General features: G+C 69.0%; 49 protein-coding genes and 1 tRNA gene (2 of these 50 only partly in view). 31 read left to right on the top strand and 19 right to left on the bottom strand.

Features of this window, described 5'->3' with window-relative positions; translation table 11 throughout:
* Positions 1-2,254, top strand: the 3' portion of a protein-coding gene (locus tag IEY84_RS01015; protein WP_183541386.1) for an AfsR/SARP family transcriptional regulator. 485 nt of this gene lie to the left of the window's left edge; 2,254 of the gene's 2,739 nt are visible here — the last part of the coding sequence; its start codon lies beyond the left edge, outside the window; the stop codon is at positions 2,252-2,254.
* Between the two features lie 12 nt (positions 2,255-2,266).
* Here the strand turns inward: IEY84_RS01015 and IEY84_RS01010 are convergent, their stop codons facing one another.
* Positions 2,267-3,901 (bottom strand): long-chain fatty acid--CoA ligase, encoded by a 1,635-nt coding sequence (locus IEY84_RS01010; protein WP_229788203.1) that lies wholly within the window; start codon positions 3,899-3,901, stop codon positions 2,267-2,269.
* 537 nt (positions 3,902-4,438) lie between these two features.
* On the opposite strand from IEY84_RS01010, the gene IEY84_RS01005 reads away from it, so the two are divergent.
* Positions 4,439-5,737: an HNH endonuclease gene (locus tag IEY84_RS01005; protein WP_183541384.1), complete on the top strand. Its 1,299-nt coding sequence runs from the start codon at positions 4,439-4,441 to the stop codon at positions 5,735-5,737.
* Between the two features lie 66 nt (positions 5,738-5,803).
* On the top strand, positions 5,804-6,865 hold the full coding sequence (locus IEY84_RS01000) for a DUF1152 domain-containing protein (protein WP_183541382.1): 1,062 nt from the start codon (positions 5,804-5,806) through the stop codon (positions 6,863-6,865).
* 6 nt (positions 6,866-6,871) lie between these two features.
* Here IEY84_RS01000 and yczR read toward each other — a convergent pair whose 3' ends face one another.
* A complete protein-coding gene (gene yczR, locus IEY84_RS00995) occupies positions 6,872-8,302 on the bottom strand; it encodes a MocR-like transcription factor YczR (RefSeq protein ID WP_183541380.1) in 1,431 nt (476 codons plus the stop codon).
* 78 nt (positions 8,303-8,380) lie between these two features.
* Here yczR and yczE point away from each other — a divergent pair, with 78 nt between their 5' ends.
* A complete protein-coding gene (gene yczE / locus IEY84_RS00990) occupies positions 8,381-9,004 on the top strand; it encodes a membrane protein YczE (RefSeq protein ID WP_183541378.1) in 624 nt (207 codons plus the stop codon).
* Positions 9,005-9,026: 22 nt separating this feature from the next.
* On the opposite strand, the gene IEY84_RS00985 is transcribed toward yczE, so the two are convergent.
* A tRNA-Arg gene (locus IEY84_RS00985) sits at positions 9,027-9,103 on the bottom strand.
* Positions 9,104-9,571: 468 nt separating this feature from the next.
* On the opposite strand from IEY84_RS00985, the gene IEY84_RS00980 reads away from it, so the two are divergent.
* Complete coding sequence (locus IEY84_RS00980) at positions 9,572-11,239, top strand: hypothetical protein (protein ID WP_183541376.1); 1,668 nt, start codon at positions 9,572-9,574, stop codon at positions 11,237-11,239.
* A 23-nt stretch (positions 11,240-11,262) separates the two neighbouring features.
* Here the strand turns inward: IEY84_RS00980 and IEY84_RS00975 are convergent, their stop codons facing one another.
* Together IEY84_RS00975 and IEY84_RS00970 are read right to left on the bottom strand one after the other, a co-directional pair.
* Positions 11,263-12,051 carry an N-acetylmuramoyl-L-alanine amidase gene (locus IEY84_RS00975; protein ID WP_189129284.1) on the bottom strand — a complete coding sequence of 263 codons (789 nt, stop codon included), beginning with the start codon at positions 12,049-12,051 and terminating at the stop codon, positions 11,263-11,265.
* Positions 12,052-12,175: 124 nt separating this feature from the next.
* Positions 12,176-13,600 carry an aminopeptidase P family protein gene (locus tag IEY84_RS00970; protein WP_183541374.1) on the bottom strand — a complete coding sequence of 475 codons (1,425 nt, stop codon included), beginning with the start codon at positions 13,598-13,600 and terminating at the stop codon, positions 12,176-12,178.
* A 118-nt stretch (positions 13,601-13,718) separates the two neighbouring features.
* Here IEY84_RS00970 and IEY84_RS00965 point away from each other — a divergent pair, with 118 nt between their 5' ends.
* From IEY84_RS00965 to ettA, 6 genes are all read left to right on the top strand, one after another.
* The gene (locus tag IEY84_RS00965) at positions 13,719-15,221 is read left to right on the top strand and encodes a serine hydrolase domain-containing protein (protein ID WP_183541373.1); all 1,503 of its coding nucleotides are present in this window, start codon (positions 13,719-13,721) and stop codon (positions 15,219-15,221) included.
* 10 nt (positions 15,222-15,231) lie between these two features.
* Positions 15,232-16,398: a PrsW family intramembrane metalloprotease gene (locus IEY84_RS00960; RefSeq protein ID WP_183541371.1), complete on the top strand. Its 1,167-nt coding sequence runs from the start codon at positions 15,232-15,234 to the stop codon at positions 16,396-16,398.
* Positions 16,395-18,269, top strand: a complete 1,875-nt coding sequence (locus IEY84_RS00955; RefSeq protein WP_183541370.1) for a GTPase domain-containing protein — start codon at positions 16,395-16,397, stop codon at positions 18,267-18,269. The genes IEY84_RS00960 and IEY84_RS00955 overlap by 4 nt, the downstream gene beginning before the upstream one ends.
* 57 nt (positions 18,270-18,326) lie before the next feature.
* Positions 18,327-19,949 (top strand): YfjP family GTPase, encoded by a 1,623-nt coding sequence (locus IEY84_RS00950; RefSeq protein WP_444544188.1) that lies wholly within the window; start codon positions 18,327-18,329, stop codon positions 19,947-19,949.
* Positions 19,950-20,107: 158 nt separating this feature from the next.
* Positions 20,108-20,635 (top strand): single-stranded DNA-binding protein, encoded by a 528-nt coding sequence (ssb, locus tag IEY84_RS00945; protein WP_183541366.1) that lies wholly within the window; start codon positions 20,108-20,110, stop codon positions 20,633-20,635.
* Positions 20,636-20,716: 81 nt separating this feature from the next.
* Positions 20,717-22,399: an energy-dependent translational throttle protein EttA gene (gene ettA, locus IEY84_RS00940; protein ID WP_183541365.1), complete on the top strand. Its 1,683-nt coding sequence runs from the start codon at positions 20,717-20,719 to the stop codon at positions 22,397-22,399.
* Between the two features lie 109 nt (positions 22,400-22,508).
* Here ettA and IEY84_RS00935 read toward each other — a convergent pair whose 3' ends face one another.
* On the bottom strand, positions 22,509-23,810 hold the full coding sequence (locus IEY84_RS00935) for an MFS transporter (protein WP_183541364.1): 1,302 nt from the start codon (positions 23,808-23,810) through the stop codon (positions 22,509-22,511).
* 193 nt (positions 23,811-24,003) lie between these two features.
* Between IEY84_RS00935 and IEY84_RS00930 the strand changes: the two genes are divergently transcribed.
* The gene (locus tag IEY84_RS00930) at positions 24,004-24,462 is read left to right on the top strand and encodes a MarR family winged helix-turn-helix transcriptional regulator (RefSeq protein ID WP_373292275.1); all 459 of its coding nucleotides are present in this window, start codon (positions 24,004-24,006) and stop codon (positions 24,460-24,462) included.
* Positions 24,463-24,541: 79 nt separating this feature from the next.
* Here the strand turns inward: IEY84_RS00930 and IEY84_RS00925 are convergent, their stop codons facing one another.
* On the bottom strand, positions 24,542-25,756 hold the full coding sequence (locus tag IEY84_RS00925) for an acetyl-CoA C-acetyltransferase (RefSeq protein ID WP_183541362.1): 1,215 nt from the start codon (positions 25,754-25,756) through the stop codon (positions 24,542-24,544).
* 136 nt (positions 25,757-25,892) lie between these two features.
* On the opposite strand from IEY84_RS00925, the gene IEY84_RS00920 reads away from it, so the two are divergent.
* Positions 25,893-26,723 carry an acyl-CoA thioesterase gene (locus IEY84_RS00920; protein ID WP_221208416.1) on the top strand — a complete coding sequence of 277 codons (831 nt, stop codon included), beginning with the start codon at positions 25,893-25,895 and terminating at the stop codon, positions 26,721-26,723.
* A gap of 7 nt (positions 26,724-26,730) precedes the next feature.
* Here the strand turns inward: IEY84_RS00920 and IEY84_RS00915 are convergent, their stop codons facing one another.
* Positions 26,731-27,270 carry a hypothetical protein gene (locus IEY84_RS00915; RefSeq protein WP_183541358.1) on the bottom strand — a complete coding sequence of 180 codons (540 nt, stop codon included), beginning with the start codon at positions 27,268-27,270 and terminating at the stop codon, positions 26,731-26,733.
* 243 nt (positions 27,271-27,513) lie between these two features.
* On the opposite strand from IEY84_RS00915, the gene IEY84_RS00910 reads away from it, so the two are divergent.
* The 6 genes from IEY84_RS00910 to IEY84_RS00885 are packed head-to-tail and all read left to right on the top strand — an operon-like array spanning position 27,514 to position 35,287.
* Positions 27,514-27,696: a hypothetical protein gene (locus IEY84_RS00910; RefSeq protein ID WP_183541356.1), complete on the top strand. Its 183-nt coding sequence runs from the start codon at positions 27,514-27,516 to the stop codon at positions 27,694-27,696.
* On the top strand, positions 27,693-29,357 hold the full coding sequence (gene kdpA, locus IEY84_RS00905; RefSeq protein WP_183541354.1) for a potassium-transporting ATPase subunit KdpA: 1,665 nt from the start codon (positions 27,693-27,695) through the stop codon (positions 29,355-29,357). The genes IEY84_RS00910 and kdpA overlap by 4 nt, the downstream gene beginning before the upstream one ends.
* Positions 29,354-31,426 (top strand): potassium-transporting ATPase subunit KdpB, encoded by a 2,073-nt coding sequence (gene kdpB, locus IEY84_RS00900; RefSeq protein WP_183541352.1) that lies wholly within the window; start codon positions 29,354-29,356, stop codon positions 31,424-31,426. Before kdpA ends, kdpB begins: the two co-directional genes overlap by 4 nt.
* A 14-nt stretch (positions 31,427-31,440) precedes the next feature.
* Positions 31,441-32,052 carry a potassium-transporting ATPase subunit KdpC gene (gene kdpC / locus IEY84_RS00895; protein ID WP_183541350.1) on the top strand — a complete coding sequence of 204 codons (612 nt, stop codon included), beginning with the start codon at positions 31,441-31,443 and terminating at the stop codon, positions 32,050-32,052.
* 8 nt (positions 32,053-32,060) lie between these two features.
* Entirely contained in the window at positions 32,061-34,598 is a 2,538-nt protein-coding gene (locus tag IEY84_RS00890) for a DUF4118 domain-containing protein (RefSeq protein WP_229788202.1), read from the top strand.
* Positions 34,595-35,287: a response regulator gene (locus IEY84_RS00885; RefSeq protein WP_183541348.1), complete on the top strand. Its 693-nt coding sequence runs from the start codon at positions 34,595-34,597 to the stop codon at positions 35,285-35,287. The genes IEY84_RS00890 and IEY84_RS00885 overlap by 4 nt, the downstream gene beginning before the upstream one ends.
* Here the strand turns inward: IEY84_RS00885 and IEY84_RS00880 are convergent.
* The 3 genes from IEY84_RS00880 to IEY84_RS00870 are packed head-to-tail and all read right to left on the bottom strand — an operon-like array spanning position 35,284 to position 37,683.
* Entirely contained in the window at positions 35,284-35,964 is a 681-nt protein-coding gene (locus tag IEY84_RS00880) for a potassium channel family protein (RefSeq protein WP_229788201.1), read from the bottom strand. The two genes, IEY84_RS00885 and IEY84_RS00880, sit on opposite strands and share 4 nt — an antisense overlap.
* A complete protein-coding gene (locus IEY84_RS00875) occupies positions 35,957-37,315 on the bottom strand; it encodes a TrkH family potassium uptake protein (protein WP_229788199.1) in 1,359 nt (452 codons plus the stop codon). Before IEY84_RS00875 ends, IEY84_RS00880 begins: the two co-directional genes overlap by 8 nt.
* Positions 37,312-37,683: a globin gene (locus IEY84_RS00870; protein ID WP_183541345.1), complete on the bottom strand. Its 372-nt coding sequence runs from the start codon at positions 37,681-37,683 to the stop codon at positions 37,312-37,314. The genes IEY84_RS00875 and IEY84_RS00870 overlap by 4 nt, the downstream gene beginning before the upstream one ends.
* 88 nt (positions 37,684-37,771) lie before the next feature.
* Between IEY84_RS00870 and IEY84_RS00865 the strand changes: the two genes are divergently transcribed.
* Positions 37,772-38,197, top strand: coding sequence for an OsmC family peroxiredoxin (locus IEY84_RS00865; protein WP_183541343.1), 426 nt, complete (start codon positions 37,772-37,774; stop codon positions 38,195-38,197).
* A gap of 56 nt (positions 38,198-38,253) precedes the next feature.
* Here IEY84_RS00865 and IEY84_RS00860 read toward each other — a convergent pair whose 3' ends face one another.
* The gene (locus IEY84_RS00860) at positions 38,254-39,207 is read right to left on the bottom strand and encodes a mechanosensitive ion channel family protein (RefSeq protein ID WP_183541341.1); all 954 of its coding nucleotides are present in this window, start codon (positions 39,205-39,207) and stop codon (positions 38,254-38,256) included.
* Between the two features lie 115 nt (positions 39,208-39,322).
* On the opposite strand from IEY84_RS00860, the gene IEY84_RS00855 reads away from it, so the two are divergent.
* Complete coding sequence (locus IEY84_RS00855; RefSeq protein WP_183541339.1) at positions 39,323-39,613, top strand: hypothetical protein; 291 nt, start codon at positions 39,323-39,325, stop codon at positions 39,611-39,613.
* Positions 39,614-39,626: 13 nt separating this feature from the next.
* Here IEY84_RS00855 and IEY84_RS00850 read toward each other — a convergent pair whose 3' ends face one another.
* The 3 genes from IEY84_RS00850 to pepN all read right to left on the bottom strand — a co-directional run bounded on the left by IEY84_RS00850 (position 39,627) and on the right by pepN (position 45,375).
* Positions 39,627-41,885 (bottom strand): HelD family protein, encoded by a 2,259-nt coding sequence (locus IEY84_RS00850; RefSeq protein ID WP_183541337.1) that lies wholly within the window; start codon positions 41,883-41,885, stop codon positions 39,627-39,629.
* A 147-nt stretch (positions 41,886-42,032) separates the two neighbouring features.
* Positions 42,033-42,623: a hypothetical protein gene (locus tag IEY84_RS00845; RefSeq protein ID WP_183541335.1), complete on the bottom strand. Its 591-nt coding sequence runs from the start codon at positions 42,621-42,623 to the stop codon at positions 42,033-42,035.
* A gap of 193 nt (positions 42,624-42,816) precedes the next feature.
* Positions 42,817-45,375 carry an aminopeptidase N gene (gene pepN / locus IEY84_RS00840; RefSeq protein WP_183541333.1) on the bottom strand — a complete coding sequence of 853 codons (2,559 nt, stop codon included), beginning with the start codon at positions 45,373-45,375 and terminating at the stop codon, positions 42,817-42,819.
* 201 nt (positions 45,376-45,576) lie between these two features.
* Here pepN and IEY84_RS00835 point away from each other — a divergent pair, with 201 nt between their 5' ends.
* The 7 genes from IEY84_RS00835 (at position 45,577) to metG (ending at position 53,038) form a co-directional block, all read left to right on the top strand.
* Complete coding sequence (locus IEY84_RS00835) at positions 45,577-47,238, top strand: CHAP domain-containing protein (protein WP_183541331.1); 1,662 nt, start codon at positions 45,577-45,579, stop codon at positions 47,236-47,238.
* A 38-nt stretch (positions 47,239-47,276) separates the two neighbouring features.
* Complete coding sequence (locus tag IEY84_RS00830) at positions 47,277-47,909, top strand: mycothiol-dependent nitroreductase Rv2466c family protein (RefSeq protein WP_183541329.1); 633 nt, start codon at positions 47,277-47,279, stop codon at positions 47,907-47,909.
* Positions 47,910-47,956: 47 nt separating this feature from the next.
* Positions 47,957-48,691 carry a LolA-like protein gene (locus IEY84_RS00825; protein WP_183541327.1) on the top strand — a complete coding sequence of 245 codons (735 nt, stop codon included), beginning with the start codon at positions 47,957-47,959 and terminating at the stop codon, positions 48,689-48,691.
* A 49-nt stretch (positions 48,692-48,740) separates the two neighbouring features.
* Positions 48,741-49,292 carry a TIGR03086 family metal-binding protein gene (locus tag IEY84_RS00820; protein WP_229788198.1) on the top strand — a complete coding sequence of 184 codons (552 nt, stop codon included), beginning with the start codon at positions 48,741-48,743 and terminating at the stop codon, positions 49,290-49,292.
* A 12-nt stretch (positions 49,293-49,304) separates the two neighbouring features.
* Entirely contained in the window at positions 49,305-49,862 is a 558-nt protein-coding gene (locus IEY84_RS00815) for a TIGR03086 family metal-binding protein (protein ID WP_229788197.1), read from the top strand.
* A 77-nt stretch (positions 49,863-49,939) separates the two neighbouring features.
* A complete protein-coding gene (locus IEY84_RS00810; RefSeq protein ID WP_183541323.1) occupies positions 49,940-51,181 on the top strand; it encodes a peptidoglycan recognition protein family protein in 1,242 nt (413 codons plus the stop codon).
* Positions 51,182-51,229: 48 nt separating this feature from the next.
* Positions 51,230-53,038: a methionine--tRNA ligase gene (gene metG / locus IEY84_RS00805; protein WP_183541320.1), complete on the top strand. Its 1,809-nt coding sequence runs from the start codon at positions 51,230-51,232 to the stop codon at positions 53,036-53,038.
* Between the two features lie 44 nt (positions 53,039-53,082).
* Here metG and IEY84_RS00800 read toward each other — a convergent pair whose 3' ends face one another.
* Both IEY84_RS00800 and IEY84_RS00795 read right to left on the bottom strand, forming a co-directional pair.
* Entirely contained in the window at positions 53,083-53,460 is a 378-nt protein-coding gene (locus tag IEY84_RS00800; protein WP_189129283.1) for a type II toxin-antitoxin system VapC family toxin, read from the bottom strand.
* Complete coding sequence (locus IEY84_RS00795; protein ID WP_183541313.1) at positions 53,460-53,720, bottom strand: type II toxin-antitoxin system Phd/YefM family antitoxin; 261 nt, start codon at positions 53,718-53,720, stop codon at positions 53,460-53,462. The genes IEY84_RS00800 and IEY84_RS00795 overlap by 1 nt, the downstream gene beginning before the upstream one ends.
* Before the next feature lie 84 nt (positions 53,721-53,804).
* Here IEY84_RS00795 and IEY84_RS00790 point away from each other — a divergent pair, with 84 nt between their 5' ends.
* Positions 53,805-54,461 (top strand): glutamine amidotransferase-related protein, encoded by a 657-nt coding sequence (locus IEY84_RS00790; protein ID WP_183541309.1) that lies wholly within the window; start codon positions 53,805-53,807, stop codon positions 54,459-54,461.
* A 10-nt stretch (positions 54,462-54,471) separates the two neighbouring features.
* A complete protein-coding gene (locus IEY84_RS00785) occupies positions 54,472-55,224 on the top strand; it encodes a DUF3626 domain-containing protein (RefSeq protein ID WP_183541306.1) in 753 nt (250 codons plus the stop codon).
* On the opposite strand, the gene IEY84_RS00780 is transcribed toward IEY84_RS00785, so the two are convergent.
* Positions 55,185-56,150: a helix-turn-helix transcriptional regulator gene (locus tag IEY84_RS00780; protein WP_183541302.1), complete on the bottom strand. Its 966-nt coding sequence runs from the start codon at positions 56,148-56,150 to the stop codon at positions 55,185-55,187. The two genes, IEY84_RS00785 and IEY84_RS00780, sit on opposite strands and share 40 nt — an antisense overlap.
* A 113-nt stretch (positions 56,151-56,263) precedes the next feature.
* Between IEY84_RS00780 and IEY84_RS00775 the strand changes: the two genes are divergently transcribed.
* On the top strand, positions 56,264-57,385 hold the full coding sequence (locus IEY84_RS00775) for an epoxide hydrolase family protein (RefSeq protein WP_183541299.1): 1,122 nt from the start codon (positions 56,264-56,266) through the stop codon (positions 57,383-57,385).
* A 56-nt stretch (positions 57,386-57,441) separates the two neighbouring features.
* Here IEY84_RS00775 and IEY84_RS00770 read toward each other — a convergent pair whose 3' ends face one another.
* Positions 57,442-57,671, bottom strand: partial view of a GOLPH3/VPS74 family protein gene (locus IEY84_RS00770; protein WP_183541297.1) — the end only. It continues 436 nt past the right edge of the window; 230 of the gene's 666 nt are visible here — the last part of the coding sequence; its start codon lies beyond the right edge, outside the window; the stop codon is at positions 57,442-57,444.

Genomic DNA, 57,671 nt, shown 5'->3' with positions numbered 1-57,671 from the left:
CGCGGCTGATCTGGCGCTCGGCCGGCAGGCCGCGGTGGTGGGTGACCTCGGTCCGGTCGTCCAGGCCAATCCCCTCCGGGAGCGCTTGTGGCTGCTGCTGATGACGGCGCTGTGGCACTCCGGTCGTACGGCCGAGGCCCTGGACGCCTACCAGCGGCTCTTCCTGATCCTTCGGGACGAGCTCGGGGTCGAGCCCTCGAAGGACGTACGCGACCTGCAGCTGCGGATCCTCGACGGAGACGATCCCGGGTCCGGGGCGTCGCCGACCCGCGTGGAGATCGTGCCGCGCCAGCTGCCGCCGGTCGTCGCCGCCTTCGCCGGCCGCGAGGACCAGCTGACCAAGCTGGACCAGCTGGTCGAGGAGCAGCTGGTCGACGACGGCGGACGGGCCGTGGTGATCTCGGCGATCGCCGGCACGGCAGGGATCGGCAAGACGACGCTGGCGCTGTACTGGGCGCACCGGGCCGCTCCGCGTTTCCCGGACGGACAGGTGTTCGTGAACCTGCGCGGCTTCGACCCGCGCGATGCGCTGGACCCGTTGGATGCGCTCGGGGTCGTGCTCGAGGCGTTCGGGGTGGAGCGGTCCCGACAGCCGCAGGAGATCGACGGCCGCGCCGGCCTGCTGCGCAGCAAGCTCGCCGGCAAGCGGGTGCTGCTGGTGCTCGACAACGCCCGCGACAGCGAGCAGGTCCGATCCCTCCTCCCCGGCAGCCCTGGGTGTATGACCCTGGTGACCAGCCGAAACAGGCTCTCCGGGCTGGTCGCGGAGGCCGGAGCGAGACCGATGGAGCTGGGCCTGCTCGATGACGACGAGGCGTACGAGCTGCTGGCCGGGAGGCTCGGCAACGAGCGGCTCCTGGCCGAGCCGGAGGCCGTTGACCGGATCATCGCGCTGTGCGCCTCGCTGCCGCTGACGCTGTCGATCGTGGCCGCGCGGGCGGCGACTCGCCCGGCGTACGCTCTCGCCGACCTGGCCGACGAGCTCGGCGAGTCCCGCCTGGACGGGTTCGGCGGCGGCCGTGGGGATCTCCGGGCGACGTTCTCCTGGTCGGTCCGACACCTGTCCGAGCCGGCGGCGCGGCTGTTCCGGCTGATCGGCCTGCATCCCGGGCCGACGTTCACCGTCCCGGCCGCGGCGAGCCTGGCCGGGATCTCCCGGGTGCCTGCCCGCCGCCTGCTCGACGAGCTCAGCGAGGCCAACCTGGTGACCGAGGTCGCTCCCGGTCGGTTCGTGCTGCACGACCTGCTTCGGGAGTACGCCGCCGACCTCGCCGCGGGCGAGCGGGACTCGTTGCGTGAGCAGGCCGAGCTGCGGATGATCGACCACTACGTGTTCAGCGCCCGCGCCGCGCACAGCGCCTACGACCCTCATCAGAACCATCTCGACGCCACCGAGCCGATGCGCGACGGTGTCACGATCGAGGTCGTCGGCGACAGCGGTGAGGCGCTGGCGTGGATCGCGGCGCAGCTGCCCGTGATGGCGCGGGTGATCGACGCCGCCGTCGCCCGAGGCATCGCGTCCGACCGGATCGTCCTGCTCATCGGTGCGCTCGAGCGCCTGCTCGACCTCCAAGGGCGCTGGATCGAGCTCGCCTCGCTGGCCGAGGCCGCGCTCCCCGGGGTGCGCCGCGAGGTCTCGCAGGGCGGCGACCCGGGCGGACTCGGCGTCGTGCACCGCGCTGCGGGCGCCGCCTGCGGGCGCCTGGGGCGCGTCGATGACGCCCTCGACCACCTCGGTCGTGCTCTCGACCTGGCGATGGAGTCCGCCGATCTGGCTTCGGAGGGAAAGACCCTGCACCGGCTGGCCACCGTGGCCACGGCGTCCGGCGATCATGCTGGGGCTGCGGCGTACGCGGCTCGGGCGGCGGACGTCTTCGCTCGCGCCGGCGACCCGATCCGCGCGGCCTGGACGACCGGCCGGCTGGGTCTCTATGAGGCCCTCGACGGGGCGTACGAGGCCGGGCTCCGGCACTGCGAGGCGGCTCTCATGGAGCTGCGCCGGGTCGCCCCGGGCTACCGCAGCGAGGGCAACGTCGTCGCCACCATCGGCTGGATCCACCAGCAGCTCGGCGCGGCCGACGAGGCGGCCGGGCACTTCGAGGAGGCGGTGACCAAGCTGCGCGCCGCCGGCGACCTGCCCGGACTCGCCGACGCGCTCGGCCATCTCGCCGAGACCCGTGCCGCGCTGGGCAAGCACGAGGACGCCCGCTGCGCGAGGGACGAGTGCGACTCGATCCTCGCGCAGTTGGGCTGAGCCTGCCTCGAGCTAGGCGGTGGGCAGCTTGTAGTCGGCGTACTCCTCGCGCAGCGTCTTCTTGGAGAACTTGCCGACCGAGGTCTTGGGCACCTCGTCGATGAAGACCACGTCGTCCGGCACCTGCCACTTGCCGAGGTTCTCGGCGAGGTAGCCGAGCAGCTCCTCCTTGGTCACCGACTCACCGTCCTTGACCACCGCGAACGCCAGCGGCCGCTCGCCCCACTTGGGGTGCGGCACCGCGACGACCGCGGCCTCGGCGATGCTCGGGTGGCCCATGATGAGGTTCTCGATCGCGACCGTGGAGATCCACTCGCCACCGGACTTCACCAGGTCCTTGGTGCGGTCGACGATGCGTACGTAGCCCAGCGGGTCGATCGCGGCGATGTCACCGGTGCGCAGCCAGCCGTCGGGGGAGAAAGAGCTCGGCGCGTCGACCTTGTAGTAGCCCGACGCGATCCACGGACCGCGGCACTCCAGCTCGCCCGTGGTCTCGCCGTCCCAGGAGAGCTCGTCGGTCGTGCCCGGCTCCACGATGCGGAGCTCGACGCCGACGGCCGGGATGCCCGGCGACGTACGATAGTCGGCCTTCTCCTCCTCGGAGAGGTCGGCGATCTCGGCCCGCTCGTTGAACACGCTGCCGAGCGGCGACATCTCGGTCATGCCCCACGCCTGGGTGATCGGCAGGCCGATCGCCTCGCGCCACGCCTCCGAGAGCGACTTCGGCACCGCGGACCCGCCACAGATGACCACGCGCAGCGCGGACAGGTCGGCGTCCTTCAGAAGCGGGACCATGCCCATCCAGATCGTGGGCACGCCGGCGGCGATCGTCACCTTCTCGGCCTCGAGGAGCTTGATGATCCCGCCGGGCGAGAGGTCGGGTCCGGGCAGGATCAGGTTGGCCCCGGCGAGCAGCGAGGAGTGGGCGAAGCCCCAGCCGTTGGCGTGGAAGAACGGCACCACGGGAAGCACACGGTCACGGTCGTTGGTGCCGAAGAGGCTGCCGGCCAGGGAAGCCAGCGCGTGCAGGTACTGAGAGCGGTGGCTGTAGAGCACGCCCTTCGGGTTGCCGGTGGTGCCGGAGGTGTAACAGATCCCGGCGGCGGTGCGCTCGTCAGTCACTCGGCCTTCGATCGCCCCCTCCTCGGCGTCGGCCATCAGCTCCTCGTAGGAGACGACCCGCGGATCGTCCGGGAGCGGCGTCGGCGCACCGTCGTCCATCACGATCACATGCTTGAGCGTGGTCAGCTGGGGGAGGAGCGGGGCCAGCAGACCGAGCAGTGAGCGGTCCACGAAGACGGCCTCGTCCTCGGCGTGGTTGAAGGTGTAGACCAGCTGCTCGGGGAAGTAGCGGATGTTGCCCGTGTGCAGCACCCGGCCGGTGCACGGGACGGAGTAGTAGAGCGCCAGGTGGCGCAGGGTGTTCCAAGCGAAGCTCGCCACCCGGCCGCCCTCGGAGATGCCGAGCCTGTCGAGCACCCCTGCCTGCTTGCGTACCTCTACGGCGAGGTCCTTGAACGTGTTGCGCTCCAGACCGGTAGCGGTCTTGGTGACGATCTCCCGCGTCGGGAAGACGCGCTCGGCGCGCCGGATGATCGTTTCGATGGTCAGCGGTGCGTCTTGGATCAGTCCTTGCATGCTGGACATCGTGACTCAATGTGGTGCGGGTCACAACGAGTTCTGGTGAACTTCTTGTTCGGTGGGCCTCGGTGCCGAGGCTCGCCGCCGCTGGTCGAGCCGCCTCTCCCCGTTTGTCGAGCCGCCTCGCCCCGCTGGTCGAGCCGCCTCGCCGTTTGTCGAGCCGCCTCGCCCCGCTGGTCGAGCCGCCTCTCCCCGCTGGTCGAGCCGCCGGAGCCGCTAGGCGGAGGCGTGTCGAGACCAACACGGTCGGTTCGGGACACCTCGCTACGCGACTGTTTCTTCGTTTCTGGGTTCGCCGCCGACCCTTGATTGATTGTTTCTCGATCATGCGCCGCGTCAAGGACGGGCCTTCGGCCCGCCGGCTTCGCCGGCCGCTCCGCGGTCCTTGACCCGGCACCTGATCGAGAAAAGATTTCGCCAGTATCGGGGCGGCGGCGAGGGTGTGGCGCGGAGATCACGTCACATGTTCACTGACCGCATAATTCGGGGCTGACCAGCACAAACAGGTAGCGGCGACGTGCTGTTTCGCATATAATTGGGGGTATGAATGAGACCGTCGACCAGCTCCTTGCCGGGCCGCCCCTGGGTGCGTCCGAAAGTGAGCTGGTCGACTGGATCACTCGGCTCGAAGAGGTCAAGTGCGTCGCCGAAGCGGTGCAGGCAGAAGCGGCGGTACGTCTCGAGGACGCTGTCCGCGTCCGCCAAGCGGAGGCGGGGGTTCCTGCCCGCAAGCTCGGTGAAGGGGTCGCGTCCCAGGTGGCGTTGGCGCGGCGGGTCTCACCCGTCAAGGGCGCCAGTTTCCTTGGTCTGGCGAAGGTCTTGGTGGCAGAGATGCCGCACACGTATGCGTTGATGAAGGCCGGGTTGTTTTCGCAGTGGCAGGCCAGCATCCTCGCCCGCGAGACCGCCTGCCTCTCGGTCGAGGACCGTCGAGTCATCGACTACCAGCTCTGCGCTCGTGGTGAAGACGGGCAGGTTCCGAGGGTCGTGGCCATGGGGCCACGGCAGCTCGAGAACGCCGCCAAGAAGCTCGCCATCACCCTCGACCAAGAATCCGTCGTAGCCCGGGCCTCGAACGCGGATAGGGACCGCCGGGTCAGTGTCCGGCCGGCGCCGGACACCATGACCTGGCTCGGCGCCTTGTTGCCGGTCAAGGACGGCGTCGCTGTCTACGCCGCCCTCGACCAGGCCGCCAAAGCAGCCCAAGCGGCCGGCGATGAACGAACCCGTGGCCAGGTCATGGCCGACACCCTCGTCGACAGGGTCACCGGACGCGCAGGCACCGAAGGTGTGAAGCCTCGGATCGAGGTCAAGATCGTGATGACTGCCGACGCTCTCACCAACGACGCTGACCAGCCCGCCATGGTCGAGGGCTATGGCCCCGTCCCCGCGACCTGGGCCCGTGAAGCACTCGCCGACGCCGAGGTCTTCGTCCGGAGACTGTTCACCGACCCGACCGGCCAGCTCGTCGCGATGGAGTCCCGCTCCCGCAAAGCCCCCGACGGACTCGCAGAGTTCATCACCACCCGAGACGGCGGGATCTGCCGCACCAACGGCTGCGACGCCCCGATCCGCAACGTCGACCACGTAGAACGCCACGCGGACGGCGGCGCAACAAGCGCCGAGAACCTTCAAGGGTTGTGTGAGCGATGTAATCAGGCCAAGGAAGCGCTCGGCTGGCAGGCAAGACCCGGACCCGACGGCAGCATCATCACCATCACACCCACCGGGCACACCTACACCAGCCCACCACCGGAGGCCTGGGCGTCGGACAAACCGCCCCTGTCCACAGCCGAGTTCATGCTGCGCGCCGTACTCCTTGACCACGACCTCGCGGCGTAGTCACAAGGACCGCTGAGTGACATACGACGGTGGCGCCAACGATTCTCAGAGGCCACAATCGACAGCGTGAGCACTCTCTACGTCGCGTCCGGTGGTGGGGGTGATGCCCTCGGGGCGCTGTTGGTGCGCGGGGTTCTCGAACCCGACGCGGACGGCAGGGCTCTGGTGTCGACGTGTGCTTGGGAGCGGCTTCGCATCGATCCGGTGCCTGGGCCGCGCTCGCGGGGTGACTTCATCGGACTTCGACTGATCGATGGCGTACGGGCCGAGATATCGACATCGGCGGACACGCTGCCGTCCGGGCGGTCCGTGTTGCCGCGGTTGGCCGGTGACGTGGACGCGCGTCTGCTGTTGCACGACTTCTCCGGTGGGGCGATCGGGCTGGGGCAACAGCTCACGCACTTCTCCCGGGCGCTGGGTGTCGATGCGCTGACCGTGGTGGATGTCGGTGGTGACATCGTCGCTCGGGGCGACGAGGCCGGGCTGCTGAGTCCGTTGGCCGACTCACTGACGCTGGCCGCGGCCCTCGACGTCGATCTTCCGGTTCAGCTTGCCGTTCTCGGTCCTGGGGTGGACGGGGAGCTCTCCGCTGAGGCGGTGACCGGGATCCTCCGCGACCTCGGCGCGAAGCGTGCCGGAGAGCTCGTGGCGACGGATGTGGACAGGTTTCGCGATCCGCTCAGCTGGCATCCCACCGAGGCGACGACCCTGGCGGCAGCCGCGGCGTACGGCCTCCGGGGTGCCGTCGAGATGAGGCGGGGGTGTGCACCGGTTCCGGTGACCGAGGAGAGCGCCGCGGTGTGGCTCCTCGAGGACCTGGATGCTCACGACTTTCCGCTCGCCCGTGCGCTGAAGGACACCCGCAGCCTCGGGAGTGCCGAGTCGATCATCCGAACCATCGCCGTCGACGAGCTCGACTACGAGCGGCGACGGGCGCGGCAGCGCCACGAGGATCCGCCGCCGGCGACCGCAGCAGCCGAGCTGGCTCGAGCCGGTCTTGCCCGCGGCGCCTCGCACATCACGACCCGCCGGCTCCTGGACGCCACCAGCGGGGACGTGCCGAGCTATGAGTCGGCACGCTTCGAGGGCCTCGGGCTGTGGGCGCTCGAAGCCCTTGAGCGTGGCTGATGCCGGTCAGACCACTGCCTCGGAGGTGGTGAGGGCCAGCGCAGGGGTGGAGGCGGCACGCGGCCAGACCTCGGCCAGGATCTCGACTCCGCGACGGACGAGCTCGGGTCGGGGCGTGATCGCCAGCCGCAGATGACGTTCGTACGCCCCGTCGACCCCGAACCGGGGCCCGGCGGTGACGAGCAGTCCGTGGGGCCTGGCGGCGAGGGTGAGCTGGGAGCTCACCGGCGCCGGGAGACCGACCCAGGCGGAGAGCCCGCCGTCGATACGTGGCGGCAGCTCCCAGTCGGGGAGATGCTCCCGCATCGCGTGATAGAGCGCAGCACGCCCCGCGGCGAGCTGCGCGGCACGCTCCTCGAGGATCTCGGGAAGATGCTGGAACAGGATGGTGGTGACCAGCTGCTCCCAGATCGGGGTGCCGAGATCGGTGGCGGAGCGTCCGCTGGCGATCTGGGTCAGCAGCACCGGATCGGCCCGGATCCAGCCGACCCGCAGCCCTCCCCACAGCATCTTGCTCGCGGAGCCGATGTGGACGACCCGGGCCTGATGCTGATCTGCCATCGCGGCCAGCGGCGGGAAGGTGTGGCTGCGGTCGATGTCCAGCTCGGCGGTGGTGTCGTCGACCACCACGAGCGTGTCGACCTTGGCAGCCGCGTGCAGCAGGCGGAGCCGGTCCTCGGTCGACATCGAGCGAGACGTCGGGTTGTGGAAGTCGGGCATGACGTACGCCATCACAGGTGTCGTCCGGGCGATGGCCGCCTCCATCGCGGGCATGTCCCAGCCGGCGTCGGTGGTCACCGGGCTCGTGATGATCCGGGCACCGGCGAGGCTCAGGGCGTCGTACGCGTTGGGATAGGACGGGCTCTCGGCGTAGGCCCGGTCACCGCGGCTGATCACGGTGCGGGCGAGCAGCGCGATCGCGCTCTGACCGCCGGTCGTCACCATGATCTGGTCGGGGTCGGTCGGCAGGCCGCGAACGGTGTAGCGCGCCGCGATCTCGGCGCGGAGCTCCTCGATGCCCCACAGCGTGTAGCCGGGGCCGGTCATGTGGTCGGCGAGCCGTTTGGTCGCCTCGACGGCTGCTTCTGGGAGCCGTCGGGTGGCCGGCAAGGTGGCCCTGACCAGGTCGATCTCGCCGCCCTCGGTGAAGGAGTCAGGCGCGGTCGGCGGAAGCTTCGTCGTCGTGCCCGAACCCTGCACGCTCAATGCGTAGCCGCGCTCTCGCAGCCGACGGTAGGCGGCGGTGATCGTGGTGCGGCTCAGCATCAGCCGCTCGGAGAGCTCGCGCTCCGACGGAAGCCGTACGTCGGCGGAGAGCCGTCCGTCGATCAGCAGCAGCTGGATCCGTTCGGCGAGGTTCTCATAGGCCGGGCCGTCCCCGTGCCACTGACCGAGCAGGCCAGCGAGGGCAGTGGCACCGATTCGTCCGCGAGGCATGAGTCCACCTTACGCTGATTGGCTCCTTTACCTTTGATTGGACCCGTGATTGGCTTTGCAATCGTGAAGGATCTCTCTGTGAAGTCGCTCTCCTGGTTGATAACTGGACTCTTCCTCTATGGCATCGCAGTCGCCATGCTCGTACAGGGCTCGCTCGGCCTGGCTCCGTGGAATGCGCTGACTTCAGGACTCGTCGAGATCACCGGCGTCTCCTTCGGGATGATGACCAACCTGATCGGGCTGGTCGTCCTGCTGCTCTGGATCCCGCTGCGCCAGCGGCCGGGTGTCGGCACGGTGCTGAACGTTCTGCTCGTCGGCACCTCCGCCGAGGTCGGGTTCCGGGTGCTCCCGCAGCCCACCGATCTGTGGGCTCAGATCGCGCTGTTCAGCGGCGGCCTGCTCCTGCTCGCCGCAGCGACGGGTATCTACATCGCCCCGGGCCTCGGTCCTGGTCCGCGTGACGGTCTGATGACCGGTCTGCACGAGCGGACCGGCGCCCCGGTCTGGCTCTGCCGAGGGGGCGTCGAGATCACCGTGCTCGCGGTCGGCTGGATGCTCGGCGGTCTCGTGGGCGTCGGCACGGTCGCGGAGGCGCTGCTCATCGGTCCGCTGGTGCACCGAACCCTGCCGTTCTTCAGGACCGTGTATGCCGGGCGGTCGGCTGCTGCCGCGGCTGAGGTGGAAACACGCGCGGGCGCATGATTTAACCCACACGGGTTTCCGGTGGCGCCCCCGACAGGATTCGAACCTGTGACCGTCGGATTAGAAGGCCGATGCTCTATCCAGCTGAGCTACGGAGGCGTGGCCCGCGTGGGCACCTCGTCCGAGGTGGGTTTGCGCAGGCCGCGCCCGATCTTACCGGTCCCCGTATCCCATGTGTGCATCGCAATCCGGAACACTGACCGGAGTGTTACCAAGGTGTGGGGGGTATTTGGGCGCACTGTCCCCACACTGTCGACCTGAGTGTCCAGGTGTCGGACCACGAGGGTTCGAGACTGGACCGGATCATCGGTAAGGTCCCCGGACATGACTATGGAGTCCATGTGCACCTCGTGCGGTGCAGCCGTCACCGGTATGCGCTTCTGCACAGGTTGTGGGACCCCCGTCAGAAGCGCTCATCAGCCGCCGTCGCAGGGTGCACCGGAACCGGTCGCCCCTCCGCGACTGCCGCAGCGGGGTGCCGAACCTGAGCAGGGTGGTCTGTCGTTGCCGCGGCGTGGGCAGGAAGCTGCTACGCCCGCGCCTGAGGCCGACGCTGAGCCGGCCCCGTTGCCGCTCGGACAGGTCAGGCGTACGCCGGGGGCCTCGATGGCGCCCCAGCTGAACATGACCGGGTCCAGCGGTGAGCAGCCGGCCTTCGGCGGCGGCATGGCCCCGCCGCCCGCAGGTTCGGACGGTGGTGGCCTGTTCGGGCTGGCGGCGCGTACGCCGAAGTTCGAGCCGGAGCTCGCCAGCCAGTCGCAGTCGCTCTTCCTGCCCAAGCGCAAGCGCGACGAGGAAGAGCCGGAGCCGACCTCGCAGGAGCCTGAGCCGCGGGCAGCCGCACCGACGCCGATCGAGGAGCGGGTGGTTGAGCAGTCCGCACCCGAGCCGTCGATGCCGGGGCCCCAGGCGCAGAGCCCCGAGCCGACGATGGCGCCGCTTCCTTCGCGTCCGGCCGCGGCGCACAACCAGAGTGCCGAGCACCCGACCTTCGTCGATCCTGCGCCGCAGAGGGGCGGCCTGGCCGATGAGGCGACCCACGAGGCGATGCCGCCGGTCGAGCGTCGTCAGCCGGAGCCGCCCCGTCCGGACGAGACCCAAGTTGCAATGAGTCCTCGGTTCGACGCCGGCGACGACGCTCCTGGCGGCACCCGCCCGCGCGATGAGTTCGAGCAGTTCGCGCCGCCGCAGCAGTTCGACGCTCCGGCACCCGCCGCACGCTACGAGGACGATCAGCCAGGCCAGGCACAGCAGCCCCCTGCGTACGGTGATCCCGCCTATGCGCCCCTCGCGCCGCAGCTGGAGCCGGACCACAACCAGTGGTCCCAGGGCTTCGACCAGCCGTATGAGCAGGCCTACGACCAGAACTACGACCAAGGCTTCGACCAGAACTACGACCAGTCGTTCGGGCAGCCGCAGGATCGGTCCGAGGAGCCGTTCGGTCAGCCGTACGAGGACCCCTACGCGCAGAACGTCTACGCCGACGCCACCCTGGTGGGGCAGCCGCCGGTCGGCGGCGGGCCCAACACCCCGGCGCCGCCTCCGATGGCGCCGCAGGGCTACGACCCGTACGGGAATGCCTACGACGCTCGCTACGAGCCGCAGCGCGGCCAGGGTGGTCAGGGCAAGGGGCCGGGTGGCCTCGATCTGAAGCGCTGGGGCCTGATCATCCTGGTGGTGGCGGTCGTGGTCGGGATCATCGCTTTCGTCATCGGCGTGGTCAACAACAGCGGCGACGCCAACGCGAAGACCGGCACCACCCAGGGCGCCACCACGACCGAGGGCGGCGCCGCGGGCGAGGCCAAGAAGATCGACGAGCTCATCCAGACCTCGGCCAAGGACAAGTCGGCCATCGGCGCGGCTCAGGCGGACCTCGAGGCGTGCGAGAACATCGATGAGGCGATCCAGACCTTCGAGGACGCCGCGGCGTCTCGCAAGACGCTGGCGACGAAGGTCGCCAAGATCGACACCGCCACCCTCCCGGGATCGCGGAAGCTCGTCAAGAACCTCGAGTCCGCATGGCTGACCTCCCAGAACGCCGACCTCGCCTTCGCGGCGTGGGGCGAGAAGCGCAAGGTCAATGCTGACGGCGAGTGCGTCGGGGGCAAGGGCAAGCTGGCGAAGGCGACCCAGCTCAGCCTGGCCAGCCACGACTCGAAGAAGGCGGCCGCCAAGGCGTGGGGACCGATCGCCGAGGAGTACGACCTCGAGCCCGTCGAGTGGCGGAAGCTCTGATCCCGGCCCGAGATGGGCTGAGCTCAGCGTGAGCGGAGGTACGCCGCCATCGCCCGTTTGATGGCGGCGGCCGTCCGCTTCTGGAACCGGTCGGACTTCAGCAGGCGCGCATCGCGGGCGTTGCGCATGTTGCCCGTCTCGAGCAGCACCTGCGGCACCGTGGTGAGGTTGAGGCCGGCGAGGTCGTCGCGCTCCACGAACCCGCCTTCGCCGAGGTAGGAGGCCAGCGGCATCCCGGTCTTTCGCATCTCGGTGCGGAGCATCCGGGCGTAGCGTCGGGAGGGCTCGACGACCTCGTCGTTCGTGCCTGAGGGCACCGGGATCAGCAGCGAGTAGCCGCGCTCGGAGGCGGCCGCGCCGTCGGCGTGGATGTCGATCGCGACGTCGGCCTTCGCGTCGTTGATGATCTCCGCCCGCTCATCGATGCACGGCCCGACTCCGGTGTTGCTGTCTCGGGTCATGACCACCTTCGCGCCGGAGGCGCGCAGGTCGGCGGCGAGCTTCGTGGCCACGGCCCAGGTGAAGTCGGTCTCCGGATAGCCGTCGTCGGTCGCGGTGCCAGTGGTGTTGCACGGGCTCTGCGAGCGCCCGTTCCACACCGGCTCGTTGATCACCTCGGGGGCGCCGGCGTTGCCGCCGTTGTGGCCCGGGTCGATCCCGACCACGGCTCCCTCGAAGATGTCGTCAGAACTGCTCGACGGGGGCGCGGACGGGGACGCCGTCGCGGATGGTGAAGCGGCGGGCTGCTGTCGTGGCGTACGTCCTGGGCTGCACGCCATCAGCGCCGAGGCCAGGGCTAGGCAACCGGCCACGGCGATCGCCGACCGAGGCGATGTCCTGAGCTTGTCGAAGGGTAACTCGGTCAGCAGCCGCTTCCCTCGTGGAACTCCACGCAGGAACCGCGACTCGACTGAGTTACCTCGGTCAGCATTCACCTCACAGATACTGACCCATCCACGCCTCGACGTCGTCGGCAGTGCGCGGCAGGCCCTTGGACAGGTTCACCGAGCCGTCCTTGGTGACGACGATGTCGTCCTCGATGCGGATGCCGATGCCGCGCAGCTCCTCGGGGACGAGCTTGTCCTCCTTCTGGAAGTAGAGGCCAGGCTCGACGGTGAGGACCATGCCTTCCTGCAGCGGCCCCTCGATGTAGGTTTCCTTCGACGCAGAGGCGCAGTCGTGGACGTCGAGACCGAGCATGTGCGAGACGCCGTGGAGGGTCCAGCGGGAGTAGGTCTTGTTGTCCTCGGAGAGCGCCTCGTCGACGGAGACCGGCAGCAGCCCGAGGTCGTCGAGGCCGTGGGCGAGGATCTCCATCGCGGCGAAGTGGCCGGCCCGGAAGGTGACCCCCGGGCGGATCGCCTCGATGCCGGCCTGCTGGGCCTTGTAGACGAGCTCGTAGAGGTTGCGCTGCAGCGGCGTGAACTTCCCGGAGATCGGGAGCGTGCGGGTGATGTCGGCGGTGTAGAGGTTGTGGCCCTCGACGCCCATGTCGAGCAGGACCAGCTCGCCGGGGACGATCGGCCCGTCGTTGTCGATCCAGTGGAGCGTGGTGGCGTGGGCGCCACCGCCGACGATCGAGTCGTAGCCGAGGTCGTTGCCCTCCGCGCGGGCGCGGCGGAAGAAGGTGCCCTCGATCCAGCGCTCGCCGTGCTTCAGGACCTGGTCCCACTCGCTGACCGCGTCGGTGAAGCCGCGCACGGTGATGTCGCAGGCCTCCTTCAGTTCGCCGAGCTCCCACTCGTCCTTGATCAGACGCAGCTCGGAGAGCGCCTTGGCGAACTCCGCGTCCCGAGAGCTCTCAGCGGGAGCGACCAGCTTGTCGACATCGGCCGAGACACCGCGGAGCACGCGGGTCGGGGTGTTGCCGGCGAGACCGGACTCGAGCTGGTCGACGTGGCGTACCTCGATGCCGAGCGAGTCGGAGAGCTCACGGGCCGAGGGGCGCGCCCCGGCCCAGAGCGCACCGTACTGACGGTCCCGGAAGAACTCGTCGGTGTCGCGACCGCTGCGCGGGCGGGCGTACAGCACCGAGGTGCCGTCGGGCTCGATGACGACCACGGCGTCGGAGGTCTGGTTGCCGGTCAGGTGGACGTGCGCGGTGTCGGCGCGGAAGCGGTAGTCGGTGTCGTTGGCGCGGACCTTGTAGGTGCCGGCCGGGACGACCAGGCGCTCACCCGGGAAGATGCCCGAGAGGCGCTCGCGGCGGGCGGCCGCCCAAGGGGTGATCGGATGCTCGGGGACCTCGGCCTCGCGGTCGTCCCAGCCCTCCCTCATGAACGCGGACCACGCCTCCGGAACCGTCTGGTCGTGGCTCTCGGTGTGGTCGTCTGCAGGGGTGGGGGCGCCGTTTTCCGTCATACCGGAATCGTACGCCGTGCCCGAACGCACGCGCGCAGTGCCGATACCGACTTTCGTCAGTGTGCATACCTACCGTTAGGCGGGTACGCACACACCTCCGCCGGACCATGATGGGCCCATGCCTCGCGTGCACATTCTTCTCTCCCTCACGGCCCTGGTGCTCGTCCTGGCGTCGTTGACGAGCGCCGGCCCGGCCACGGCCCGGCCCGCAGCCCAGGCCACCGCCTTGGACACCGAGAGGATCGACGACTTCGTCGAGTCCTACCTCGACCGGCATGGGTTGCCGGGGGCTGAGATCGCCGTGGTGCATGACGGCGAACTCGTCCACGAGCGCGGATTCGGCGAGACCTCGGACGGTCAACAGGTGACGCCGAGCACGAAGATGCGGATCGCTTCGGTCTCGAAGTCGATCACGGCGTTTGCGGTGCTGCAGCTCGTCGACCAGGGAGAGGTGGAGCTCGATCAACCGGTGAAGCGCTATCTGCCCGAGTTCGAGATGGCGGATGTCCGGGCCACCGAGATCACGGTCCGGCAGCTGCTCAGTCACACCTCGGGCCACGTCACCCCGACGATCATCCCGCCGGCGGACACCCTGAAGGAGGGGGTTACGCGTCAGCGGGAGTGGGCACTGGCGGCCGACCCCGGGTCGGGCTACCGCTACAGCAACGGCAACTTCTGGACCGCCGCCCGGTTGGTCGAGGTGGTCAGCGGGACCGGGTTCGACGACTACCTGCGTACGAACGTCTTCGAGCCGCTGCGGATGGACGACACGCTCAGCACCACGACCAGCAACGAGCATGTCGCGGGGCTCGCCGATGGTCACGTGCTGGCGTACGGGCGGGGGTGGAAGTGGCCTGAGATGGAGGCGATGGTCGCTGGAGCGGGCGGAGTGGTGACGACGGCTCACGACATGGCGCAGTGGCTGGCGATGCAGCAGCGCGGCGGCGTCGGTCCGGACGGCCGACGCCTGCTCTCGGCGGACCTGGTCCGGGAGTCGCACACAGTGCAGCCTGGTGGTGGATCGGCACGGGCCGGCCTCGGCTGGGTCGGTTCGGCCGCCGGGGTCGAACCCGCACGGCTCGGGCACGGCGGCACCGACGTGACCGTCAGCGCGCAGCAGCACCTGGTGCCGAGCAGCGGCTACGGCGTGATGGTGATCCTGAACAGCTCGACGATCGTGACCGGTCATCCGTGGAACATCAGCGGTGGCATCATCGAGATCACCGAGGGCCACGAGCCGGGCACCAGAGCTCCCGTCGCGATTCTGGTCGACCTCGGTCTCGGGCTACTGACCATTCTCGCGGTGGGCTTGGGCGTCCTCGGGCTGCGACGGGCTCCCGGCTGGGCGAAGCGTCGAGCGGCATGGCCGTGGTGGCGTTACGTCCTTCGGCTGGTGCCACAGCTGATCGCGCCGGCTGTCGTCGTGCTGCTGTTCGGGGTCGCCACCACCTTGCAGGACAACAGTGCTGTCCCGGCTGACGTGTTCGGACTCCACCCGGCCGCGATGATCCTGCTGCTCACCGGGGCCGCGGTCGGCATCGCCCTGGTCGTCGCTCGACTGATGGGACGAAGAACGTCTCGACCGGCGTCCCCTCCCAACCAGGAGGCACACGCCCGATAGTCTGACGCGCATGGGGGCGATCCCGAAGGATCCGACGAGAAGCAACCGCACGTTCACCATCGTGGTGGGCGTGCTGGTCGTGCTGACCTCGTTGCCGGTGCTCGGGATCGTTCTGCTGAGCACCAGTGTCGTCGACGACCATCTCGCCCCGACCGGCGCGATCCTGGGCGTCCTCTTCGCGGCCATCCCGGTCGTTCCGCTGGTCTACGCCTTCCTGTGGCTCGATCGCTACGAGCCCGAGCCGAAGTCGCTGCTGGCCCTCGGCCTGGGGTGGGGCGCCTTCGTCGCTGTCGCGGCGGCGCTGATCGTGCAGAGCGTCGGCGCGCTGATCGCCGGATGGAGCGAGCCGACGCAGCTCGCGATCGTGGCGCCGGTGACCGAGGAGGCGGCCAAGGGGCTGTTCCTCCTGGTGCTGCTGGTCTGGCGCCGCCACCTGCTCGACGGCGTGCTCGACGGGATCGTCTACGCCGGCATGGTCGGCATCGGCTTCGCCTTCACCGAGAACATCCTCTACCTCGGCGGCACCTACAACGGCACGCCTGGCATGGGCGACAGCACCACAGGACACCTCGGTGAGTTCACCGCCGTCTTCGTGATGCGCTGCCTGTTCAGCCCGTTCGCCCACCCGCTCTTCACCGCCTTCATCGGCATCGGCATCGGTGTCGCGGTGGTGACGCGCAAGCGCTGGCTCAAGGTCGTGGCGCCGCTGCTGGGCTTCGCCGCGGGCGTGCTCGCCCACGGGACCTGGAACGGCTCGACACTGCTCTATGACGGGGCCGGGTTCCTGCTGGCGTACGTCGTGGTGATGGTGCCCGCGTTCGTCTCGATGGTGATATTCGCGGTCTGGCGGCGAAAGTCGGAGCGCATCGTACTGACCCGGTCGCTCTCCGACGCCGCCCAACGCGGGCTGATCCCCTACACCGACATCGACTGGGTGGTCGATCTGCGGCGCAGGGAGCAGGCACGGAAGTTCGCGGCGGCGCACGGAGGCGCTCGAGGGGTTGCGGTCATGCGCGAATACCAGCAGGCTGCGATCGAGCTCGGATACTTGCACTGGCGATTCCTGCGTGGCAACCCGCCGCCAGACTTCGCCGCCCGGGGGAGGGCATACGTTGACCGAATCAGTGAAGTACGTCCACACATCGCATTTCCGAGCGGAAAGGTGATGAGCGGATGACAGAGGAACACGCACCAGACGATGTCGCTCCGGAGGACGCGCCGGGAGCCGGACCGGAGACCGGACCGGCGACCTACGAGGCGCAGACCGCCGGGATGCTCGCCGAGCAGCCGACGACCGAGTTCGAGGCCACCAAGGCCGAGATCCTGTCCGGCAGCGAGAGCAACCGGATGGTGACCGCGCTCGTGCAGCTCCACCAGGCGCTGTCCGAGGTCACCCTGCCGCTGGACCTGCCCGGCGCGGAGGAGCAGCGCGCCGCGCGGCAGAACATGGTCGAGCAGCTCGAGAACTACGTGATCCCGCGGATGATGACCATCGACGCGCCGCTGCTCGCGGTCGTCGGCGGCTCCACGGGGGCCGGCAAGTCGACACTGGTGAACTCGCTGGTCGGGACCAAGGTGACCACGCCGGGTCTGCTGCGGCCGACGACTCGCTCGCCGGTTCTGGTGCACCATCCCGACGACGCCCGCTGGTTCGGGCAGGACCGGCTGCTGCCTGAACTCGAGCGGGTCCAGCATCCGACCAACGACCCCGGTGCGCTGCAGCTGGTCGCCAGCGACAGCCTCCACCCCGGCCTGGCCGTGCTGGACGCTCCCGACGTCGACTCGGTCGAGGAGGCCAACCGGGTGCTCGCGGCCGAGCTGCTCGCCGCGGCCGACCTGTGGGTCTTCGTCACCTCGGCCGCGCGCTACGCCGACCAGGTGCCCTGGGAGTTCCTCCAGCTCGCCGCCAACCGCTCCACCGCGGTGGCAGTGGTGCTCGACCGGACCCCTCCCGACGCCGTCCAGACCGTCGCGGGCCATCTGGCCCGGATGCTCGCCTCGCGCGGGCTCAAGGACTCCCCGCTCTTCATCGTCCACGAGGGTGAGGTCTCCGAGCAGGGACTGCTGCCGGCCGAGCACGTCGCCGAGGTGCGGGCCTGGCTCGACATGCTCGCCGACGACGCCTCCGCGCGTCACCAGGTCGTCACCCAGACCCTCGACGGAGCGGTGCGGGCGCTGACGCTGGATGTCCACCCGATCGCCGACACCGCAGACGGTCAGGGAGAGGCCGCTCAGCGGCTGCGTACCGATGCGGACATGGCCTATGACAACGCGCTCAAGGCGATCATGGAGGCGACCGCCGACGGGACGCTGCTGCGTGGCGAGGTGCTCGCGCGTTGGCAGGAGTTCGTCGGCACCGGCGAGATCCTCAAGGCGCTGGAGACCAGGGTCGGGATGATCCGCGACAAGATCCTCGGCTCGATCAAGGGCAAGCCGCAGCAGGCCGAACGCGTGACCGCGGCCGTGCAAGGTGGCTTGGAGATGCTGATCCTAGAGCAGTGCGAGGCTGCCGCCGAGAGCGCGGAGGCGGCCTGGCAGATGAGCCCGGCCGGGCGCGGGCTGCTCGGCGCCGGCCCCGCCGACCTCGGCCGGGCCTCGCGCGCGCTGCGGCCCAAGGCCGAACGTGCGGTGCGCGACTGGCAGCAGGACGTGCTCGAGATGGTGCGCAGCGAGGGCCAGGACAAGCGTACGACCGCGAAGTTCCTCTCCTACGGGGTCAACGGCCTCGGCGTCGCGCTGATGGTGGTCGTCTTCGCCTCGACCGGAGGCGCGCTCGTCGGTGCCGAGGTGGGCATCGCCGGCGGCACCCTCCTGATCGGCCAGAAGCTCCTGGAGGCGGTCTTCGGAGACCAGGCCGTGCGCGGGCTGGCGTCCCGGGCGCGCAACGCGCTGGAGGAGCGCATCGTGGGGCTCGTCGACGAGGAGCGCGCCCGCTATACCGGTCAGGTCGACGCACTGCAGATCGACCACGGCGCGCCGGAGCGGCTGCGGCACGCCGCGCGGAAGGTGGGCGATGCTCGGTTCGCCAGCCAGCGCAGCGATGACTGAGACGTGTCAGCGATTGAAGGGGGATCATTGAGCGGCCTGCTCGAAGGTGCGAAGAACCTGGTCAGCCGGGGTGGAGATCTCGGCGAGCGACTGGACGGACTGAACGCTGCGACCACCGCCGCGACGGGGCGCCTCGACGACGGGATCGTCGAGGATGCGCGCACCGTGGTCAACAAGGCCCAGGGACGTCTCAAGCTGTCCGCCGACCACACGGTCGTCGGGGTCGCGGGGGCGACCGGCTCGGGCAAGTCCTCCACGTTCAACGCCCTGACCGGGCTGGAGCTCTCTGCCGTCGGGGTCCGTCGGCCCACCACCTCGTGGGCGACTGCCTGCGTGTGGGGCTCGGAGGGCGCTCAGGAGCTGCTCGAGTGGCTCGGCATCCCCGAGCGGCACCAGACGACCCGCGACTCGATGCTCGACACCCGCCGTGAGGGGCACGAGCTCGACGGCGTCGTGCTGCTGGACCTGCCCGACCACGACTCCACCGAGGTCTCTCACCATCTCGAGGTCGACCGGCTGGTCGAGCTCGCCGACATGCTGGTGTGGGTGCTCGACCCGCAGAAGTACGCCGACGCGGCCATCCACGACCGCTACCTGCAGCCGCTCCGGACCCACTCCGAGATCATGGTCGTGGTGCTCAACCACATCGACCGCGTGCCCGAGGACCGTCGCGAGGCGATGCTCGGTGACGTACGCCGCCTGCTCGACCAGGACGGGCTGCGCAACGTCCCGGTGATCCCGGTCTCGGCCAAGCTCGGCTGGGGGATCCCGCAGCTCAAGACGGAGATCGCTCAGCGGGCCGCGGCGAAGCGTGCCAACAAGTCGCGGCTCTCGGCCGACATCAAGACGGCTGCGGTCAAGCTCGCCAAGGCATCCGGTGACGCCAAGCCGCGCTCGCTCGCCAAGCCGCGGGTGGAGGCGCTCGAGGACGCCATCGCAGAGGCTGCCGGGGTGCCCACCGTGGTGGATGCGGTCGAACGGTCCGTACGCACCCGGGCCCGGGCGGCCACCGGCTGGCCGCTGGTCTCCTGGGTGTCCCGGCTGAAGCCGGATCCGTTGAAGCGGCTCCATCTTGCGCTGGGCGAGGAGGCAACCCAGCTGGCCGGGCGCGCTAGGACCTCGCTGCCGCAGACCACCGCCGTCGAGCGGGCGCGGGTCGACACCGAGGTGCGTCAGCTGGCTGATGAGGCCGGCGCCGGGCTCGCCTCGCCGTGGCGTGACGCGATCCGCCGGGCATCGGTCTCCCGGATGGACGACCTCGCCGACAGCCTCGACGCCTCGGTCGGGAGCGTCGACCTGAACGCCGAGCGGCTGCCGATGTGGACCGGGCTGGTCAAGGTGCTCCAGTGGCTTCTGATCATCGTGGCCGGCGTCGGGCTGGTGTGGTCCGTGGCGCTGCTGCTGTCCGGGGCGGCCGCGGTCGGTGAGGTGACGCCCTCGGTGGCCGGTGTCGAGCTGCCGTATGTCCTGTTCCTCGGGGGTGCCGGGCTCGGTCTGGTGCTGTGGGCGGTGTGCCATCTGCTGGTGATCAGCACCGCTCGGCGGCGGGCGCGTGCGGCCGATGCGCGGCTGCGTACGGCGGTCGCCGACGTCTCGCGGGAGCTCGTCGTGGATCCGATCGAGACCGAGCTGGCGGCCTACAGCGCGCTCCGGCACGGGGTGGCCAAGGCGCTGCGCTGATCGATCGGCCCGATTTCGGGCCGATCACTGTCCACAAGGACGGTTCGATCCGGGGTTGTCCACAGGCGGGCGTACGCCGCCCGAAACTGTCGGCGGTCGAGCGCAGGGTTGTCTCCGAGGCCCGCACCAGGCGGGCGCGAACACCTGAGGAGACAACGATGAACGAAGCGACCATCACCCTGCGTGGCAATGTCGGCGCCGATCCTGTCGTGCGGAGCGTCGGCGACGTCTCGGTGGCGAACTTTCGGATGGCGTGCACCCCGCGCAAGCTCAACCGCGCGACCGGGGAGTGGAGCGACGGCGTGACGCAGTGGTTCTCGGTGAGTGCCTGGCGACAGCTGGGAGAGAACGTCGGGCGTTCGCTGCGCAAGGGCGACGCCGTGGTCGTCCACGGCCGGCTGACGGCTCGGAGCTACGTCAACAAGGACGGGCTCGAGGTCAACACCTTCGAGGTCGAGGCGAACGTGGTCGGCCACGACCTCAACCGCGGGCTGAGCAGCCTGTCGCGCAACCCGAGGTCACTGGCCGCGGCCGTCGCCCCGGCTCTGGAACCGCGCGAGGACGACCCCGAGCGGGACCCGCTCGCCGACTGGCGAGCTCCGGGCGCGGACCCGTGGGACCAGAAGCCGGCCACCCCGGACGAGGGCGAGGCGACTGACGAGACGGAGACCTCCGTGGCGGCGTGAGGTGAGTCGGGCGCGCACCGGCCCCGGTGGCGGGGTGCGCCGGTTGTACCGGCGTGCCTCTCCCTCATTAGGGTGGGCACCATGGCCGACTACATCCTCTCCCTGCGCAATGTGCGCAAGGCCCACGGCGACAAGGTCGTCCTCGACAACGTCACCCTCTCGTTCCTGCACGGTGCCAAGATCGGCGTCGTCGGCCCGAACGGTATGGGTAAGTCCTCGCTGCTCAAGCTGATGGCCGGGCTCGACCACCCCAACAACGGCGACATCGTCCGTGACCAGGACGCGACGGTCGGGATGCTCCAGCAGGAGCCGCCGCTGACCGAGGGCAAGACGGTCCTGGAGAACGTCGAGGAGGCCGTCGGCGAGATCAAGTCGAAGATGAAGCGCCTCGAGGACGCCTACATGGAGATGGGCGACCCCGACGCCGACCAGGACGCCCTGATGGCCGAGACCGGTGAGCTCCAGACCTTCCTGGACAACATCAACGCCTGGGACATCGACTCCAAGCTGGAGCAGGCGATGGACGCGCTGCGCTGCCCGCCGGGCGACGCGATCGTCGACAACCTCTCCGGTGGTGAGCGCCGCCGGGTCGCGCTGTGCAAGCTGCTCCTGCAGGAGCCCGACCTGCTGCTGCTCGACGAGCCCACCAACCACCTCGACGCCGAGTCGGTGCAGTGGTTGGAGGGTCACCTCAAGTCCTACAAGGGTGCGGTCCTGGCCGTCACCCACGACCGTTACTTCCTCGACAACGTCGCCGAGTGGATCGCCGAGGTCGACCGCGGCTCGATCCACGGCTACGAGGGCAACTACTCCACCTACCTGGAGACGAAGAAGGACCGTCTCAAGGTCGAGGGCCTCAAGGACGCCAAGCGCGCCCGGATGCTCGAGAAGGAGCTGGAGTGGGTCCGCTCCAACGCCAAGGCCCGTCAGACCAAGTCGAAGTCGCGTCTGGCTCGCTACGAGGAGCTCGCCGCCGAGGCGGACAAGGCCCGCAAGATCGACACCGCCGACATCAACATCCCGCCGGGCCCGCGTCTGGGTGACGTGGTGATGGAGGCCAAGGGCCTGACCAAGGGTTTCGAAGGCCGCACCCTGTGGGACGACATCTCCTTCTCGCTCCCGCGCGCCGGCATCGTCGGCATCGTCGGCCCGAACGGCGTCGGCAAGACCACCCTGTTCCGGATGATCACCGGCTCCGAGCAGCCCGACGCGGGTGAGCTCAACGTCGGTCAGACGGTGAAGATCTCCTACGTCGACCAGAGCCGCGGTGGCATCGACCCGAACAAGAACGTCTGGGAGGTCGTCTCCGACGGCCTGGACTTCATCAAGGTCGCCAACTTCGAGATGAACTCGCGGGCCTACGTCGCCTCCTTCGGCTTCAAGGGTCCCGACCAGCAGAAGAAGGCCGGCGTGCTCTCCGGTGGTGAGCGCAACCGCCTCAACCTGGCGCTGACGCTGAAGCAGGGCGGCAACATGCTGCTCCTCGACGAGCCGACCAACGACCTCGACGTCGAGACCCTGTCCTCGCTCGAGGACGCGCTCCTCGACTTCCCGGGCTGCGCCGTGGTCACCTCCCACGACCGCTGGTTCCTCGACCGCATCGCCACCCACATCCTCGCCTGGGAGGGCACCGAGGAGAAGGAAGGCGAGTGGTTCTGGTTCGAGGGCAACTTCGAGTCGTACGAGGCCAACAAGATCGAGCGCCTCGGCCAGGAGGCCGCCCGCCCCCACCGGGTCACCCACCGTCGCCTCACCCGCGACTGACCCGACCCGCGCCGAGTCGGCGCATTCTGACCGATGATCCCGCCGAGTCGGCTCGTCATGACGAGCCGACTCGGCGGGAGTCGTGTCAGTTCGAGCCGACTCGACGGGGTCAGGCGTTGGTCTGCGCCGACTCGGGGATCAGTGGAGGACGCAACCCGTTCACAGCGGGGGTGATCCGGCGCTCGAGCCGCATCGAGGCGATGACGATCCCGAAACAGCCGACCACCATCAGTGCGATGAACATGGTCGACTGGCCGTGCTCGAGCAGGAACCCGGCCAGGACCGGGCCGATGATCGCTCCGGTCTGGAACGAGGCCGAGTTGATCGCGTTGTAGCGCCCGCGCAGATGGTCGGGAGCCATGTCGTTGGTCAGAGCGGGGAAGGCCGACTGCATCAGCGTCTCGCCGAGGGCGAAGAACAGGCCCTGGAAGGCGATCACACCGATGATGGCCGCGACGGAGCCTGGCACCAGGCCGGTCGCTCCGAACACGACCCACGCCACGCCCCAGATGGCCGCGGTGGCGACGAGGACCCGGGTGCGCCGGCGGCCGCTGACCCGGTTCATGACCCAGAACTGGGCGAGCACGATCACGGCGCAGTTGACCACGAACGCGAACCCGACGACCCGGGTCGAGACCTCGGCGATCTGACGCGAGTAGGCCGGGAACCCGCTCTCGATCTGGCCGTAGCCGAGGGTGGAGAGCAGGACCCCGATCGCCACCAGCCAGACGACCTCGGGCCGACGCAGGATCGTGGCGTACGACGCGGTTGCATCGGGGGCGTCGGCGGCAGGGCGCGCGGCGCGGCCGTGCAGATGGCGCAGCGGGCCGAGCAGGACGAGGGCCGGGATCGTGAAGGTGGCGGCGTTGCCGAGGAAGGCGTAGGTGAACGTCTCGGGTCGGGTCACGTCGATGAAGAGACCACCGATGACGCCGCCGACGCCGATGCCGAGGTTGATCAGGGCGAAGTTCACCCCGTAGTAGCGCTGTCGGAGCTCACCCTCGACCACGGTGGCGACCAAGGCGTTGGCGGCCGGCCAGGAGACTCCGGCCTGGACGCCCAGCAGGCACAGGGCCGCGCCGGCGAGCACGGGGGTGTCGGCGAAGGCGAGCAGGACGTCGCCGGCGATCGCGCAGACCAGGCCGCCGAGGATGACCGGGCGGGCGCCGTACTTGTCGATCAGGGTGCCTGCAGGGCCGGTGACCACGAAGCCGACGATGGCGATCAGGCCCATCAGGGTGCCCGCGAGGCCGAGGTCGAAGCCGCGTACCTCGTGCAGGTAGATGATCGTGAAAGGCAACGTCATGCCGCGACCGAGGAGCTGGATCGCGACAGTCGCCAAGAGCCAGCGGCCCTCGCGTGGCAGTGCGGCTAGGAAGTCACGGAGACCGAGAGCAGGGGGATTGGACACTGCCTCATCTTCGCCTTTACCCGAGGCGGTGGCGAATTGTTTCTGACGTCGCCGAGGCCACCGGGACGGGCTTAGGTCCCGACATCTTTCCGCCCTTGGTCCCGGGTCGATCCGCGGGAGTTGACGGGCCAGTGCATGGAACAACCGGGAGAGAGGACTAACGTAATGCCCCGTGGGTGATGAGACTCGGTGGTTGAACGAAGAGCAGCAACGCTCGTGGCGTGCGCTGATGATGGGGATGACCCTGCTCGATGATCGTCTGGACGCCGATCTGCGCGACCGCTTCGACATCTCTCTTCCCGAGTACGAGATCCTCGTACGCCTCTCCGAGAACGACGGCGCCATGCGGATGGCTCAGCTCGCCGACTCGCTGGCTCACTCGCGCTCCCGGATCACCCACACGATCACCCGGATGCAGCGGGCCGGTCTCGTCGAGCGCCGCAACTCGGCCGACGACGGCCGCGGAGTCGTCGCCGCTCTCAGCGACCGCGGCTTCGAGCTGCTGCGGGAGGCGGCGCCGGTCCATGTCAGCGGCGTACGCGAGTATCTCGTCGATCTGGTCAGCGACGAGGACTTCGAGGCCCTGGGCCGGGTGATGAACGCCGTCTCGGACTACCTGATCTGCGACCGTCCCGGCATCGAGATGCGCTGACGCCCGCCGAGTCGGCTCGTCATGACGAGCCGACTCGGCGGGGGATGTGGTCAGGTTGTGCCGACTCGGCGCGAGTTGGTCAGATGCGCTCGAGGATCATCGCCATGCCTTGGCCGCCGCCGACGCACATGGTGATCAGGCCGGTGGTCTTGTCGTGCCAGTCGAGGCTGTTGAGCATGGTGTTCTGCAGGCGCGCGCCGGTCATGCCGAAGGGGTGACCGACGGCGATGGCGCCGCCGTTGATGTTGAGGCGGTCGATGTCGATGCCGAGGTCCTGGTAGGACGGGATCACCTGGGCCGCGAAGGCCTCGTTGATCTCGACCAGGTCGATGTCGCCGATCGACATGCCGGCGTACTTCAGCGCGTTCCGGGTCGCCTCGACCGGGCCGAGGCCCATGATCTCGGGGGAGAGGCCGGAGACGCCGGTGGAGACGATCCGGGCCAGCGGCTTGGCGCCGAGCTCGGCGGCCTTGGTGTCGGACATGACCACGACGGCGGCGGCGCCGTCGTTGAGGGCGCAGCAGTTGGCGGCGGTGACGGTGCCGTCCTCGCGGAAGACCGGCTTCATGCCGGAGACGGCCTCCAGGGTGACGCCGGCGCGGGGGCCGTCGTCGGCCGAGACGACGGTGCCGTCAGGGGTGGTGACCGGGGTGATCTCGCGGGCCCAGAAGCCGTCGGCGATGGCCTTCTCAGCGAGGTTCTGCGAACGTACGCCGAACTCGTCCATCTCCTGGCGGGAGATGCCGCGCGAGGTGGCGAGGTTCTCCGCGGTCTGGCCCATCGCGATGTAGACGTCCGGCAGCAGGCCGTCCTCGCGCGGGTCGTGCCACTTCTCGTTGGACGTTGCGGTCGCGGTGGTCCGCGACTGGGCGTCGTCGAAGAGGTGGTTGACGGTGTCGGGGAGGTGGTCGGAGGTGCCCTTGACGAAGCGGGAGACGGTCTCGACGCCGGCCGAGACGATGATGTCGGCCTCGCCGGCCTTGATCGCGTGCAGCGCCATCCGCGAGGTCTGCACCGAGGAGGAGCAGTAGCGGGTGATGGTCGCGCCGGGCACCTTGTCCCAGCCGTTCAGCACGGAGACCACGCGGCCCATGTTGTTGCCGGACTCACCGCCCGGCAGACCACACCCGAGCAGCAGGTCGTCGATGTCATTGGGGTCGAGGCCCTCGACCTTGCCGACGGCTTCCTTGGTGATGAGCGCCGCGAGGTCGTCGGGACGGAAGTCCTTCAGAGATCCCTTGTTGGCTCGCCCGATCGGAGTGCGGGCGGCGGCGACGATGACTGCCTCAGGCATGAAGACTCCCGGTTACTGATGAGTAGGTTGAACTGTGGTCGACACCATACTCGCCCGGACAGCGTCTGGTCGCCAGGCCCAGTGCCCAAGATGATCTGGAAGGATCGACCCCGTGCGCCATCTCTATGAATGCCCCATGCGTTGGGCCGACCTCGACATGCTCGGCCACGTCAACAACGTCGTCTACGTCGACTACCTCCAAGAGGCGCGCGTGGACATGCTGCGCACGCACGCGCGGAGCCCGCAGACCCAGGGCTTGGCCGAGGGCGTCGTGGTGGTCAGCCACCAGGTCACCTACGTGGCCCCGTTGCTCTTCGACTTCACGCCGGTCTACGTCGAGTCGTGGGTGACCGACATCCGAGCGGCGAGCTTCACGATGGCCTACGAGATCTTCCGGGACCAGCCCGACGGGACCCGCAAGGTGTTCCTGCGGGCGACCACGGTCCTGGCGCCGTACGTCTTCACCACCGAGTCGCCGCGCCGGCTCAGGCCGGAGGAGAAGGCCAACCTCGAGCCCTACCTCGAGAAGACGCCGTCGAAGCCGCTCGCGCTGGGCGAGCCGAAGCGGCTGGAGGAGGGACACTTCCCGCTCTTCGTCCGCTTCTCCGACGTCGACGCGTACGGGCACGTGAACAACGTCAAGTACTTCGAGTACTTCCAGGAGTCGCGGCTGGCGCTGATGAAGCGGCTCAGGTCGCACAACGACCTGAAGAACTGGCCCTCCGTCGTGGTCGCCCAGACCGACGTCACCTACCACGCTCCGGTCCTCGCCCGCGCGGAGCCGTACGACGTGTGGAGCTACGTCTCCCGGTTGGGCACCAAGTCGATGACGATCGAGTCCGAGATCGCCGATGGCGACCTCAGGCTCGCCCGCGGGCAGGTCACGCTGGTCTTCTACGACCTGGAGTCCGGGAAGTCGGTCGAGCCCAGCCCGGAGGTGCGGGCAGCCGTCGAGAGCGTGCTGTAGCGCGACCTCAGTCGCGCCAGCCGTCCCAATCGTCTCCGTCCCAATCGTCTCCGTCGCAGTCGTGATGGCGGTCGCGTCGGCAGTCGTCGCGACCGGTGTCGCCGGAACGAGCGCCGTCCCAGGCGCTCCACTCCCAGCCGTCACGGGTGAACGTGAAGTCCTCGGGAAACGCCGGGACCCGGTCGGAGGCATCGGGCTTCGGAGCCGGGCGCGCAGCCAGCGTTCTTCCGCCGGCGGGTTTCCGGGCGGGACGTGAGTCGGGCGCGGCCTCGGGCGGCGCGACCAGGTCACGGGAGACGAGCTGGGTGGCGAGCGAGGCGTCGGGCGGAGGCGGCAGAGTGCCGACCGAGGTGTCCTCGGCGGCATCGACAGGCTCCGCCGGTCCGGTCGGCCCATCGCCGAGCCGCGTCGGCGACCCGGCGGCCTGCTTCGACTGCTGCGCCGGGTCCGATCCCATCGAACCCTGGTCCCCGATGAGCAGTGTCATCGCCATGACGGCGACGAGGGCAACCCCGACTCCGGCGATGACCCCGTGAATTGCCCGCATGCGTCCTCCGAGAGCGCTCTGGTCCACAGAATGTTCTGCTTGAGGCCAGTAGCCTCCCAGTGCTTTCGTCGGTTGTCGAGGAACGGGACCTTTGTCAGCGTTTCCTGGCCCGACCCGAGCTGGCCCGAGCCGCCGACCGCCGCGATGGCGAACACGTCAGGGACACGTCAAGGCTGTCTCTGCGGGCGTCAAGGATCCGTCAACGCCGACTGGAACGGTCAGATGCGGGTCTGGAATGGGGGCGTGTCAGATCTCATCTACATCCTCCTCACGCTCATGTGCTTCACCGGGCTCGCCCTGCTGGTCGGTCTGATCGACCGCCGGCTGGGCTCAGCCGAGGCGGCCGCGGACGACGTTCCCGCCGCCGACGAGACCGCGGGCGTGAATGTCCCCCACGACAACTTCATCCCGGGAGCCGCCCGATGAACGCCATCCTCGCCGCGGTGCTCCAGATCCTGGGCCTGGTCGGGGCACTGGCGTTCAGCGTGCCGCTCCTGGGTCGCTACCTCGCCCACATCTACACCAGCCCGAAGCACCTGCGCGCGGAGGCCGTGGCCTACCGGGCGCTCAAGGTCGACGCCGAGGCGGACCAGCACTGGCGCTCCTACGCGATGTCGGCGCTGGGCTTCTCGCTGGCCGGGATCCTGTTCCTGTTCGCCTTCGGCCGGCTACAGAACCTGCTTCCGCTCGACGGTGGCTTCGATCCGCTGCCCAGCGACGGGGCCTGGAACACCGCGGTCTCGTTCGTGACCAACACCAACTGGCAGTGGTACTCAGGTGAGGCGGCCACCGGCCACCTGATCCAGATGGCCGGGCTGGCGGTGCAGAACTTCGTCTCCGCCGCGGTCGGTCTCTCCGTCGCCGCGGCCTTCGCGCGCGGGCTCGCCCGCACCCGCAACCAGGGGAGGATCGGCAACTTCTGGGTCGATCTGGTGCGTACGACGGTTCGGGTTCTCCTGCCGGTGGCGTTCGTCGTGGCGATCGTCCTGGTCGCTGCCGGGGCGGTGCAGAACCTGCACTCCGTGCACGAGATGACCACGCTGACCGGCGGTGGCCAGGCGCTGACCGGTGGCCCGGTCGCCAGCCAGGAGGCGATCAAGGAGCTCGGCACCAACGGCGGCGGCTTCTACAACGCCAACTCCGCCCACCCGTTCGAGAACCCCAGCCCGTTCACCAACCTGCTCGAGATCTGGGCGATCCTCGTGCTGCCGTTCTCGATGGCCTGGGCCTTCGGCCTGATCGTCAAGGACAAGCGTCAAGGGGGCGCGGTGGTGGCCACGATGGGCACCCTCCTCATCGTCGGCATCACGCTGCTGACCTGGGCGGAGATGGCCGGCCCCGGCACCGCTCCGCAGGTCGCCGGAGCCGCGATGGAGGGCAAGGAGACCCGCTTCGGCGAGGCCGCCACGGCGCTCTTCGCGGCCGCCACCACCGGCACCTCGACCGGTGCCGTCAACGGCATGCACGAGAGCCTGACCGCTCCCGGTGGGGGCGTCGCGATGTTCGGGATGATGCTTGGCGAGATCGCGCCCGGCGGCGTCGGCTCCGGTCTCTACGGCATGCTCATGCTCGCCGTGGTCACGGTCTTCCTGTGCGGCCTGATGGTGGGACGTACGCCTGAATACCTCGGCAAGAAGATCAGCCGCGACGAGATGGTGCTGGTCGCGGTCTACATCCTGACCACCCCGATCCTGGTGCTGGTCGGCGCGGCGATCGCGCTGACCGCTCCGGCAGGGTTGGCGGGCCTCTCTACCGACGGCCCGCACGGCCTCTCCGAGGCGCTGTACGCCGTCACCAGCGCCGCCAACAACAACGGCTCCGCCTTCGCCGGGATCACCTCGGGCACCCCGTTCTGGAACACGCTGCTCGGGATGCTGATGCTGCTCGGCAGGTTCGTCCCGATGATCTTCGTGCTCGCCCTGGCGGGCCGGTTCGCGACCGCCAACCGGCTGCCGGCCAACTCCGGCACCCTGCCCACCCACCGCCCGCTCTTCATCGGCCTGCTGACCGGCGTCGCGCTGGTCGTGGTCGGCCTGACCTTCGTCCCGGCTCTCATGCTGGGCCCGATCGTGGAGTCCCTGTCATGACCCAGACCCCCGTACGTACCCCTGAAGAACACGCCGAGCACACCAGCCATGTCGAGGCGGCGCCGTCGGTGCTCACGGCCAGGCAGATCGCCGAGGCGGTGCCTGGTGCGCTGCGCAAGCTCGATCCCCGCAAGCTGGTGGCGACCCCCGTCATGCTCGTGGTCGAGCTCGGTGCGGCCGCCACGACCGTCATGTCGGTCCTCGACCCGTCGGTGATGGGCTGGCTGGTCACGGTCTGGCTGTGGCTCACCGTCGTCTTCGGTTCCCTGGCCGAGTCGGTCGCCGAGGGCCGCGGCAAGGCTCAGGCGGCCTCGCTTCGCGCGCTCCAGACCGAGACCAGCGCGCGTCGCCTGCACGGTGGCCCCGGTGGTGCCGAGGAGGTCGTCGCCTCCACCAGCCTGCGCGCCGGCGACGTCGTCGTGGTCGAGGCCGGCGAGCGGATCCCCGGTGACGGCGACGTCATCGAGGGCGTCGCCAGCGTCGACGAGAGCGCAGTGACCGGCGAGTCCGCCCCGGTGATCCGCGAGTCCGGCGGCGACCGGTCAGCGGTCACGGGCGGCACGCTGGTCCTCTCGGACCGGATCGTCGTCCGGATCACCTCCGACCCGGGCCACTCCTTCGTGGACCGGATGATCGCCCTGGTCGAGGGATCGGAGCGGCAGCGTACGCCGAACGAGATCGCGCTCAACGTGCTCCTGACCAGCCTGACCGCGATCTTCGTGGTCGTCTGCGGGAGCCTCTACTACCTGGCCGACTACTCCGGCGCGCATCAGTCCTGGCTGGTCCTGACCGCCCTGCTGGTCTGCCTGATCCCGACCACCATCGGCGCGCTGCTGAGCGCCATCGGCATCGCCGGCATGGACCGGCTCGTACGCCGCAACGTCCTGGCGATGTCGGGGAGGGCCGTCGAGGCGGCCGGTGACGTCGACGTGCTCCTGCTCGACAAGACCGGCACGATCACGTACGGCAACCGGCAGGCGTACGAGATCATCCCGGTCACCGGGGTCACGCTGACCGGCGCCGAGAACGCCGCGGTCCTGGCCAGCCTCTCCGACCAGACCCCGGAAGGACGCAGCATTCTCACGCTCGTGGGTCGCTCCATGGGCGGGCCGGCGGAGGCCACGATGGTGGACTTCTCCGCCACGACAAGGATGTCCGGCCTGGACAGCCCCGGCCTGAGCGTACGCAAGGGCGCCGCCTCCGCGGTGACGGCCTGGGTCAAGGAGAACGGCGGCCAGGTGCCCTCGGAGACCGCGGTGATCGTCTCGGAGATCGCCGAGACCGGTGGCACCCCGCTCGTCGTCGCCGAGCACCGCAACAGCGACCCGGCACGGGTCCTGGGCGTCGTACATCTCAAGGACGTCGTCAAGGACGGCATCCGCGAGCGGTTCGAGGAGCTGCGAGCGATGGGCATCAAGACGGTGATGATCACCGGCGACAACGCGGCCACCGCCGCGGCCATCGCCAAGGAGGCGGGCGTCGACGACTTCCTCGCCGAGGCGACCCCGGAGGACAAGCTCGCCCTGATCCGGCGCGAACAGCGTGGCGGGCGGATGGTCGCGATGTGCGGCGACGGCACCAACGACGCGCCCGCGCTCGCGCAGGCCGATGTCGGCGTCGCGATGAACACCGGGACGACCGCGGCCAAGGAGGCCGGCAACATGGTCGACCTCGACTCCGACCCGACCAAGCTGATCGATGTCGTCGAGATCGGCAAGCAGCTGCTGATCACTCGGGGCGCGCTGACCACCTTCTCGGTGGCCAACGACGTCGCGAAGTACTTCGCGATCCTGCCGGCGATGTTCGTCGGCGCTTTCCCCGCGCTGGACGTCCTCAACATCATGCGGCTGTCCTCGCCGGAGTCGGCCATCGTCTCCGCGGTGGTCTTCAACGCGCTGATCATCATCGCGCTGATCCCGCTGGCGCTGCGTGGCGTCCGCTACCGGCCGTCCTCGGCATCGGCTCTGCTGCGCCGCAACCTGCTGCTCTACGGGGTCGGCGGCCTGATCGTGCCGTTCGTCGGGATCAAGCTGCTCGATCTCGTCGTCTCTCTCATCCCAGGCCTGTGACCAAGGAACCGAACATGTCAGATCTCTTTGTACTGCTACGCCACTCGCTCGCCGGTCTCCGCGTGCTCATCGCCGCGACCCTGCTGTGCGGTCTCGTCTATCCCCTGGTGGTCACCGGCGTCGCCCAAGCCGCCTTCGGCTGGCGCGCCGACGGCTCCCTGATCACCGAGTCCGGTGCGCACACCAACGACCCCGCCGAGGCGGTCGGCTCGGCCCTGATCGGGCAGGGCAACGACGACGAGGGGCTCTTCTACCCGCGTCCCAGCGCGGCCGGCGACGGCTGGGACACGCTGTCCACCTACGGCTCCAACCTCGGCCCGGAGGACCCGGACCTGGTCAAGGCGATCACGGAGCGCCAGCGCGAGATCGCCGCGCGCGAAGGCGTCACGGTCGACCAGGTCCCCGCCGACGCCGTCACCGCCTCCGCATCCGGCATCGACCCCGACATCTCACCGGCTTACGCAGCCCTCCAGGTGTCCCGGGTGGCCCGCGCCAACGGGCTCTCGGATCAGGCGGTGACGGCGCTGGTGGCCGAGCACACCGACGGCCGGACCTTCGGGTTCCTCGGTGAGGCTCGGGTCAACGTGCTCGAGCTCAACATCGCCGTACGTGCGCAGAGGGGTTGAATGGGGACGTGCAGACCACGTCAACGGACGGACGGCTCCCGCGACCGCGGGGCCGTCTGACCGTCTATCTCGGAGCCGCACCAGGTGTCGGCAAGACGTACGCCATGCTCGGCGAGGCGCAGCGTCGCCAGGCGCGGGGGACCGATGTGGTGGTCGGGTTCGTCGAGACCCACGACCGCAGCAACACCGCCCGCCAGATCGAGGGGCTCGAGGTGATCCCGCGCCGGGAGATCGACCATCGCGGGAGGACCTTCACCGAGCTCGACGTGGAGGCGGTGATCGCCCGTGACCCGAAGGTGGTCTGCGTCGACGAGCTCGCGCACACCAACGTCCCCGGCAGTGCTCACACGAAGCGGGCTCAGGACATCGAGCAGATCCGGGCGGCCGGGATCGACGTGATCACGACCGTCAACATCCAGCACCTGGAGTCGCTCAACGACGAGGTCGCGCGGATCACCGGCGTACGCCAGCGGGAGACGGTCCCCGACGATCTCGTACGCACCGCCGACATGATCCACCTGGTCGACATGGCGCCGCAGGCGCTACGTCGGCGGATGGCCCACGGCAACGTCTACAAGCCGGAGAACATCGACGCGTCCCTGACCTCGTACTTCCGGGTCGGCAACCTCACCGCGCTGCGGGAGCTGGCGCTGCTGTGGCTGGCGGATCGGGTCGACGACGCCCTCGGTGACTACCGGCGGGAGCACCAGATCTCGCATCCCTGGCCCACCAAGGAGCGCATCGTGGTCGCGGTCACCGGTGGTCCCGAGTCGGAGACCCTGCTGCGTCGTGGGGCTCGGCTCTGCCAGCGTGCCAAGGGCTCCGAGCTGGTCGCGGTGCACGTCGTCTCCGCCGACGGGCTGGCGCGGTCGACCGGTGACCTGCCGCAGAGCCAGAGCCTCACCCGGTCGCTGGGCGGCACCTTCCACACCGTCATCGGTGACGATCCCGCCACGGCGATCGTCGACTTCGCGGCCGGTGCCAACGCCACGATGATCATCGTCGGCGTCTCCCGGCACGGCCGGATGCGACGCTTGTTCACCGGCAGCACCGGCGACCGGATCGCCACCGCGGCGGGCAGCATCGACGTTCACCTGGTCACCCACGAGCACGTCGGGGCAGGTCTGCGCCTGTGGCGGCCACGGTCGGCCCTGGGTCGTTCGCGGCGGCTGGCGGGATGGGCCGCTGCGGTCCTGCTGCCGTTCGCGCTGTTCGGGGGTCTCTACCTGGTGCCGTCGGCCGATCGCAACGATCAGCTCCCGGCCGCCAGTCTGCTGATGACCGGTGCGATCGTGGCGGTGGCCCTCATCGGCGGCAGGTGGGCGTCGGCGGTCGCTGCCATGATCGGCGCAGGGGTGCTGAACTTCTTCTTCACCCAGCCCTATTACGACCTGACCGTGCAGAGCACGCACAACATCCTCGCCCTGGGTGTCTTCCTGACGATCGCGCTCTCCGTGGCGGGGGTCGTCGACCAGGCGGCACGACGCTCGGAGGAGGCGGCGCGGGCGCGAGCCGAGGCGTCGACGATCGGAGCCTTGTCGAGGTCGGTGCTCACCGGCCAGGACACCGCGGAGGCGATCGTCCATCGCGTACGCGAGAGCTTCGGGCAGCGGTCGGTGGCTCTCCTGCGAGCGGGATCGTCGGGATGGCACACCCTGGCCGAGGTCGGCCAGGACGCGGCGAGGGAGCCCGAGGCCGGCGACACCCAGGTCCGGGTCGACGACGAGCATGTGATCGTGCTGCGGGGCGACCCGCTCCGGGCCGCGGACCAGCGTGTGCTGGACGCGTTCGCCATCCAGACCTCGCTGGTGCTGGAATATCGCCGGCTGCGCGACCAGGCCGATCGCGCGCTGGCGCTGGAGCGAGCCGAGCAGACCTCGACCTCGCTGCTCCGTGCGGTCTCCCACGACCTGCGGACGCCGCTGGCGACGATGCGCGCCGCCCTCGACGGTCTGCTGACAGGCCGGTTGCCCGAGCAGGATCGCCGCGAGCTCGTCGAGTCGGCCGCGACCTCCGCCGACCAGCTGGAGGCGCTCATCGACAACCTCCTCGACCTCTCCCGGGTCGAGGCTGGCCTGGTCCACCCCGCGATGCGGGACGTCAGCCTGGAGGAGTCTCTGCCGCTGGCGGTCGCCGGGCTTCCTCCGGGATCGATCGCCTTCGACGTCGACGAGGGCACCCCGCTCGTACGCACCGACTCGGGGCTGTTGGAACGGGTCGTCGCCAATCTGGTGAGCAACGCCGTCCGGGCCAGCAGCCAGGGGCCGCGCCCCGGCGAGCCGGTCCGCGTCCTGGCCCACGAGACGCCCGAGACTGTGGAGGTGATGATCGTCGACCGCGGGCCGGGTGTCCCCGAGGAGCAGCGGGAACGGATGTTCGAGCCTTTCCAGCGTCTCGACGACACCTCGGCCGACGGGCTGGGTCTCGGTCTCGCCGTGGCCAAGGGGTTGAGCGAGGCGCTCGGGATCAGGCTGTCCGCCGAGGACACCCCTGGTGGTGGCCTGACCATGGTGGTCGCGGTGCCGCGCGCGAGGAGTGAAAGGTGAGCCGGGTGCTCGTCGTCGACGACGAGCCCGCCCTGCTGCGGGCGCTCGCCATCAACCTGCGCGCCGCCGGCTGGGAGGTCGAGACGGCGACCGACGGGCGTTCGGCGCTCGCCGCCGTCGCGGCGACCCGCCCCGACGTGGTCCTGCTCGATCTCGGTCTCCCGGACCTCGACGGCACCGAGGTGATCGAGGGGCTGCGCGGCTGGACCCAGGTGCCGGTGGTCGTGCTCTCCGCGCGCCAGCACGGCGACGACAAGATCGAGGCGCTGGACCTCGGGGCGGACGACTACGTGACCAAGCCGTTCGCGATGAACGAGCTGATGGCGCGCCTTAGGGCTGCCGTCCGGCGGTCCCAGGACGCGGCTCCGCCAGCCGCCGCCGTCGTGAACGTCGGTGACCTGGAGATCGACTTCGCCCGCAAGCGGGTCCACAAGGCGGGGGAGGACGTACGCCTCACCCCGACCGAGTGGTCGTTCCTGGAGCTCCTCGCCCGCAATCTCGGCCGGCTGGTCCCGCGGGAGCAGATCCTCACGGAGGTGTGGGGCCCGGCCTATGCCAAGGAGACGCACTACCTGCGGGTCTATGCCGCCCAGCTGCGCCGCAAGCTCGAGGACGACCCCTCCCGGCCGCGCCACCTGGTCACCACCGCAGGCGTCGGCTACACCCTCGAAGCGGGGCTGCTCAACTAGAGCCGGGCGAAGGCCTCGACCTTGTGCTGCGGCCCGGAGACGACGATGTGGTCGTCGGGCCGGATGACGGTGTCCGCTGTCGTGTAGGTGAAGGTGCCGCCGGCCGGTTTCACCCCGACGACGGTCACGCCGTAGGTCTGACGGACGCCGACGCCGGTGAGGCTGCGGTTGTGCAGCAGGGCCGGGGGCCGGGTTTTCACGAAGACGTAGCCGTCGTCGAACTCGATGTAGTCGAGCATCCGCCCGCGGACGAGGTGAGCGACCCGTTGACCCATGTCGTGCTCAGGCCGGACCACGTTGTCGACCCCGATCTGGGCGAGGATCCGGGCATGGGGCTCGCTGATCGCCTTGGCCCAGACGTTGCGTACGCCGAGATGGACCGCGACCGACGCGGTGAGGATGCTCGCTTCGATGTCGGTGCCGATGGCGACGACCACGGTGCCGAACTCACCGATCCCGAGGCCGCGCATCGCGTCCTCGCTGGTGGTGTCGGCCTCGACCACATGGGTCAGCAGACCGGCATGCTCCTGCACCGTTCGCGGATTCAGGTCGGCGGCGAGCACCTCTTCGCCCTCCTCGACGAGCTCGAGGGCGAGCGCGCTGCCGAACCGGCCGAGGCCGAGCACGGCGACACCGCCGCGGGTGGTGCCGTCCTTGTCCAATCTGGTCCTAGCCAATGAGGGGCCGTCCTTCCGGGAAGCGGTGCAGGCGCTCGCGGTCGCGGAGCGCCAGGGCCGAGACGAGGGTGATCGGGCCGATCCTGCCGACGAACATCATCGCGATCAGGATCAGCTGACCCCCAGAGGGAACGTCGTAGGTGAGGTTGGCCGAGAGGCCCACGGTGGCGAAGGCCGAGACGGCCTCGAAGAGCACCTGGTGGGTGGGTGCGTCGACCAGGTGGAGCAGCGCGATGGTCCCGGTGACCACGAAGCCGACCGAGAGCAGCGCGACCGTGAGCGCTTGGCGGATGGCCCGCGGGTCGATGCGGCGGTTGAACGCCTCGACCTCGCGCTGGCCGCGCACCTCGGCGACGATGACGAAGAAGAGCAGCATGAACGTCGTGATCTTGAGGCCGCCCGCCGTGCCCGCGGACCCGCCGCCGATGAGCATCAGCACGTCGGCGCCGAGCAGCGTACCTTCGTGCATCTGCTCGTAGTCGAGGCTGTTGAACCCGGCCGTCCGCGTCATCGCGCTCTGGAAGAAGCCGGCCAGCAGCTTGCCCGGGGTGCTCAGCGCGCCCAGGGTGTCGGGGTTCTTCCACTCGACCGCGGTGAAGAACAACGAGCCGATGATCAGCAGCCCGACGGTGCCGGAGACGGTCATCTTCGTGTGCAGGCTCCACATCCGCACCTTCGTACGCTGCAGCAGCTCCAGCCACACCGGGAACCCGAGGCCGCCGGCGATCACCGCGACGGCGATGGGGATGCAGATCCAGGGGTCGTCGACGAACCCCATCAGGTTGTCCGACCGCAGCGCGAAGCCGGCGTTGTTGAAGGCGGAGATCGAGTGGAAGATGCCGTCATAGGCCGCCCGCTCCAGCGTGGCGCCGTAGCCCAGCCAGAACCGCAGCGTCAGCGGGATCGCGATGATCAGCTCGATGACCAGGCTGATCCCGACGACGCCCATGACGACGCTGCGGACGTCACCGAGACCGGAGCTGGTGTGCTCCACGGCGGCCGTGAGCCGGAACCGCAGCCCGAGCCGGCGGAAGACGACCAGCGCCAGCATCGAGGCGAGCGTCATGATCCCGATCCCGCCGACCTGGATCAGCCCGAGGATGGTGACCTCGCCGAAGGTCGACCAGTAGGTCGGGGTGTCGACCACGACCAGACCGGTGACGCAGACGGCGCTGGTCGCGGTGAACAGGGCAGTCAGGAACGGTGCGTGGCCCGGCTCGGCGCGCGCCACCGGAAGCATCAGCAGGAGCGTGCCGATCAGGATCGTCGCGGCGAACCCGACCGCCACGATCTGGGCCGGGTGGCGCAGCAGCCCCTTGCCGCGACGCGCGCGGCGCGGCAGAGGGCTCACCCCGGAGCGTTGATCATGAAGTTCGCCGCATGCTCGGCGTACGCCCAGAACTGCGCGTCCTGCTCCGGCGTCAGCCCGGCGGCGTCGAGGCCCTCGCGGAAGTGCTGGAGCCAGCGGTCCCGAGCCTCCGAGGTGACCTCGAACGGGGCGTGCCGCATCCGCAGCCGCGGGTGGCCGCGCTGCTCGGAGTAGGTCGTCGGGCCGCCCCAGTATTGAGCCAGGAAGAGGGTCAGCCGCTCCTGAGCCGGACCGAGATCCTCCTCGGGATACATCGGCCGCATCAGCTCGTCGGTCGCCACGCCCTCGTAGAACTTGGCCACGATCGTGCGGATGGTGTCCATCCCGCCGATCTCCTCATAAAACGTCACTGAGCCATTCTTCCACGCGGGTCCGCGCTCGCTGCCCGTGGCAGGATCGGGGGCGTACGTACACACTCGATCTTTTGGGAGATAAACGATGGCCACCACCCGCACTGCCACCACCGTCTGGGAGGGCACGCTCTTCGAGGGTGCCGGGAAGGTGACGCTGGATTCCTCCGGTCTGGGAACCTACGACGTCTCCTGGCCCGCCCGCTCGGAGGAGCCCGGTGGCAAGACCAGCCCTGAGGAGCTCATCGCCGCCGCCCACTCCTCCTGCTTCTCGATGGCCTTCTCCAAGGGCCTGGCCGACAACGGCACTCCGGCGACCAGCCTGAAGACCAGCGCGGATGTCGAGTTCACGCCGGGCAAGGGCATCACCGGCATCAAGCTGACCACCCGCGGTGAGGTCGAGGGGCTCGACAACGAGACCTTCGTGAGCCTCGCCGAGGCAGCCAAGGCCGGCTGCCCGGTCAGCCAGGCACTCGCCGGCACCACGATCACGCTCGACGCCGCGCTCGCCTGAGCCAGAGCAAGAGCCGGTGATGCCCGGTAGAGGCTGGGCATCACCGGCTGCGTACGTCAGGCGTTGGTCGCCTGCTCCTCGGAGGCAGCGGCGGCCTTCTCCTCGCGGTGCCAGATGACCCGCTGCGGGAACGGCATCTCGATGCCCTCGTAGTCGAGGCGGGCCTTGATCCGCTGGCGCATCTCGCGCGCGATCGCCCACTGCTTGAGCGGCAGGGTCTTGATGAGCACCCGCAGGGTGATCGAGTCGGCGGCCAGCGCCTCGACGCCGGTGACCTCGGGCTCCTCGATGATCTGGCCCTTGAACTCCTCGTCGACCCAGAGGTCGTGGGAGACCTCGCGCAGCACGCGCTGCACCTTGCCGAGGTCCTCGTTGTAGCCGACCCCGACGTCGATGACGGCGCGGGCCCAGTTCTGGCTGTGGTTGCCGACGGTGAGGATCTCGCCGTTGGGGATGTACCAGACCGTGCCGTCGAGCGAGCGCAGCCGGGTGATCCGCAGGGTCACGGCCTCGACCGTGCCGGTGATGTTGTTGACCTCGATGCTGTCCCCGACGCCGTACTGGTCCTCGATGATCATGAAGATCCCGGACAGGTAGTCCCTCACCAGCGACTGGGCGCCGAAACCGAGCGCCAGACCGACGATTCCGGCCGAGGCGATGATCGGGGCGATGTTGATGCCGAGCTGATCCAGGATCATGGTGGCGAAGATCGCGACCAGGACGCCGGTGACGACGCTCTTGAACAGCGAGCCGATCGCCTGGGCGCGCTGGCTGCGGCGAGAGGAGGCGACGGTGGCCTCGCTCGCCTCCGCCGACCGGGTCATCTTGCCGGTGAGCCCGGGCGCCTCGACCGCGCGGACGACGACCTTGTCGATGACCCGGTGGAGGATCCAACGGAGCACGATCGCCAGCAGGATCAGGCCGACGATGCGAAGGGGGATGCCGATCACCCATTCGCCGAGAGTCGACCAGGAGACCGAGACCAGTGGGGGGTTCGGGGGAATGGACATGAGTTCCAGTATCCAGCGCGTTCAAGGTCTGCGGCCAATCCCAGGTGGGCGGCGACGCCCGCCCGGACGAGGGGCGTTGGTGAGAACCGGAGCGTACGCCGGTTAGTATCTGCGCGTGAGCAACCAGATCCTGCGCCGCGCCGGCCTCTTCGGCGCCTCCGCCACCGCCGCTGTCGTCGCCTCTGTTGCTACCGCCGGCCCCGCCAGCGCCGAGGTCCCCAACGGCTGGCCGGTCGCCGAGGAGATGACCGCCTCCGGTCTGCTCCTGCTCATCCTGCTCATCCCGGTGATCCTGATGGTGGTCATCTCCCTCCTGGTGCTCCTGCCGGGCGTGTTCCGCGGCGAGGGGCTGCTGCCCAAGCCCCACAAGGGCGACGACGACAACCTCCCCGCCGCGACGCACTGACCCTTCGGGTCCGTCAGCTGAGAATGGCCAGCTGCTGGGTCGCCCGCGTCATCGCGACGTAGCGGTCCACGGCTCCCTCGATCCCGGTCCCGTACGTCTCGGGCTCGATGAGGACGACCAGGTCGAACTCGAGCCCCTTGGCATGCACGGGGCTCAACCGGCGTACGCGGCCTTCGTTCTCGTCCGTTGACCCGGCGGCGATCACACAGGCGACACCCTCCTCGTTCTCGGCGAGCCAGGTGTCCAGGATCACATCGAGATCCGCGACGGATCCGTGGACGACCGGGATGCCGGAGGCACGGATCGACGTGGGCACGTTGGCGTCGGGAAGTGCTGCGCGGATGACCGGCTCGGCCTCGGTCATCACCTCCTCGGGCGTGCGGTAGTTGATGCTCAGGCCGGCCATCTCGATCCGGTCCAGGCCGACGCGCTCGAGCCGCTCGTGCCACGACTCGGTGAACCCGTGCCGCGCCTGGGCGCGGTCGCCGACGATCGTGAAGCTGCGCGAGGGGCAGCGACTGATCAGCATCTGCCACTCGGCGTCGGTCAGCTCCTGCGCCTCGTCGACGACGATGTGCGCGAACGGGCCGGCGTACGGGTCGAGCTCCTCCGGTTCCCGCACCGAGTCGTCGAGGAGGGCGGTGCGCAGGTCCTGGCCGCGCAGCATCGACATCACCTTCATGTCGGAGTCGTCGTGGCTGATCAGGTCCGAGACGACCGCTGCCTTCGCCTTCCGGTCGGCGGCAGCGGCCGCCTTCTGGGCGCTCCGGCGTCGCGAGGCGTCGGGGTCGCCGATCCGTCGATGGGCCGCGTCGAGCAGCGGCAGGTCCGACTCGGTCCAGGCCTTTGGGTCCTCACGCTGCAGGGCCTTCACCTCCTCGGGAGTGAGCCAGGGCGCGCACATCCGCAGGAAGGCAGGAACCTCCCACAGGTCCCCGACGATGTCGGCCGGACGCAGCCGTGGCCAGACCTGGCCGAAGACGTCGAGCAGCCCGGCGTTGGTCTCCAACGAGGCACGCAGAGCGTCGGCAGCGTCCTCGTCGACGAGGCCGTACGCGTCGAACTCGTCCTCCTCCTGGTCCGAGTCGCCCCAGCGGTGTCCTGAGCTTGTCGAAGGGTCGTCGAGGTCGGCCTGGGCGTCGTAGTCGCGGTCGGGGTCGGCGCCGGTGTTTGCCTGGATCCTCTCGGTCACGATCTTCAGCAGCGCCTCCCAGACCTGGTCCCGGGCATCGTTGTGCGGCGTACCCGGCTCGGCCGCGGCGATCGCCTCGGCCCAGTCGCCGGTGTTGATCACCGCGTCGCCGTAGGGCGTCTCCACGAGGGTCGGCTTCGACGGAGGCTTCTCGTAGAGCGCCACTGCCGGCTCGATCCCCGCGACCATCCGGGCATCGGCCTTGAGTCGGGCGACCTCCTTGTCGGTCTCCGGCACCAGCTCGCCGCCCTCCGGGATCATCCGGCGCAGCGTGGCGGTGCGTACGCCCTCCTCGCCCAGGCTCGGCAGCACGTCCGCGACATAGGAGAGGTAGGGCTCGTGCGGCCCCACGAACAGCACCCCGCCCTTGCCCTCACCCAGGCGCGGGTCGGAGTAGAGGAGGTACGCCGTGCGATGCAGCGCCACCACGGTCTTGCCGGTCCCCGGACCGCCGTCGACGACCAGGGCGCCCCGCGAGGACGCTCGGACGATGGCGTCCTGGTCGGCCTGGATGGTGCCGAGCACGTCGCGCATCCGCGGAGAGCGGCTGCCGCCGAGGGTGGCGATGAAGGCCGACTGGTCGTCCAGCGCCGCATGCCCCTCGAGCCCTTCGGCGGTGAAGACCTCGTCCCAGTAGTCGGTGATCCGTCCGTTGGTCCAGCGGTAGCGGCGCCGGCTCAGCAAGCCGCACGGGTCGGCGTGGGTGGCCGCGAAGAACGGCTCCGCCGCCGGTGAGCGCCAGTCGACGAGCAGTCGGCGCCCGTCGCTGGCGGTCAGCCCGAGCCGCCCGATGTAGACCGTGTCGCCCGACTCGGTGACGATCCGCCCCAGGCACAGATCGAGGCTGAACCTCCGCAGCATCCGCAGCTGCCCGCCGAGCCGGTGCACCTCCAGGTCGCGGTCCATCGCCTCCTGCCCGTGCCCGCCCGGGCGGCGGCGTACCTCATCCAGCCGTGAGCCCAGCTCGGCGATCTGCTCCTCGAGGCTCTGCCCGATGGCAGCGAAGTGCTGCTCGTCATCGGCGATCAGTGCCGGATCCGCCTTGGCGTCGTGACGGCCCGCGAGATCGAATGCTTGCAACGTTGAATCCCCTGTCTGAACAGGCACTTTACCTGTTCGAGAAGGAGATTGTGCCCCAATCCGGGGGCCTTGCGGCAAGCCCCCATATGCGCTATAAAGTTGTTAGTGGAAGGGGAGATCTCCCCTTCCGTTCGTCGTTTTCTGAGCTCATTCGTACATCGGCGGGAGTCCCGCTCCCGCTGGCTGGGCCACGGTGGTCAGCTCCGGATCCCGGAGTAGCCGGTCGATCGCCTCGGCGGATCCGCCGACCCCTGCGAAGTGCGGGTCCGTGTCGTACGCGACGCACCAGCTCTGGTCCGCCGCCCACACGAAGCCCGGAGCGAACCCACGCTCGTCACCGGAATCCGCCCAGGTCAGCCAGTCGCGAAGCGTCCCGCGGGCGAGGGCGTACCGCCGGATGCCGGCAAGGTCGATCCACCTTCTGGGCGCGAGCGTCGGGCGATACGGCCATCCCTCCCAGAGGAGGAACAGGAGCTCCACGCCGTCGTCGGAGCCCGTCATCCGGTCGACGACGCGGCTGATCATCTCGTCGTCGGAGAGTTCGGTGCTGAGCTCCTCGGCGTCGTTCTCCGACTGCCCGGGACGGACAGGATCCGGCAGCGCCAGCACCCTCGCGTACGCCTCGAACCCGTCCGGGCCGAACAGCACCCTGCGCCAGATGGCCTCGTCAGGAAAGCCCGGGAGGCCGGCGACGATCCAGCTGGCTTCTGCGGGGGCGACGTCGAAGTTCAGGCTCACGGCTTCTCCCGGCATGGTCGATGGTGAAGCCACCCTGCCAGGTCGACCCCCTGTGCGGGCGAACGATTTTCGTCGACTCGCGACCGGTCGAGTCGGCTCTTCCTGACGTAAAACCCCGCCGAGTCGGCTCGTCATGACGAGCCGACTCGGCGGGATCTTTGGTCAGGACGAGCCGACTCGGCCCGGTGGTGCGTTACTGCGCGTCGCGCTCCTGCGCGGCGAGGGCGCGGGCGACCTCGTCACGTCCCTCGCGGACGTACCGCTTGGCGGCAGGCTCAGCGGGGGAGGTCTCCAGCCACTTGTCGGCCTTCTCCAGGAGCTCGGGGGAGGCGGCCGGCTTCGGGAAGATGAACTCCAGCACCGTCGAGGCGCGGTGGGTGCCGAGGTGGTCCCAGAGGGTGTCGGCGGCCTCGAAGTAGCGGTCGACGAAGGGCGCGAGCACCTCGTCCTGGCCGCTGCGCTGGAACGAGAGCACGATCGAGCGGGCGGTCTCGTTGGCGACGTCGGTGCGGACGACGACCGACTCCCACGCGGCCTCCTTGGCGGCGGCGGTCGGCTGCGCGGCACGGGCAGCAGCGGCCTTCTCCTTGCCGGAGATGGTGTTGTCGCGCTCGAGCTCGGCGTCGATCTCGGCCTCACCGAAGGTGCCCGAGGCGGCCAGGCCGGTGACGAGCGCCCAGCGCAGGTCCTGGTCGATGTCGAGACCGTCGAAGGCCAGGTCGCCGGAGAGCAGACCCTTGAGGTCGGCGATCGCGCCCTCGGAGCGGGCTGCGGCGGCGTACGTCCGGGCGAAGGTCAGCTGGTGGTCGCTGCCCGGGGCAGCGGCCTCGAGCAGGCTCTTGAGCCCGGTCTCCCAGCGCGCCTTGAGAGCGTCGCGGTTGGCCGGGGCAGAGAACGAGCCCACCGCCTGGGCGGCGAAGACCGGGATCCGGGTGACGCCCCAGGCGTCGGTCTCCCGGCCGATGTTGGCGAGCACGAGCTCGACGAAGTCGGTCGCGCGCATCTCGGCGTCGCGGGTCATGTCCCACGCGGCACCCCAGATCAGCGCGCGCGAGAGCGAGTCGTCCAGCGCGGACAGCGAGGACAGCGCGGTGGCGAGCGAGCGCTCGTCGAGCCGGATCTTGGCGTACGTGAGGTCGCCCTCGTTCAGCAGCAGCAGGTCGGGCTGCTTGACCCCGGCCAGCTTCGGCACGTCGGTGAGCTCGCCGGTGACGTCGATCTCGAACGCGTCGCGGCGGACCAGCGCGCCATCGACCAGGTCGTAGAGGCCGAGGCCGATGCGGTGGCGACGGAGCGTCGGGTAGTCCGCAGCGGCACTCTGACGGACGGCGAAGGAGGCGTAGGAGCCGTCCTCGGCGAGGGTGAACTCGGGGGTGAGGGTGTTGACCCCGGCGGTCTGCAGCCACTCCTGGGCCCAGCCCTGGAGCTCACGCCCGGAGGCGGCCTCGAGGTGGCGCAGCAGGTCCTTGAACTCGGAGTTCCCGTAGGCGAACTCCTTGAAGTAGGCCTTCAGCCCGTCCAGGAACGGCTCCAGCCCGACCCACGCCACGAGCTGCTTCAGGACGGAGGCGCCCTTCGCGTACGTGATCATGTCGAAGTTGACCTCGACGGCCTGCAGGTCGTAGTTGTCCGCAGCGATCGGGTGGGTCGTGGGCAGCTGGTCCTGGCGGTAGCCGGTCTGCTTGCGCGCGTTGGTGAAGCCGGTCCAGGCGTCGGTGAACTCGGTCGCGTTGGCCTGGGCGTGGTAGCAGGCCCACTCGGCGAACGACTCGTTGAGCCAGAGGTCGTCCCACCACTTCATGGTCACCAGGTCGCCGAACCACATGTGCGCCATCTCGTGGAGGATCACCGAGGCGCGGAAGTCGTAGAAGGAGCGCGGCTGCTTGGAGCGCGGCAGGTACTCGTCGCGCAGCGTCACGGCGCCGGCGTTCTCCATCGCTCCCATGTTGTATTCCGGCACGTAGAGCTGGTCGTACTTCCCGAAGGGGTAGGGGAAGTCGAAGGCGTCCTCGAAGAACTCGAAGCCCTGCTTGGTGATCTTCACGAGCTCGTCGCGGTCGAGGTGGGGGACCAGGGACTGGCGGCAGAAGTGGCCCAGCGGGATGGTGCCGAACTTGCCCTCGTAGACGTCCTGGACCTCGTGGTACTCACCGGCGATCAGTGCGGTGATGTAGGTCGACATCTTCTTGGTGGGCTCGAAGTCCCAGCGTGCAACGGTGGTCGAGCCTGTCGAGACCCCGAGCGGCTTCGGCTCGGGGGTCGGCGCGTTGGAGACGACCTTCCAGCCCTCGGGAGCGGTCACGTGGAAGGTGAAGACGGACTTGAGGTCGGGCTGCTCGAAGGTGGTGTAGACGCGGCGGGCGTCGGGGACCTCGAACTGGGAGTAGAGGTAGACGCGGTCGTCGGCGGGGTCGACGAAGCGGTGCAGGCCCTCGCCGGTGTGGGAGTAGGTGCAGTCGGCCTTGACGACCAGCACGTTCTCGGCCGCGAGGCCGTCGAGCTGAATCCGAGAATCCTGGTATGCCACCGCGGGGTCGAGCGCGACGCCGTTGAGGGTGATCTCGTGGACGGTCGCGCCGACGAGGTCGGCGAAGGTGGAGGTGCCCGCCTCGGTGGCGGTGAAGGTGATCGTCGTCGTCGAGCCGAAGGTCTCAGCACCTGTGGTGAGGTCGAGATCGATGTCGTACGAGAGGACGTCGAGGAGGGCGGCTCTAGCGGTGGCTTCGGCACGCGTGAGATTGGTTCCAGGCATGCCTGGATCCTCTCATTCTGCCCGGATTTCGAGACATCTATATCGCGTTTGTTGACCGTTCTTGGGTGTCACTGAGCGTGGAAAGTAAAAATACAGTGTTGTAATTCCGACACACCGGTATCAATGGTTGACAACTTTCCCTAGGGTGCTCATGTGCCCCTTAAGTCACAGAAACCTCAGTATTCACAAGAGTCGCGCCAGGTGGGGAAGCCTGGCGGGGCGCTGCGTCGGACATTGGTCACCGGCGCGGTTCTGCTGCTCGTGGGCCTCGGTGTGCAAGTCATCCCCAAGCTGGCTTCACCGGCGCACGCGGGCTCCATCACGCTCTGCTCCGGCTTCTCGGACTGTCGCAGCAAGGGCTACTCCACCGCTGGCTACGAGAAAGCCTGGGGGAACATGTACTGGCGGATGTACGCCGGTAGGAACTGCACCAACTACGTCGCGTACAAGCTGATCCAGACCGGCCTGCCGAACGCTCGCCCTTGGTCTGGCGAAGGCAACGCGACCAACTGGGGCGTGGCGTTGAGCAGGCTGACCAACCGGACGCCGACCGTCGGGTCGGTCGCCTGGTGGCACTCCTCGCACCCGAGCGCGAGCCGCTTCGGGCACGTCGCGATCGTCGAACGGGTCGGCTCGAGCTCGATCACGATCTCGGAGTCCAACTACGGCAGCGACCTCAGCTGGCGCCGGATCACCAAGGGCTCGACGAACTACCCGACCGGGTTCATCCACTTCAACGACAAGCGTCTCTCGGTCACCAAGGCGCCCACGGTCGAGGGGACCGCGCAGGTCGGCAAGGCGGTCACCGTCAACACCGGCTCGTGGAGCCCCAACCCGAACAAGATCCGCTACCAGTGGATCGTCGACAAGAAGCCGATCCCGGGTGCGACCAACAAGACCTTCCGCATCCCCGGCCACCTCGCCGGCAAGCAGATCGCGGCCGTGCTCACCGGCACCCGCGACGACTACAGCTCTGCCAAGACGATGAGCGAGATCCTGCCGCCGATCAGGCAGGGCACGTTCAAGGTGCTGAAGCAGCCGAAGATCGGCGGCACCCAGAAGGTCGGTTCGACGGTCTCCGTCGGCGGAGCCGACTATGAACCATCGGCCAAGATCGGCGAGGTCAGGTGGTACGCCGACAAGGTGCTGATCGCACGCAGCAAGTCCCGGTTCCTGAAGGTGCCTGCAGCGGCCTCAGGGAAGAGGATCGGCGCGGTCGTCGTGGGTGTCCAGACCGGCTACAAGCCGAAGCACTCCTACGCCTTCGCCACCTCTCTCGTCGGCGGCGGCAAGGCTCCGCAACAGCCCACGGAGCCGGAGCCGCCGACCGGGTCGCTGACCCAGACCGCGGCCGGCTACGTGAAGGGTGGCACCCGCCTCGGCGGCCTGATGCAGGTCAACCCTGGCACCTTCAGCGAGGCCGTGGACGTCTCCTACCAGTGGACGCGTGAAGGCACGCCGATCTCCGGGGCGACGACGGAGAAGTACCGCCCGACAGCCTCCGACGTCGGTCGCCGGCTCAGCGTCACCGTGGTCGCCCGCTCCCGCAGCGGGGAGACCGTGTCCGAGACGTACGGCCCCAGCGGCCGCGTCCGGGTGAAGCCGACCGTCAAGGTCACCGCGACCGGAGGCTCCCGAGAGGCCGATGTGGTCGTCAAGGTCACCGCGCCGGGCTACGTACCCACGGGGTCGGTCAAGATCACGACCAACGGCGGACGTACGGTCACCAAGCAGCTCGGCAACGGGACAGCAGGGGTCACCTTCGTCAAGCTGCCCGCGGGCGAGTACGCCGTCACCGCCGCCTACAGCGGCGACGAGGTCGCCTACTGGGCAAGCGGAGGTGACTTCACCGCCGTCAACTGAACGGAACAGATCCGGGGCGGGAGTGGTTGAGTGTCGATATGACACAGACCACTCCCGTCACGCCGTCCGAGAAGACCTCCGCCGACTTCTGGTTCGACCCTGCCTGTCCGTTCGCCTGGATCACCTCGCGCTGGATCCTCGAGGTCGAGAAGGTGCGTGACGTCGAGGTGACGTGGCACATCATGAGCCTGGCGTACCTCAACCAGGACAAGGACATCCCGGACGACTACCGCGAGATGCTGAAGACCGCGTGGGGGCCGGTGCGGGTCTGCATGGCGGTGCAGAACGAGTACGGGCAGGAGAAGCTGGCCGAGATCTACACCGCGCTCGGCACCCGCCGCCACGTCGAGGGGCGGGACTTCGACCGGGCGCTGATCGAGGAGGCGCTGACGTCGGTCGGGCTGCCCGTCGAGCTGGCTGACGCGATGGACGACGAGTCCTTCGACGAGGCGATCGCGAAGTCCCACCACGAGGGGATGGACCAGGTCGGCAACGACGTCGGCACCCCGACGATCGCGATGAACGGGTCGGCCTTCTTCGGCCCGGTCATCTCCAAGGCGCCCAAGGGCGAGGAGGCCGGCAAGCTCTGGGACGGGTTCCAGCTGATCACCGCCTACCCCTACGTCTACGAACTCAAGCGCGCCCGGGTCCACGACCTCGACTTCAGCTGAGCCGGATATGAGGTCGCGGGTGGTTCCGGGTGGTGGGACCATCGCACATGACTCTGAACGGATTGCGCCGCCGGCTGGGACTTACCCTGTCGCTGGCTGCTCTGCTGGGCGGCTTGACCGCCTGCGGAGGCACTGCATCCTCGGGCAAGGACAAGTCGTACGCCGACGAGTCCCCTAAGAAGATCCTCGCCGACGCGAAGGCGTCGATGAGCTCGCTGAAGTCCGTCCACCTCTCGGGGACCGGGATCGACGGTGGCGAGGAGATGAAGATCGACATGACCGTCTCGACGGCGGGCGACTGCACCGGCACCATCGGCACTCCCGACGGGGAGATGACGCTGCTCGTCGTCGACGGCAAGGCCTGGTTCAAGGCCGACCGGGCGTTCTGGGAGGCCAACGCCGGTGGCGACGCCGACGCGGTGCTCGCGATGGTGGGGAAGAAGTGGGTCGCCGGTGGTGACGACATCGGTGACCTCACCGCACTGTGCGACTGGGACGAGCTCTCCGGCGAGTTCCTCGAGCTCCTGGTCCCCAGCACCATCGAGGGTCTGACGATCAAGAAGTCGAAGGACCAGGTCGACGGGCAGCCCGTGATCAAGCTCGAGGACCGCAGCAGCGAGCAGGGCACGATCTACGTCCAGGCCGAGGAGCCCCACTACGTGGTCAAGGTGTCCAACACCGGCGAGGAGGCGGCCGACGTGACCTTCAGCGCCTTCGATGAGCCCACGGAGATCGTCGCGCCGAAACCGCGCCAGCAGATCGACTTCGAGAACATGGGGTAGGCGAGTATCTGGCGGTGACGGGTCAGACCCGAAGACGTACGTTGGTGGCATGGCTACTACAGACGAGGCAGCAGTTCTCGCGCGGGCTCTGGACCAGACCGGCGGCCTGTTCGGCCGGGTGAACGCCGGGACGGTCTCGCGGGCGACGCCGTGCGAGCAGTGGGATGTCGGTGCGCTGGCCGACCACGTGATCGCCGACGGGACCAACTTCGTCACCATGATCCGCGGCGGAGAGCCCGACTGGGGCGCGCCGACGCCGCACGTCAGGGAGGCGTGGGGGCAGGCGTTCAGGGCCAGTGCCGACGAGGTCTTGCGCGCGTGGGGACAGGGTCCCGGCACCGGCGGCGGGGAGGGCGGCGCGACCGTGCCGGTCGGCCTGCTCGTCGCCGAGTACGCCACCCACTCCTGGGACCTCGCGCAGGCGCTCGACGTCCCCGCCACCGAGCTCGATCCCGAGGTGGCCGAGGTCGGCTTGGGCTTCATGAAGGCGAGCCTGAAGCCCGAGATGCGCGGTGGCGCGTTCGACGCCGAGGTGGAGGCGCCCGAAGGCGCCGGGCCCTACGAGCGGCTGGCTGCTTTCGCGGGACGCAGGCTCGCCTGAGACGATGGTCGCGTGGTTGACCAGATGGGAGTGCTCGCGCTGCAGCGGGCCTTGACGCAGGCAGCAGAGCTTCTCGACACCGTCACGGCGGACGACCTCACCCGGCCGACGCCGTGCCCCGAGTGGGATCTGCGCAAGCTGGCCAACCACATGATCGCCCAGCCCCGGGTCTTCGTGACGATGCTCCAGGGCACGCCGCCGGGATGGAACGGTCACGAGGACTACGCGGTCAACCTGGGCGAGGAGCTCCGCACCAGGGGCAACGCGCTGATCAACCTGTGGCGCGAGGTCGGTGCCGACGACATGATGATGGTCGACCCCGACTGGCAGTCGGCCGAGATCGCGATCCACACCTGGGACCTGTGCGTGGCGCTCGGCCGCCCGACCGACGGCCTGGACGAGGCGGTCGCTCAGCGGGCGGTCGTCGCGATGGACCGGATCCTCGGCCCGGAGCGCAAGGGGCGGGCCTTCGCCAACGCCCTCTCGGCGCCGGAGGGGTCGGGGGCTTTTGAGCACCTCGCGGCGTACGCCGGACGGCCGGTGCCGTTCGCGCCAGCCTCGTCTCGCTAGTCACAGAGGCCTCAAGCGACACTCCGAACACATGCGTTTGCGGCATGTCGGGGCCTTGACTGACCAAAATCAGGGGTATGGCCAGCTTCCCCCGCGTCTTCACCGTGACCCTGACCGCTGCCGTCATCGGCGCGTCGATGCTGGTGCCTGCCATCGGCACCGGAATCGTCCCAGGGATCGAACCGGCAGCCGCCGAGGACGGCCAGCTGATCAAGCTGCCCCGTCTCGAGGACGGCATCGCGACTCGTGACGTGAAGCTTCCGCCGAGGCTGACCGAGCGGTCGGGTGGTGCGGCCTCGACCGAGAAGCTGCGTACGACGACGTTCTCGATGGTCGGGGTCTCCTGGACGGGCGCCGAGACGCCCCAGGTCGAGGTGCGGGTGAGCAAGTCGGACCAGTTGCGTGAGTGGCAGGTGCTGCCGCTGCAGGAGGATCTGCCCGACGGCGCCGAGGGCGCTGTCGCGGCTCGCGGCAAGGTCGAGCGGCGGGGCACGCAGCCGGTGTGGACCGGTCGGGCCAGCGGCGTACAGGTGCGGGTCGAGGGTGCGCAGCCCAAGGACCTGAGGCTGACCCTGATCAACACCGGACCGCAGGAGGACGTCAAGGCTCCGAAGAAGGAGGCCGACGACCGGGCCAAGAATGGGCAGAGCGGAAGCGCCGAGAACGAGAGCGGAGCCACCGGCCGGGTGGCGCGGTCGCGTCCGCGGTGGGCGCCGAAGCCGACGATCTTCACCCGGACGCAGTGGGGCGCCAACAACTCCTGGCGCAACGGCCGCCCGGAATACAACACCGCGCTGAAGCAGGTCCACATCCACCACACCGCGACGAGCAACAGCTACGCCAAGGGCGACGTGCCGGGGATCATCCGCGGCATCTACAGCTATCACACCAGGTCACTGGGGTGGTTCGACATCGCCTACAACTTCCTCATCGATAAGTACGGTCGCGCCTGGGAGGGCCGCTCCGGCGGCATCGACCGGTTGGTCAAGGGCGCCCACACGCGCGGCTTCAACCACCAGTCGATGGGCATCGCCCTGATCGGGAACTTCGAGAACACGCGTCCCTCGAACGACGCCCTCATCAAGACCGAGCGGATGGCGGCCTGGAAGCTCGACATGGCCGGCCGCGACGCGCGCGGCAAGCTGGTGACGGTCTCGAAGGGCAGCGACCGGTTCCCGGCCGGGCGCCGGGTCCGGGTCTGGGTCATCGACGGCCACTTCCACACCAACGAGACCTCCTGCCCTGGTGCCCAGCTCGCCAAGTGGCTGCCGTGGATCAGGAAGTACGCCCACCAGCGGGACCAGATGTTCAACCCGTGACCCGGTGTCGATAGAGCCCCGGTGACGCAGGCTCCCTAGGATGGAGCCATGAGCAAAGTTCTGTCCGCAGTCGCCTGGCCGTATGCCAACGGCCCGCGCCACATCGGCCATGTCGCCGGTTTCGGCGTGCCCTCCGACGTCTTCAGTCGGTACATGCGGATGGCGGGCCACGACGTGCTCATGGTCTCCGGCTCCGACGAGCACGGCACCCCGATCCTGATCGCCGCCGACGAGGCCGGGGTGACGCCCCAGGAGCTCGTCGACAAGAACCACCGGATCATCGTCGAGGACCTGGTCTCGCTCGGCCTGACGTACGACCTCTACACCCGCACCACGGCGGCCAACCACCACTCCGTGGTGCAGGAGCTGTTCCTCGGGGTCTACAACAACGGCTACTTCATCGAGCAGACCTCGAAGGGCGCGATCTCGCCGTCGACCGGGCGGACCCTGCCCGACCGTTACATCGAGGGCACCTGCCCGATCTGCGGAGCCGACGGTGCCCGTGGCGACCAGTGCGACAACTGTGGCAACCAGCTCGACCCGGACCAGCTGATCAACCCGGTCTCGAAGATCAACGGGGAGACCCCGGAGTTCGTCGAGACCCAGCACTTCTTCCTCGATCTGCCGGCGCTGGCCGACGCGCTGCACGAGTTCCTCGACGAGCGGGAGCAGACCGGTCTGTGGCGTCCCAACGTCATCCGGTTCAGCCAGAACATCCTCAAGGAGATCCGCCCGCGGGCGATGACCCGCGACATCGACTGGGGCATCAAGGTGCCTCTGGACGGCTGGCGCGACAACCCGACCAAGCGGATGTACGTCTGGTTCGACGCGGTCATCGGCTACCTGTCCGCCTCGATCGAGTGGGCCCGTCGCTCCGGTGATCCGGAGGCGTGGCGACAGTGGTGGAACTCGCCCGATTCGCTCTCCTACTACTTCATGGGCAAGGACAACATCGTCTTCCACGCCCAGATCTGGCCGGCCGAGCTGATCGCCTACAACGGTCAGGGATCGAAGGGCGGCGAGACCGGCTCGTACGGCGCGCTGAACCTGCCGACCGAGGTCGTCTCCAGCGAATACCTGACGATGGAGGGCAAGAAGTTCTCCTCCTCGAAGAAGATCGTGATCTACGTACGCGACCTCCTCTCGCGCTACCAGCCCGACGCGTTCCGCTACTTCGTGGCCGCCGCCGGCCCCGAGTCGAACGACTCCGACTTCACCTGGGCGGAGTTCGTGCGGCGTACGAACGACGAGCTCGTCGCCGGCTGGGGCAACCTGGTCAACCGCACCGCCACCCTGATCGCGAAGAACTTCGGCGAGCTGCCCGCCGCCGGCACGCTGACCGAGGCGGACCAGGCGATCCTGGACACCGTCGGCGCCGCGTTCGGCACCGTGGGCGACCTGATCGGTCGTCACCGGCAGAAGCAGGCGATCGGCGAGGCGATGCGCGCGGTCGGCGAGGTCAACAAGTACGTCACCGACCTGGAGCCGTGGAAGCTGGCCAAGGCCCCTGAGGACCGCGAGCGCCTCGGCACCGTGCTGCACGTGATGGCGCAGTGCGTCGCGGACCTCAACCTGATCCTGTCCCCGTTCCTGCCGTTCTCCGCCAACGAGATCGACAAGGCGCTCGGCGGGAAGGGGGCCGTCGCCCCGATGCCACGCATCGAGGAGGCCGAGGACCTCGACACCGGCAAGGCCTACCCGATCATCACCGGCGACTACGCCGGCGCTCCCGCGTGGCAGCGCCACCCGATCGTCGTCGGCACGCCGGTCGCCAAGCCCACCCCGGTCTTCCAGAAGCTGGACACCGCGATCATCGACGAGGAGCTCGACCGCCTGGGCATCAAGCCGCAGGAGTGAGCTGGATCGAAGTCCGCAGCCACCCAGTGGCTGCGGACTTCGACCTACTTGCGTGCGTCCACGATCCAGTCGTAGCCGAGCCCTAGCAGGATGCGGTCGGACGTCATGAATTCGAGTCCCTCCGCCGCGGCCTGAGCGACCAGGATCCGGTCGAATGGGTCGTGCTTGCTCAACGCCTCGAACTTGGTCACGCGTGCCGCGTGCCGTTCCGTGAACGGAAGCGGGGTGATGCCCTGATCGCCGAAGAGCCGGACGAGATCGTCCGGTGCATCCAGCTTGCCGAGCATCCTCTTCATCGTGATCTCGAAGTGGGAGATAGATGACGCATAGACCGGACCGCCTTCGATGAGGTCCCACGCCACAGGCCCCAACGTGTCCGGGAACGCTGTCATCCGAATCAGGACGTTGGTATCGAGCAACATCAGTCGCGGTTCGTCTGGATCTCGAGCTCCGGATCGAACATGCCCCTGATCTCCTCGTCCATAGCTTCCCACTCGTCGTCGCTCGGCAGCGAGAACATGCCACGGAGGCCACCGAGCCGGACCTTAGAGTGCGGAAGGGCCGTGATCTGGACGACGGGCTTTCCTGCGCGCGCGATGATCACCGTCTCGCCGTGCTCGGCCTGATCGACCAAGCGAGACAGATGCGTCTTCGCCTCGTGAATGTTGACCTGCGTCGTCATGAGACCAGTCTAGGTTAGTCCGACTTAGTCCACCAGGGCGGAAATCGTTGGATCAGGCTGTGCGGGGCTGCGAGGATTCGGCGCATGATCGCACTGCTCGGCGACGACCGGGGGCACCGTAGCCATCAGGAGCTCAACGCGCTTCGGCCGCAGCTGGCTGAGCTCGGGGTCGAGACGGAGTGGGTGCCGACCGACTCCGGGTTCGAGATCTCGACCTACCAGGGGGTCTGGCTCGTGCCCGGTTCGCCCTATGCCGATGACGCCGCGGTTCTCGCTGCGCTCACGGTCGTGCGGGAGCGGGGGATCCCGTTCCTCGGGGTGTGCGGTGGGATGCAGTACGCGGTGCTGGAGTGGACGCGCAACGTGCTCGGCTCCACGGCGACCCATGCCGAGTCCGACGGCGCGGGCGAGGACAACGCGGTCGCCGCGCTGGCCTGTTCGCTCTACGGCGAGGAGCGGCTGGTGACCCCGGTCCCCGGCACCCGCTTCGCGGGCTGGCAGCCGGAGCCGTTCGTCGGCACGCACTTCTGCAACTACGCGCCCACAGCCGAGGCCGTGGCGACGCTGGAGAAGATCGGTGTCGTCGTCGGCGCCACCGCGGACGACGCCGGCGCGGAGGTCCTGGAGTTCCCGGACCACCCGTTCTACGTCACCAGCATGTTCCAGCCCCACATCGGCGCCCTCGCCGGCGCCCCGGTACACCCCCTCGTACGCGCGTTCGTCGAGGCTGTCGCCAGCTGAGCCGCGCCTGATGAGCATCACGCTTCAGTTCCACCCCGACTGGCCGTACGCCGGTGGGCTGGTGATCGAGTCGATGGCGCGGGACGGGGCGTATCGGTCGCAGTTCGAGACCGGGACGTCGAACGGTGGGCTGACCGCGCATCCGGGTGGGGACCGGTGGCGGTGGGAGAGCCGTCTGTTCGGCAGCTGCTACGACCATGCGCCTGCCGCCGATCGGCCGGTCTATGGCGCGTGGAACCGTCGCGACGACCCCTACGGTGGCGCCATCCGGTTCGGGTCGGCTCATCTCCGACTCCGTCCAGAGGTGTTGGAGCGGTGCACCTTCTGTTTCCCCGACTCGGTCCTCGAACCGACGGACTTCGGTGGCCCTGAGATGCTGCCGCAGCTGTCGGCGATGGCCGACGCATCGGGGTTCGACGATCTCGACGAATGCGTCGAGGCACACGTTCACGGCGGCGTCGTGATCGAGCGCGACGCCGAGGCAGTGGTGCTCGACCCCAGTTTCCGGGGGACGAAGGTCGAGGCAGCGGCGCGGGAGCTCGGCTGCGCGGTGGAGTGGCATCCGGGCTTCCGCGTCTCCAGCGCAGGTCTCGATCCGGGCTACCGCGGGCAGGAGCACGTCGACCTGGCGCAGTCACTCGGCGACGTACTCACGCCTGATCTTCTCGGCGACGCCGCGCGGTCGGGCGACTATGACCCACAGTCGGTCAAACGGGTCTGGCACTACCTGGCCAGGTTCGGGAGGTCGACGGCTGCTGCGTAGCGGTTCGCCAGGATCTTGAGGTGGTCGCGGAGCTCTGGGGGTGACTCGACGGTGAAGTCGAGGCCGAGCATGCCGATCCAGACGGCCACGACCTCGAGGCTGTCACCGCCGGTGACCAGGACGCTGCGGTCGGGGGCGATCGGCTCGACGGTGCCGACGGCGGGGTTGATGCGGGAGATGACCTCCTCGGCGGAGGCGGCGATGATCAGGCGGGCGTGGACGGCCCAGCCGGTGCGGGCGACCTCGCGTACGACGAACTCGGTGAGGTCGAAGGAGGGGTCGCTCGGACGGAACGGGCGCCCGCCGGGGATCTTGAGACGCAGCCAGTCGACGCGCAGCGGCAGCCAGGCGTCGGCACGGGGGTCGCGAGCGACGAGATACCAGCGGCGCTGCCAGGCGATCAGCCGGTAGGGCTCGACCTCGATGGGCTCGTCGCGGTAGTCGGCGCGTACGCCGACATGGTCCCGGATCGCGGTGGCCAGCGCCTGCAGGGTGCCCGCGTCGACGTCCGGGTCGGGGACGTTGCTGTCGGTGTTGACGGGGCCGGCGTCCATCGCATCGACCACTGCAGCCAGCTTGCGACGCAGGTGGTCGGGCAGCACCTGCTCGAGCTTGCCCAGAGCCCTGGCACTGGTCTCCGCGACACCGGTGATGCCCGTCGCCGCACGCAGCCCGACGGCGACCGCGAGGGCCTCCTCGTCGTCCAGCAGCAGCGGCGGAAGCTTTCCGCCGGAGCCGAGGCGGTAGCGCCCACCCGGTCCGCGTACCGACTCCACCGGATAGCCGAGCTCGCGCAGCTTGGTCATGTCGTTGCGCACGGTGCGCTCGGAGACGTCGAGCCGGGTGGCCAGGTCGGCGCCGGTCCAGCCGGCCGAGGACTGCAGCAGGCCGAGGAGCGCGAGCAGCCTCGCGGAGGTTTCCAGCACGGTTCACAGACTGCGGCAAGAAAGTTGCGCAGGCGAGCGAATTGCGGAACCAGCCTTGCCGGAACCCTTCATAGCGTGGGTCTCACAAGGTCGGAAACCACCAAGGAGAAGCCATGAACACGCAGGTCAGCACCGGAAGCAGTGCCAAGTCCAAGGCAGAGATCAGCACCGTCACCGTCGAGTTCCCGCAGGCCGACCTCGACGACCTCCAGACCCGCCTCGAGCGCACCCGCTTCGCGCCGAGCGTGCCCGGCGACTCCTGGGACTACGGCACCCCGACGGCGTACCTCACCGACATGGTCGAGCGCTGGAAGAGCTTCGACTGGCGGGCGGTCGAGGCGCGCATCAACGCGGTCCCCAACCACCTGACCGAGATCGACGGCCAGGTCATCCACTTCGTCCACGTACCTTCCGCGAACCCCGACGCCAAGGCGCTCCTGCTCGCCCACACCTACCCGGGCTCGTTCCTGGAGTTCCTGCCGATGGTCGAGTCCTTGACGGACGAGTTCCACCTGGTGATCCCGGAGCTGCCGGGCTTCGGGCTCTCGACGCCGGTGGTCGACACCGGCTGGACGATGAAGCGGGCGGCTGAGGCGTACGACGTGCTCATGCGCAGGCTCGGTTACGACTCCTACGGGGTGCACGGCAGCGACGGCGGCGCGATGATCGGGCGCGAGCTGGCACTGCTGAACCCGGAGGGCTTCCTCGGCGCCCACGTGCTGCAGCTCTTCTCGTTCCCGTCGGGCGACCCGAGCGAGTTCGAGGGCTTCGGGCCGAAGGAGTACGCGGCGCTCGAGCACATGCAGTGGTTCCAGTCGGTCGGGGGCTACAACGCCATGAACGGCTCCCGCCCGCAGACCATCGGCGCCGCGCTGGCCGACTCACCCGTGGGGACGCTGGCCTACAGCGAGCTCTTCGAGTCCTTCGGCAACGGCACGTCGCTGGTCACCCCCGAGCAGGTCATCGAGCAGGCGACGTACTACTGGCTCACCAACTCGTACGCCTCGGCGGCGCGCTACCACTACGAGGAGGCTCACGCCGAGCGCGAGCCGGAGGTCTCCCAGGGCAGGATCGGGGTCGCCGTCTTCAAGGACGACTTCCAGACCATCAGGTCGCTGGCCGAGCGGGACAACGCCAACATCCAGCACTGGTCGGAGTTCCCGGAGGGCGGCCACTTCGCCGCGCTGGAGCGCCCCGATGACGTCGCCGCCGACCTGCGGGCGTTCTTCGCCTGACGTCTCGCACGAACCCGAGGATCGCAGCCCCTCCGCGGCTGCGATCCTCTGGTTTGTCAGGTGGTCGTCGTGGTGACGGTGGTGGCGACCATCACCGCGGTCATGACCGCGGTCACCTCGTCCATCGCGTCCTTGACGCCCTTGGCGGCCCAGTCGCCGCGGGCGATCTCCTTCGCCCGCTTCTTGACCGCTCCGGCGCCGACGGCTCTCGTGTCGACCACCTTGTGGGCGAGGTCGATGGAGGAGAGGAGGGCGATGAGCGGGCCGGTCCGTGCGTCGGGAGCGG

It is taken from the genome of Nocardioides albus (genome assembly GCF_014648255.1).
Classification (GTDB): Bacteria; Actinomycetota; Actinomycetes; order Propionibacteriales; family Nocardioidaceae; genus Nocardioides; species Nocardioides albus.
The sequence above is the reverse complement of the archived record's forward strand: the minus strand, read 5'-3'. Positions and strand labels throughout refer to the sequence as shown.

What these genes read in the sequence shown, in the direction of transcription:
- metG (WP_183541320.1), top strand. Translation starts at nt 51,230, where the DNA reads ATGAGCAAAGTTCTGTCCGCAGTCGCCTGGCCGTATGCCAACGGCCCG.
- IEY84_RS00810 (WP_183541323.1), top strand. Translation starts at nt 49,940, where the DNA reads ATGGCCAGCTTCCCCCGCGTCTTCACCGTGACCCTGACCGCTGCCGTC.
- IEY84_RS00865 (WP_183541343.1), top strand. Translation starts at nt 37,772, where the DNA reads ATGGCCACCACCCGCACTGCCACCACCGTCTGGGAGGGCACGCTCTTC.
- IEY84_RS00830 (WP_183541329.1), top strand. Translation starts at nt 47,277, where the DNA reads ATGACACAGACCACTCCCGTCACGCCGTCCGAGAAGACCTCCGCCGAC.
- IEY84_RS00785 (WP_183541306.1), top strand. Translation starts at nt 54,472, where the DNA reads ATGAGCATCACGCTTCAGTTCCACCCCGACTGGCCGTACGCCGGTGGG.
- IEY84_RS00860 (WP_183541341.1), bottom strand. Translation starts at nt 39,207, where the DNA reads ATGTCCATTCCCCCGAACCCCCCACTGGTCTCGGTCTCCTGGTCGACT.
- IEY84_RS00970 (WP_183541374.1), bottom strand. Translation starts at nt 13,600, where the DNA reads ATGACGGAAAACGGCGCCCCCACCCCTGCAGACGACCACACCGAGAGC.
- kdpB (WP_183541352.1), top strand. Translation starts at nt 29,354, where the DNA reads ATGACCCAGACCCCCGTACGTACCCCTGAAGAACACGCCGAGCACACC.
- IEY84_RS00795 (WP_183541313.1), bottom strand. Translation starts at nt 53,720, where the DNA reads ATGACGACGCAGGTCAACATTCACGAGGCGAAGACGCATCTGTCTCGC.
- yczR (WP_183541380.1), bottom strand. Translation starts at nt 8,302, where the DNA reads ATGCCTCGCGGACGAATCGGTGCCACTGCCCTCGCTGGCCTGCTCGGT.
- IEY84_RS01010 (WP_229788203.1), bottom strand. Translation starts at nt 3,901, where the DNA reads ATGTCCAGCATGCAAGGACTGATCCAAGACGCACCGCTGACCATCGAA.
- IEY84_RS01005 (WP_183541384.1), top strand. Translation starts at nt 4,439, where the DNA reads ATGAATGAGACCGTCGACCAGCTCCTTGCCGGGCCGCCCCTGGGTGCG.
- IEY84_RS00800 (WP_189129283.1), bottom strand. Translation starts at nt 53,460, where the DNA reads ATGTTGCTCGATACCAACGTCCTGATTCGGATGACAGCGTTCCCGGAC.
- kdpC (WP_183541350.1), top strand. Translation starts at nt 31,441, where the DNA reads ATGTCAGATCTCTTTGTACTGCTACGCCACTCGCTCGCCGGTCTCCGC.
- IEY84_RS00925 (WP_183541362.1), bottom strand. Translation starts at nt 25,756, where the DNA reads ATGCCTGAGGCAGTCATCGTCGCCGCCGCCCGCACTCCGATCGGGCGA.
- IEY84_RS00915 (WP_183541358.1), bottom strand. Translation starts at nt 27,270, where the DNA reads ATGCGGGCAATTCACGGGGTCATCGCCGGAGTCGGGGTTGCCCTCGTC.
- IEY84_RS00820 (WP_229788198.1), top strand. Translation starts at nt 48,741, where the DNA reads ATGGCTACTACAGACGAGGCAGCAGTTCTCGCGCGGGCTCTGGACCAG.
- IEY84_RS00960 (WP_183541371.1), top strand. Translation starts at nt 15,232, where the DNA reads ATGGGGGCGATCCCGAAGGATCCGACGAGAAGCAACCGCACGTTCACC.
- IEY84_RS00825 (WP_183541327.1), top strand. Translation starts at nt 47,957, where the DNA reads ATGACTCTGAACGGATTGCGCCGCCGGCTGGGACTTACCCTGTCGCTG.
- IEY84_RS00920 (WP_221208416.1), top strand. Translation starts at nt 25,893, where the DNA reads ATGCGTTGGGCCGACCTCGACATGCTCGGCCACGTCAACAACGTCGTC.
- kdpA (WP_183541354.1), top strand. Translation starts at nt 27,693, where the DNA reads ATGAACGCCATCCTCGCCGCGGTGCTCCAGATCCTGGGCCTGGTCGGG.
- ssb (WP_183541366.1), top strand. Translation starts at nt 20,108, where the DNA reads ATGAACGAAGCGACCATCACCCTGCGTGGCAATGTCGGCGCCGATCCT.
- ettA (WP_183541365.1), top strand. Translation starts at nt 20,717, where the DNA reads ATGGCCGACTACATCCTCTCCCTGCGCAATGTGCGCAAGGCCCACGGC.
- IEY84_RS00775 (WP_183541299.1), top strand. Translation starts at nt 56,264, where the DNA reads ATGAACACGCAGGTCAGCACCGGAAGCAGTGCCAAGTCCAAGGCAGAG.
- pepN (WP_183541333.1), bottom strand. Translation starts at nt 45,375, where the DNA reads ATGCCTGGAACCAATCTCACGCGTGCCGAAGCCACCGCTAGAGCCGCC.
- IEY84_RS00955 (WP_183541370.1), top strand. Translation starts at nt 16,395, where the DNA reads ATGACAGAGGAACACGCACCAGACGATGTCGCTCCGGAGGACGCGCCG.
- IEY84_RS00790 (WP_183541309.1), top strand. Translation starts at nt 53,805, where the DNA reads ATGATCGCACTGCTCGGCGACGACCGGGGGCACCGTAGCCATCAGGAG.
- IEY84_RS00965 (WP_183541373.1), top strand. Translation starts at nt 13,719, where the DNA reads ATGCCTCGCGTGCACATTCTTCTCTCCCTCACGGCCCTGGTGCTCGTC.